The sequence below is a fragment of the Promicromonospora iranensis genome, assembly GCF_028994775.1.
GTDB classification, from domain to species: Bacteria; Actinomycetota; Actinomycetes; order Actinomycetales; family Cellulomonadaceae; genus Promicromonospora; species Promicromonospora iranensis_A.
Genome location: NZ_JAJQMN010000007.1, coordinates 1 through 54,311 on the forward strand (window position 1 = coordinate 1; position 54,311 = coordinate 54,311).

Consider the following 54,311-nt stretch of genomic DNA (forward strand, 5'->3'; position numbering starts at 1 on the left):
GTGTCGGGGTCGGTGATCGTCGCGAACCGGCGCGCCACGACCCGGAACTGGTCCGCGTTGAGCAGGGATGCTTCGCGTAGGACCAGGCCTTCCCCGGTGACCAGTGTGCCGTCGGTGACTGCGTCCTCCAGCACCTGGGTGATGAGCTGGCGGGTGTGTTCACCGTCGGGGTCCTCGGCCGGGTCAGGGAAGTCGACCGGCACGGTCTGCACGAACTGCTCGGGGGTGGTGGTCTCACCGGTGCGGGTGTCGATCAGCCACGCCAACGCATCGGTGCGGGTCTCGCTGGTCGGCGCGACGTCGGTCATGACCTTCGCGTGGTCCGCGCCCAGGGTTCCCGCGACCAACCGCTCCCGGGTCCCGGGTAGGGCGGTCGCGAGGCGGCGGGCGATCGTCATGTCCTTACCTGCCGTGGACGCGGAGATGCCTTCCCGGAGCCGGAGCCAGGTCGTGAACGCGCGCGCCATCCCTCCTGAGCGCCAAAACCCGTCCGCTTCGATCCGGGGCAGCAACGTGTATCGGACCCCGTCCAGGCGAGCGGTCAGCCGACGAATCCGGGAATGGGCCTCCGCCAGGCGGCTAACGGCTGGGGCGTTCCATCCGTCCAGCACCTCAGGGTCGGTCAGCGCTCCCAGGTCATCCATCGCGCTTTCGAACCGGGCCAGTGCTTCCTCGATCGACTCAGCAGGAGGCAGACCGGGGCCCGGGGCGCCATCCGTTGACTTCGACTGCTCCACCGGTCCCACCCCCTCAGGCGCCTCTAGTTCTGACTTCCTCACTGCATCCATTATCTCGAACGCGCGTACGCACCGCATCGCCAAAATCAAATCTGTGGATAACCCTTCACGACCTCGTCGCGACCTCCCGGTCGCCGCGACGCCACTGCTGGCCGGACCAGAAATCCGACCGGACCCCGGCCGCTGGCGAACGTCGGACGATCGTGCGCCGGCATGCCGCGGTCCCCGGTCGCACACCCAGCGGTGTGCGACCGGGGACCGCGGTCGAGCGTCGTGTCGGTACTGGTCGTGTGGGCGTTGTCAGGCGATCTTGCGGCGGTAGGTGGTCATCGCGAAGCCGAAGGCGATGGCGAGGATGCCGATGCACCAGGCCAGGGCTACCCAGATGTCGGTACCGACGGGCTGCTGGGCGAGCAGGCTGCGGATGGCGTCGACGATGGAGGTCACGGGCTGGTTCTCGGCGAACCAGCGCACGGGACCGGGCATGGTCTCGGTGGGCACGAAGGCCGAGCTGATGAAGGGCAGGAAGATCAGCGGGTAGGAGAACGCGCTGGCGCCGTCGACGGTCTTGGCGGACAGGCCGGCGATGACGGCGAGCCAGGTCAGGGCGAGGGTGAACAGGATCAGGATGCCGGCGACCGCGAGCCAGGCCAGTACTCCGGCTCCGGAGCGGAAGCCCATCAGGAGCGCGACGAGCACGACGATCGTGAGTGAGACGAGGTTGGCGACCAGTGAGGTGAGCACGTGTCCCCACAGCACGGAGGAACGGGCGATCGGCATGGACTGGAAGCGTTCGAAGATGCCGCCCTGCATGTCCAGGAACAGCCGGTAGGCGGTGTAGGCGATGCCGGAGGCGATGGTGATCAGCAGGATGCCGGGCAGCAGGTAGTTGACGTAGCTGCTGTTGCCGGTGTTGATCGCGCCGCCGAAGACGTAGACGAACATCAGCATCATCGCGATGGGGGTCAGCGCGGTGGTGATGATGGTGTCGGGGCTGCGCAGGATGTGGGTCAGGGACCGTCCTGTCAGGACGGCGGTGTCACCGAAGAAGTGCTTGCTCATGGTCTCGTTCCTCACTTGTCCGCGCTGGCGGGGTCGTTGCTGGTGGTGTTGCTCGGTCCGACGCCGTTGGTGGTGCGGGAGGTGCCGACCGCGCCGTCGCCGCCGACGACCGCGAAGAACACGTCCTCCAGCGACGGCTGCTTCTCGACGTACTCGACCTCGGCGGGCGGAAGGAGGGCCTTGAGCTCGGCCAGCGTGCCGTTGACGATGATCGTTCCCTGGTGCAGGATCGCGATCCGGTCGGCGAGCTGCTCCGCTTCGTCCAGGTACTGCGTGGTCAGCAGCACCGTCGTGCCGCCCTGGGCGAGCTCCTTGACCGCGTCCCACACCTCGATCCGCGCCTCCGGGTCCAGCCCGGTGGTCGGCTCGTCCAGGAAGATGACCGGCGGGTTCCCGATCAGGCTCATCGCGATGTCCAGACGTCGCCGCATCCCACCGGAGTACGTGGCGGCCTTGCGGCCGCCGGCCTCCGTCAGGGAGAACCGGGCGAGCAGGTCGTCCGCGATGCGGCCGGGGTTGTTCAGGTGGCGCAGCTTGGCGACCAGGACGAGGTTCTCCCGCCCGGTCAGGACCTCGTCGACGGCGGCGAACTGCCCGGTCAGGCTGATCGACTCCCGCACGTCACCGGGCTGCGACGCGACGTCGAAGCCGTTCACGCTCGCACGGCCGGCGTCGGCCTTGAGCAGCGTGGACAGGATCTTGACCACGGTGGTCTTGCCGGCTCCGTTGGAGCCCAGCAGCGCGAAGATGCTGCCCCGCGCCACCTCGAACTCCACGCCCTTCAGGACATGCAGGTCCTTGTACGACTTCTCGATGTTCTGCACTCGGATCGCGGGCTCGCGGCTCCGCTCGGTGTGCGTGCTCATGTGCTTTCCCTTTCTGGGGGTGGTCTGGTGCGGGATGGTTCTGACCAGGGGTGGTTCTGAACGGTTTTTGGGTAGGGGGTAGCCAGGAAGGTGGTTCAGGTGTTTTTCGGGCCGACGGCGCCGGCCCGGGCTCAGGCCGGACAGGCCTCAGAGCTCAGGGGCGGCGGACGATGATGTCGCCCCAGCCCGTGCTGGCGTGGATCTCGGCGGTGGCCTCGTTCTCGACGGGGCCCTCCGTGGGGGTCAGCTGGTTGCGGACGGTGCCGTGCTCCGAGGCGACGTCGAGCCAGGCGGCGGTGCCCTCGGGCACGTTGGCCTCGATCGAGCCGTAGGACGTGGTGAGCGTGACGCTTCCGGACTCGACGCGGTCGACGCGGATGCCGGCGTGGGCCGACTTCACGCACAGGGTGCCGTGCACGCGGCCCACCGTGATCTCGGCGTGCGCGCCGACGATGTCCAGCGTTCCCGTCACTGCCCCGACCGTCGTGGTCCCGTTGCTGGCCCGGACGGTGCCCTCGCCGGAGAACTCGTTGATCCGGACGGCGCCGGAGCTCGCCTTCACGGTCGTGGGACCCGTGGCCCGGCCGACGATGACGGACCCGGCCGAGATCTTGAGGTCGAGGCGGGCGGCCTCGTCGACCCGGGCGTCGCCGCCGTTGAGCGTGAGGTCGACGGTGCCGAGCCGGCCCTCCGCATAGAGCGAGCCGGCCTTGCCGCTGAGGTGCGATCCGGTCGGCAGCTCGATGTTGACCAGCGCGCCGCCGGCCGTGAAGGGCAGGACGTACTGCTTCCAGGAGGACGGGTAGATGATCGTGACGGCGTCGCCGTCGCGCTGGACGCGGGTCTCCTCGGCGGCGCGCACGGAGCCCGACTTCGACGGGTCGGCGGGCAGGACCGTGACGACGACGTCGTCGCGCTCGCCGGCGATGACGTGCAGGTTGCCGAAGGGCACGTCCACGATGACCGGGACGGGGGAGGAGGTGGGGAAAGTGGGCATGACGACTCCAGGTGAGGGCGAAGGGCGGTGCGGAGTGGCTGTGCGGAGCGGCGGTGCGGCGGCGCCGAGTGGCGCTGCGGTGTCTACGTGGTGTCGCGGCGGGCGGTCATCGCACCCAGCCGGTGAGACGGTTCCCGCTCGGCAGCCCGGCGCCGGTCTGCGGCTCGGGCCGACCGGCGGGCTGGTCGAGCGCCGCGGCGACCGCCCGCACGAGCCAGGTGTTGACCGAGACGCCCTCGCGGGCGGCGGCGGCCTCCGCCTGCGTCTTGAGGTGATCGGGCAGGCGCAGGGTGGTGCGCGTGGTGGCGCCCGCGTCCGCGTCGGCGATCGCCGGTCCGGCGAACGGCTGCGCGGGTGCGGGTGCGGTTGCCGCGGCCGGTGCGGCCGGTGCGGCGACGGCGGCAGGCGCGGCGACGACGAACTCCGGCTCCCCGCCGCGCAGCCGAACGTCGACGGATCCGGGTGCGAGCTCCGCGGAGATCTCGCCCGCCGCGGCGGACAGGGCCTCGAGCAGGACGAGCCGCGCGGCGGCGTCGAGCGGGGCGGTCAGGCGGCCGGCGATCTCGCGGGCCTCGTCCCCGCCCGCGGCGGCCGCGGTGGAGAGCTGGTGCTGCAGCTCGTCGACATATCTCGTCAGGTCCATGACCCCACTATGACACCACTCGTGGTGTCAGTGCAAGACCCATGACGCCACCTATGACACCAAGGCGACGCCGGATGGTGTCACACGAATGAAGTTGCAGGTCAGGGGCCCGTCCCCGCGTAGCCGCCCGGCTCAACGAGCCCGTTCTCGTACGCGGCGATGACGAGCTGTGCGCGGTCATGGGCGCCCAGCTTCACCATGACACGGTTCACGTGCGTCTTGGCCGTGTGTGGGGAGATGTCCAGCAGCGCGGCGATATCGGTGTTGGAGCGGCCCGTACCGACCAGCGCCAGGACCTCCGACTCGCGCTCCGTCAGCTCGTGCAGCGCACGTGACGGCTCGCTCGTGCGCAGTCGTTCGGACCGCACGTAGCGGTCGATCAGCGTCCGGGTGGCGACGGGGGACAGCAGGGCATCACCCCGGTGGACCGCCCGGATCGCGGCGGCGATGTCGTCCCGCTCCGCGCCCTTGCCGATGAAGCCGCTCGCGCCGGCGCGCAGGGCGCCGACGATGTACTCGTCCTCCTCGAACGTGGTCAGCACCAGGACCCGGACCGCCGCGAGGTCCGGGTCCGCGCAGATCTCGCGCGTCGCGGCGATGCCGTCCAGGCCTGGCATCCGGATGTCCATCAGCACCAGGTCCGGACGTCGCTCGCGGGCGAGCGCGACCGCCTGGTGCCCGTCCGCCGCCTCGCCGGCGATGGTCAGCCCGTCGCTGTGGGTGATGAGGTCGGCGACCGCCGAGCGGATCAGCGCCTGGTCATCGGCGATGAGGACGGAGATCATGGGCGGCTCCCTGGCGTGGACGCTGGCGCGGGCGCGGGCCTAGAGGTGGGTGTGGGCAGGTCCGCGTCCAGCTCCCAGGAGCTGACGCCGCGCCGGCCGTGGGTGAGCGTGCCGCGCACCGACTCCACACGCTCGCGCGCCCCGACCAGGCCGTGCCCGCCGCCGTGCCCCGCACCCTGCCCCGCACCCGCACCCGGCCCCGCACCCGCACCCGCCGAAACCGGATTGGTCACCGTGACATGCAGCCGGTCGGGGTAGTACTCGAGCACGATGTGCGCACGGTGCTCGGCACCGTGCTTGTGGGCGTTGGTGAGCGCCTCCTGGATGACCCGCAGTGCGACGACGTCGACCGCGGCGGGCAGGTCGCGTGCCTCGCCCAGCCGGCGGACGGTGACGTCGAGGCCGTGGGCGCGGAACTGCGCCAGGATGTCGTCGAGCTGGGCCAGGCCGACGGGTCCGGCGCCCGGCGAATCGGGGTGGCGCAGCGTGGCGAGCAGGTCGCCGATCTGCGTGAGCACGGTCCGCGAGGCCTGGCGGATGACGGCGAGCGAGTGCTCGGCGTCGTCGGGCCGCTCGCGCAGCGCGGAGCCGGCGACACCGGCGTGCAGGTTGATGACGGCGATCTGGTGCGCGACGGCGTCGTGCAGGTCGCGGGCGATCGCGAGCCGGTCCTCCGCCACGCGCTGGTTGGCCAGCGCCTCACGGGTCGCCTCCGCACGCTCGGCACGCTCCGTGACCGCCAGGAACTGCTCGCGCTGCACGCGGACCAGGTCGCCCAGCGCGCCGAACAGCAGGACGAGGAGCAGGTACTGCATGGCCCCCCGGCCTGCGGCCAGGGCTCCGGCGACCGCGACGAGGACGCCGGCGGGAAGGGTCAGCCACAGGGCCTGCCGCCGGGTCAGCGTGCGGCTCGCCGTGAACGCGGCGATCGCGACGGCCAGCACGACGCCGGGATTGAAGAGTCCGAGAGGCACGCTGAGCCAGACGACGAGCACCGTCGCCGCGACCGTCGTGACGGGCAGCCGCCGGCGCAGCAGGAGCAGCGCTGCCGCGGCCGCGGCGCTGATCACGAGCCGGCTCTGCCAGTCCGGGGACAGGTCCTCCCGGACGGGGAGCGGGCTCGCGCAGACGACGGCGGCCGCGGCGACCGCGTGGCTGACCCAGGCATGTGCCCGGTGCGCGGGGCCGAACGGCAACCTGTCGCCTCGAAGCATCTCGTCCTCCGTCCGGTGGTGCCACCGGTCCGGCGGCGCCGTGCCAAGCATCCCGCACGCCGTACCCCGACGCGTCCCGCTCAGGTGGTATCCGGCTGTACCACCACGGCGGTACACGGGAGTCATCGCTGGGCCGATTCGTGGGGGAGCGATGTCGCCGAGAGTTGGTCACGTCATCACCTCCGGCAACACGAGAGAGGCGGCCGACGTGGTCTCCCCACTGCTCTCCGTCAGCAATCTGCACAAGACCTACGGCTCCGGCCCCAGCGCCTTCGAAGCGCTCAAGGGCCTCGACCTGGACATCGCCGAGGGCGAGTCCATAGCGATCATCGGCAAGAGCGGGTCGGGCAAGTCGACCCTCATGCACCTGCTCGCGCTCCTCGACCGGCCGACGTCCGGGTCCATCATGCTGGACGGGACCGACACGTCCAGGCTCTCGGCCAAGCAGCTCAACCAGACGCGCAACAGTGCCTTCGGGTTCGTCTTCCAGCAGTTCTTCCTCAACGCCCAGGCCAGCGTGCTCGACAACGTGACGCTCCCGCTGAAGATCGCCGGGGTCGGACGCCGCGAGCGCACCGCCCAGGGGATCGCCGCCCTGGCCCAGCTCGAGATCGACGACAAGGCGGGCAACCGGGCCAACGACCTGTCCGGCGGCCAGAAGCAGCGCGTGGTCATCGCCCGCGCGCTGATCAACCAGCCGCGGGTGATCTTCGCCGACGAGCCGACCGGGAACCTGGACACCGCCACTGGCGCCGTCGTCGAGGACATCCTCTTCGACCTCAACCGCCGGAGGGGGATCAACCTGGTGGTCGTCACGCATGACGAGGAGCTGGCCTCCCGCTGCGACCGGAGGATCTACATCCGCGACGGTCTGATCGCCGCGCGCGAGGCGGTGGCGGCATGAGAGGCGTCGACGTTCTCAGCACCGCCTTCAAGAACGCCTTCCGGTCCAGGCTGCGTACCAGCCTGACGGTCCTCGCGATCTTCATCGGCGCCTTCACGCTGTCCCTGACCAACGGTCTGGGCACCGGCATCAACCAGTACATCGACGACACGGTCGCCTCCGTCGGGGTCGACGACGTCATGACCGTCACCAAGGCGAGCGAGGAGGAGCCCACCGACGGCCCGGCCGAGTACGACCCGAACCAGATCGCAGCGGACGGAGCGCCCGGCGCGACGGCCACCGCCCTGACCGACGACGACATCGACACCATCGCCGGTATCGACGGCGTGGAGAGCGTCGAGCCGAGCAAGAGCGTCATGGTCGACTACGTCCGGCACGACGACGGGACGAGGTACCAGCTGTCCGTCGCGGAGTTCGTGCCCGGGATGAGGATCGAGCTGGTGTCCGGCGAGCAGGTGGACCTCGACGCGTCCGATCCCGAGCTGGTGCTGCCCGAGAGCTATGTCGAGCCGCTGGACCTGGGTTCCGCGGCCGACGCCGTCGGGCAGACCGTCGTGCTCGCCGTCACCGACGCCACCGGCGAGCAGGTGACGACCGAGGCGACCGTCGTCGGAGTCGCCGAACCCGGCGTGCTCACCATGGGCGGCGCGGTCCCGAACGACGTCCTCGCGGCAGAGCTCTACGACCTGCAGACCACGGGGGCGCCCGAGGCGGAGACCACCCGCTACGCGGAGGCCTCGGTCTCGTTCGACACGAGCGGCGGCGCGACGCAGACCGAGGCCCTGCAGGATCGCCTGGCCGACGCCGGTTTCACCGGCAGCACGCTGGAGGACCAGCTCGGCACGATCACGGCCGTCATCGACGGCATCGTGCTCGTGCTCAACGGGTTTGCGGTGATCGCGCTGGTCGCGGCCGGCATCGGCATCGTCAACACGCTCTTCATGGCGGTCCAGGAGCGGACCCGTGAGGTCGGGCTCATGAAGGCCATGGGCCTCTCGAGCGGCCGCGTCTTCTCCCTGTTCAGCATCGAGGCGGTGGTGATCGGGCTGGTCGGCAGCGCGCTGGGCGTGCTCGGGGCGGTCGGTGCCGGGCAGCTCGTGAACGGCGTCTCCGGGGACCTGCTGGCGGACCTTCCCGGCCTGACCCTCATCGCCTTCGACCCGGTCGGCGTCGCCACGGTGGTGCTCGGCGTCATGGCCATCGCGTTCCTCGCCGGCACGCTGCCCGCGCTGCGGGCCGCGCGCCAGGACCCGATCTCGTCGCTGCGGTACGAGTGAGGGCGGCAGCCGCCCAGGTCACCCTCGTGACCTGGGCGGCTGACCCGCCGGCGGTACGGCTCACCCGTTTCCTACGAGGTCGGGAGCCTGCCGCGCGGTTACTTTCGGGCTCTCGGTCCGTGCCGACCGGCACATCGGGGGTCGAGCCTCATGGAGGACGTCGAAAGTAGGACTGATCATGGACTTCTGGGACTTCTTCTGGCTGATGGTCTACAGCTTCTTCTTTCTGGCCTACCTCATGGTGCTCTTCCAGGTCATCGCCGACCTCTTTCGCGACAAGGAGCTCTCGGGGTGGTGGAAGGCACTGTGGATGGTCTTCCTGATCTTCCTGCCCGTCCTCACCGCGTTCGTCTACCTGATCGCGCGCGGCAGGGGAATGGCGCGGCGACAGAGCGAGCTGGTCGTCCAGGCACGTTCCGAGACGGAGAACTACATCCGCGAGGTGGCCACCACGGCGCCCGCCGACCAGATCGCGAGCGCCAAGGCCCTCCTGGACGCCGGCACCGTCACGCCGGGGGAGTACGAGCGGCTCAAGGCGAAGGCGCTCGCCTGAGCGGCTGGGCTCATGCTCGTAGCGTTCCTGTGGGGGGCGGTCGGCGCGGCGGCACTGCTGGTCGGTGCCCTCGTCGCCTATGCGGGGGCGCCGAGCCGCCGGTTCATCGCCGTGGTCATGGCGCTCGGCGCGGGGCTGCTCATCGGGTCGGTCGCCTTCGAGCTGGTCGACGAGGCGGTCAAGACCGCTTCCGTGGCTCTCGTGGGGCTCCTGACGCTGCTGGGGGCGGCCACCTTCACGGTCGGTGACTGGTGGCTGTCCCGCCGTGGCGGCGGCGAGCGCAAGGACGCGAGCGGGGCCCAGGCTGCCGGGGCTCCGCTCGCGATCGTCTTCGGGTCCGTGCTCGACGGCATCCCGGAGTCGTTCGTCCTGGGGCTGACGGTACTCGAGGGCAACGTCAGCGTCGCGCTGCTCGCGGGCGTCGTCCTCAGCAACTTCCCCGAGGGGCTGTCCTCGTCGAGCGGCCTGCGGGCGGCAGGCTGGACGCGCTCGCGCGTGCTGTGGATGTGGTCGGTGGTCATCCTCGTGGCGGCGGTGAGCGCCGCTCTCGGCTACCTCCTGCTCGACCCGGCCGGCAGCCGGACCGGGGCGCTCGCCCAGGGCTTCGCCGCGGGGGCGCTGCTCGCGATGGTGTCGAACACCCTGCTCCCCGAGTCGTACCGGGAGGAGGGGGTGGCCACCGGCTCGCTGGTGGCAGTCGGCTTCGCGGTCTCCCTGATGCTGTCGGCGATCTAGCAGAGATGCGGGTGGGCGAGCCCGGTGCCAGCGTGGACGTGTCGCCGACCATCCCAACGGCGCGTCCCTACGGCGCGTCCAGCGCATCCCTACAGCGCGTCCCTACGACACGGCAGGAGGACCCGACGATGAGAGCACTCACGTGGCAGGGCCGGGAGCACGTCAGCGTCGAGACGGTCCCCGATCCGCGGATCGTGGAGCCGAACGACGCGATCGTCCGCGTGACCTCGACGGCGATCTGCGGGTCCGACCTGCACCTGTACAGCGTGCTGGGCGCGTTCCTCGACAGCGGCGACGTGCTCGGGCACGAGGCGATGGGCGTGGTCGAGGAGGTCGGCCCGGAGGCCGGCGACCTCCGCGTCGGCGACCGCGTCGTCGTGCCGTTCGGGATCGCCTGCGGGCACTGCTGGATGTGCCGGCACGGCCTGCAGTCCCAGTGCGAGACCACGCAGGTCACCGCCGAGGACAGCGGCGCGGCGCTGTTCGGCTACACCAAGCTCTACGGGCAGGTGCCCGGCGGCCAGGCGGAGTACCTCCGGGTGCCGCAGGCGCAGTACGGCCCCGTCGTCGTGCCCGACGACGGCGAGCCCGACGAGCGCTACCTGTACCTCTCGGACGTGCTGCCCACGGCGTGGCAGGCGGTCGAGTACGCGCAGGTGCCCGACGGCGGGTCGGTGGTCGTGCTCGGCCTCGGCCCGATCGGCCAGATGGCGGCCCGGGTGGCCGCCCACCGCGGAGCCGGGCTCGTGATCGGCGTGGACCTGGTGCCCACGCGGCTCACGATGGCGGCGAACCACGGTGCCACCGTGCTCAATTCCCAGCGGGAGGACATCCTCGGCGCCGTCCGGGACCTCACCGGGGGGCGCGGGGCCGACGCGGTGATCGACGCCGTCGGCATGGAGGCGCACGGTTCCCCGCTCGCCGAGGCCATGCAGAAGGCCGCGGGGCTCCTGCCCGACGCCGTCGGCCGGCCGCTGATGAAGAAGGCGGGTACGGATCGTCTCGCCGCGCTCTACACGGCGATCGAGCTGGTGCGCCGCGGCGGCGTCATCTCCCTCTCCGGCGTGTACGGCGGCGTGCGCGACCCGCTGCCGATGCTGCGGCTGTTCGACAAGCAGGTGACGATCCGGCAGGGACAGGCCAACGTGCGGCGCTGGACCGATGATCTGCTCCGGCTCGTGGCCGACCCGGCGGACCCGCTCGGTGTGCTCGACCTCGAGACGCACCGCTGGCCGCTCGAACGCGCGCCGGAGGCGTACGCCATGTTCCAGCGCAAGGAGGACGGCTGCGTGAAGGTGGTGCTCGACCCCGCGGCCTGAGCCAGGCCGTCTGGCAGCGAGCTCTTCAGGCGGCCGCCTCCGCCGCGGTCCGCAGGTCGGCGACGAAGGCGTCGAACGTCGCGCCGAACTCGGCGCGGTCGCGCAGCCGCAGCAGCGCGGACGGGTGCGTGGTGATCAGCACGTCGTGCGTCTCGCCGTCGAGCACCTGGCCGCGCTCGGCGCCGATCCGCACCGCACGGCCCAGCACCGCCCGGGCCGCCGTCGCGCCCAGTGCGACCACCACGCGCGGCCGCACCGCCGTCAGCTCCGCCTCCAGCCACGGGAGGCACGCCCGGATGTGCGCGACGTCGGGCTTCTTGTGCAGCCGCCGCTTGCCCCGCTCGGTGAACCGGAAGTGCTTGACGGCGTTGGTCACGTACACCTCGTCGGGAGCCATGCCGGCGGCGTGCAGCGCGTCGGCCAGCACCCGGCCGGCGGGGCCGACGAACGGCTCGCCCTCCTGGTCCTCGCGGTCACCCGGCTGCTCACCGACCAGGGCCAGCGCCGCGTCGTCCGGCCCGGCCGAGAAGACCGCCTGGGTCGCCGGGCCCCACAGCTCGCAGCCCCGGCAGTCGTGCACCGCCCGGGCAAGCGTTCCGACGTCGGCGCTCGCGGGCACCCACTCCTGGGCGCCCGGTCGGGCGGGCTTGGTTCGGGCAGTTCCGGCTCGTGGCACGGGGCACCTCCTCGGCTTGCTCCTCCAGCCTGTCGTGACCCCGGTCCGCTCGCTACGCGAGCCGAACGCCCACGCCCGGTGAGTGCATATGACACTCCACGCATAGCGGACCGGGTGATATCGAGGGAGTATGACCCGGTGCCGACGGTCACTGGTCAACAACACAAAGCAGAGATCCCCGGAGCGGATGCCGGGGTAGCTGGTGTCGACGTCGGGGGGACGGGATCGCGCCTGCGGGTCGACACCGGCCGGCCCGGCGGGATCTACGAGCTCACGGGTCCACCGGCCGGCGTCGTCGCCGGGCGCTCGACGGTACCGGACGTGGTGCGCGACCTGTGCCGCGGCTTCGCCGCGCAGTTCGGCGGGCGTCCCCGGGTCGCGGCGGCAGCCGTCGGCATGCGCGGGTTCCGCTCGCAGACCCAGGCCGGGAGCCTCGACCCGAACCGCGTGCACGACATCCTCGCGGAGGAGCTGCGCACCACCGCGACCGCCGTGTCGAGCGACGCCGTCACGGCGCACCTGGGCGCCCTCGGCCCCGGGCCGGGTGCCACCCTCGCCGTCGGGACCGGCGCCGTGGCCGTGGCGTGCGACGACGTCGGTCGGTGGCACCTCGCGGACGGGATGGGTCCGCACGTCGGTGACAACGGCGGTGGCGCGTGGATCGGCCGCCGCGGGCTTGACGCGGCGGCCCGGTCGATGGACGGCCGGCGCATGGGTGCGTCGCCGATCCTGGTCCAGGCGGCCGAGCGGCACTTCGGACGGCGGGAGCGGTGGACGGACGTCACCGACGTGTCCCTGTTCGCCGGGTTCGCGCCACAGGTCATCAGCGCGGCGAGCCGGGGGGATGTCGCATGCCGCGAGATCCTCGACGAGGCGGCCCGGTCGCTCGCGGACGGGCTGTGCGCCGTGCTGAGCCATCCGGGCGTCGAGCCGGTCGCGGTCACCACGGGCAAGCTCCTGATGCACGCGCCGTCGTTCCGGTCGATGGTGCTCCAGCACCTCCTGGAGAAGCGCGACGACGTGCGGGTGCAGCCCAGTGCCGGACTGCCGCTCGACGGCGCGCTGAGCCTGGCCAGGATGCTGGCCGCCCACCCGGCGGTGGTCCGGGAGCACGTTCCCCTGCTGGCGGTCCGGATCGGTGCGGCGGACTGGCTGGACGACTCCATCACCATGCCGCGCGTGGTGCTCCCGGTCGTCCGGCCGATGCGGGTGGAGAGCGAGCCCACGGCGTGGGCCGTCGAGATCCGTTCGGACTTCGAGTGGTCGGCCGACCAGCTGCTGGAGGACGTCGACGGGCCGACGGCTCCCACTGCCGCCGTCGTGCCGCTGACGGGCGAGCGCCTGGTGGTGGGCCGTGCGTCGCGCAGCCGCGGCGTCGTGCCCGACATCGTCTGCGAGGACACCGGCGTCTCCCGCCGACACTGTGAGCTCGCCTGGGTGGAGGGCGGCTGGAGCGTCATCGACCTCGGGTCGGCCAACGGCACCTACGTCGCGGCGCGTGGCGAGGCGGTCCCGGCGGAGCCGTTGCGGTCCGGGGAGCGGCGCTGGCTGGCCGACGGCGACCGCATCTACGTCGGCGGCTGGACCTGCCTGACGGCACGTGCCGTCACCGCGAACGTGCGACCCACGGCCGATCGGGTCGCCGGTAGGTGAGGACGAGGCGGGCTCTGGACGAGAGGGCTCTGAACGAGGCAGCCTCTGCGCAAGGTAGACCCTGGGAGAGGGCGCCAGGTCTGCTGAAGTTCGTTCGCCCTGGGCCCTCATAGTTCGCGTGAGCTGAACAGTTCAGCTCACGCGACAAACACCTGCCCGGGCCGAACGTAGTTCAGCCCACCTGGCACCCACCGCACGACCATGCCGGGCCTGTCGGGCGGCTGTCGGCTGCAGGCGGGCCGGATGGTGGGCCGGATGGTGGGGCGGATTTCATCTGGACCGTTCCCGGGTCGGCTCCTAGGTTGGCGCCATGTCCGGAATCGAGCTCGCCCGCGCCTACTGGGCCGACGTCGTCCGTCCGATCCTGGACCGGAAGCTGCCCGACGTGCCGAGGGCGGCCGGCCGGCTCGGCACCGGTTCGGACGTGCTGGGCCTCGACGACGCCACGTCCCGAGACCACGACTGGGGGCTGCGTCTGACGGTGCTGGTCCCTGCTGACCGGGCCGCGGAGGTCGACGACGTCCTGACCGCGTCGCTCCCCACCTCGCATCAGGGACTGCCGACGGCGTTCCCGCTGACCTGGGACCCGAGCGTCCGGCACCGGGTCGAGGTGACGACGACGGCGGAGCTGGTGCGGTCGCGCACCGGACTCGCCAGAGGCACCGCTCTCGGCACCGCCGCCCTGAGCGTCACCGACTGGCTGTCCTTCACCGGGCAGTCCGTGCTGGAGATCACGGCCGGTCCGGTGTTCGAGGACACGTCCGGCGAGCTCACCGCCCTGCGCGACCTGCTGGCCTGGTACCCGCACGACGTGTGGCTGCACGTCCTGGCGGCCGACTGGAACCGGATCGAGCAGGAGCTGCCGTTCGTCGGCCGTACGGGGCAGCGGGGTGACGACCTCGGCTCCCGGCTGATCGCCGCGCGGCTGATCACGGCGCTGGTCCGGCTCGGCTTCCTGCTGGAGCGGCGCTGGCCGCCGTACCCCAAGTGGGCGGGGACCTTGTTCGGGCGGCTGCCCGTGGCCGCGTCGGCGGGCGGGCACCTGGTGGACGCGCTGGCCGCACCGACCTGGCAGGAGCGCGACGCGGCCCTGCGCTCGGCGTGCGAGGCGCTGCACGACCGGCAGCGCGCCGCCGGGCTGCCGGCGCTGGACGGGACGGCCTGCGAGCCGTTCTTCGACCGTCCCTTCACCGGGCTGCGTGACGTGCCGGGGGTGCTGCGCGGGGCGATCACCGATCCGGAGGTGCGGGCGCTGTCGCACCGCGGGGGAGTCGAGCAGTGGGTGGACGACGTCGGGACGCTCACCGACCCCGGCGTGCGGACCCGGCTGGCCGCCAGCGGCTGAGGGCCTGTGGACGACGGCGCGGTGAATGTCGCTGGTCCGACGTACCCTGACCGGCGATGATTACTCGTGCAGAGGGTGCGTACCTGGGCGCGCTCCGGGCTTTCCAGGAGCCGATGCTGGACCTCCTTCACCGGAGGTATGCGCCGCTGGTCGTGTCGCTGCTGTCTCTCGTGTTCACGCCCGAGCGTCCGACGGTGCCGGTGGCGGAGGCGCACACCGAGATCGGTGACGCGCTGGACCAGCTGCGCGCGCAGGGGTACGAGCTCAACGCGGACGGCACCCGTGCCATCCCGCTCGGCAGCGCCCGGGAGCTGTGCCGGCAGTGGTCCGACGTCGGCTGGCTGAAACGCCAGATCGTCGACGGGGACGTCGAGGTCTACCAGCTCTCGGCGCACGCCGTCGGGGCGCTGGAGGTCGCCGGACGGGCCGGCGGCACACGGGCGCGGGTCTCGGAGTCGCGGGTCCGTACCCTCCTGGACGCCGTCGAGCGGCTGGCCCAGGATGCCGACCCGGACGTGCTGGTCCGGATGTCCCGGCTGGACACCCAGATCAAGCGGCTCCAGGAGGAGCTCGACCGGATCCAGCGCACTGGCGAGGTCGACGAGGTGGACGACGAGATCCTGCTGGAGGAGGCGGAGAACGTCCTGCACCTGGTGCGCGAGCTGCCCGCGGACTTCGCGCGTGTGGCGGAGTCGATCCGCGCGATGCAGCGGGACGTGGTGACGGCGCTGCGACAGGACGAGCGGCCGTCGGGCGACGTCCTGCGCGAGTACCTGGAGCGGGGCGAGCAGGTGATGAACGCGACGCCCGAGGGTCGGGCGTTCGCGGGCGCGCTGCGGCTGATCGGCGACCCGGAACGCATCGACGAGCTGTCGGTGCAGCTCGACACGGTGCTGCGGCACCGCTTCACGGGAAGCCTGCCCGGGCACCAGCGTGCCGAGCTGCGGGACGTGGCCCGCCGCATCGAGCAGGGGGTCGCGGAGGTGATCAAGGCTCAGCGCCAGGCGTCCCACGTCATCACGACCCAGGTGCGCAACCACGACCCGCTGCGCGACCGGCAGGTCGACGAGCTGCTGCGCGAGGTCATGATCGGCTTCCAGGCGTGGATGCCGTCGACCCGCCGGAGCCAGGACGTCGACCCGGTGCGGCGGCTGCCGGTGGCCGACGTCGCGCACCTGCGCCAGTCGACGAGCGACCTGAGCCCGCCCCAGCCGCCCGTCCCGCTCCAGGCGCAGGACGACGACGGCGACACCGGCATGGAGGACGGGGCCCGCGAGTGGGGTGGCCCGCACTACGCGGAGCTGCGTGACCACCTCGCGTCGTTCGCCGACGCCGGTCAGGGCGACGGCGGCAAGGATGGCAACGACGGCGTGGACCTCGCAGCGGTGTTCACGGCGGCACCGCAGCACATCCGCCGGCCCGTCGACCTGCTCGGGCTGCTGGAGATCGCGCACCACAACGGCATGACCGAGACCGACCAGGTAGCGCTCGTCGAGGCAGTCCGGCCCGACGGGTCGCGCCGGAGGTTCGCGTTCGGCGGCGTCACGGTACGGGCCACGGAAGACACCGGGCAAGAGACCAGGGAAGACACAGATGACTGAGACCACCGTCGAGCAGCAACCACCCGCTGAGGAGGCCGGCGGCGGGTTCATCGACCCGGTGCCGATGGAGGAGGATCCCGCCCAGCTGTTCGCGGGCGACTCCGGAACCCTCGACGCGGCGGTGCGGCGGGTACTGGTCCGGCTGCTGCAGCGCAGGTTCCTGGTCGCCGACCGGAACCCGTCGCAGTGGCGCACGCTCCTGGAGAACCAGCAGGTGATCGAGTCGCGGCTCCACGACCTGTTCGTGCACCTCGTCGTCGACCACGACCGCGGCATCGCGTACAAGAAGCAGGTGCGGTCGGCCGAGCTCGACGTCCCGATCCTGCTGAAGGACGACCCGTACAGCCGGGCCGAGACGCTGGTGCTCGTCCACCTGCGCACCGTCTTCCAGCGGGAGCGGGGAGCCGGGGAGGCGTCGGTCCGGGTGGACGTCGAGGAGGTCGAGCAGACGGTGCTGACCTTCTTCGACCCCGACGACAAGAACCTGGCCGCCCGGCAGACGGAGATCCGCAACGCCGTGCGCCGGCTGGAGAAGGAAGGGCTCATCGAGGAGGAGTCCGAGGGCCGGTACCGCGTCACACCGCTGGTCGAGATAGTGCTCAGCAACGAACGTCTCGTCGAGCTGCGGGACTGGCTGCGCCGCCAGAACGAGGAGGACCAGCGATGACCATGATCGACACCCTGTTCGGGATGATCCCTGCCACCTCGACCGGGCAGCAGTGGGTGGCGCGCGACCTCCAGCTCGTCAACTGGGGCGGCTACGACGGCCACCACCGGGTACGCCTCGCCCCCACGGCGACCCTGCTCTCCGGTGGCTCGGGCTCGGGCAAGTCGACGCTGATGGACGCCTACATCGCGCTCCTCATGCCGCACACCACCCCGTTCAACGGCGCCTCGAACGGCAGCGTCGTCGGCCGCCCGCGTGGCAAGGACCAGCGCAACATCCTGTCGTACGCGCGCGGCAAGATCGACGAGTCGCGGACCGACGACGGCACCCGCCACCGCGTGCTGCGCGGCGACGGGCGTGACACGTGGTCCGCGATCGCGATGACCTGGGCGGACCAGTCCGGCACCCGATTCACCGCCGTCCGCGCCTGGTACATCCCCGCCGCCGCCCGCACGCTCGAGGAGGTCACCGCCCTGCGCGCCACGTGCGAGGGGGACTTCGACCTGCGCGACCTCGAACCGGCAGCGGCGCAGCGACTCGCCCGGACCGCCGTCACGCACGCCGGACTGGCCTCCTTCGACACCGACCGGGAGTTCACCGCCCGCCTGCACTCGACGCTCGGCATCGGCGCCTCGGGCGACGGCAACAAGGCGGTCGCACTGCTCGGCCGCATCCAGGCCGGCCAGCAGATCACGACCGTCGACGCCCTGTACAAGGCCATGGTCCTGGAGGAACCCGACACCCTGGCCAAGGCCGACGAGGTCGTCGAGCACTTCGACGAGCTCGCCGGCACCCGCGAGCAGATGATCACCGCCCGGCAGCAGGTGGGCGCGCTCTCGTCCATCCGCGAGCACCACAGGGCCATCGGCGGAGCGAGCGAGCGACTCCGGGTCATCGACGAGATCGGCTCCTTCGCCGACGCCGCGTCACCCGCCGCGCTCTGGCGGCACGAGCGGCGCCTCGGCCTGCTGCGCGCCGTCGAGCACGACCTCCAGGCCGCACAGCGCGAGGCGCTGGCGCTCGCGGAGGAGACCGGCGCCCGGATCACCGCGGCGAAGTCGGAGCTGGACGGCGTGCAGGAGACGCTCCGTGCCTCGGGCGGGGACCGGCTCGCCACCGCGCAGCGCGAGCTGAAGGGCGTCGACGCGCGGCTCGCCGACGTCGTGCGCGCCCGCGGCCGCCTGGACCGCGCCCTGGGCGTGCTGGACACGTCCGTCTCCACGGAGGCCGAGTTCTCCGCCGTCTCCGCCCGCGCCAGGGCCGCCCTGGACGACGCCGGTGCGAAGAAGGCAGCACGGGACGCGTTCGGCGAGGCGATGTCGGCGCGCAACGCCGCCCGCGCTCGCCTGACCGAGCTCGAGGCGGAGCGGACGGCGGCCGCCGAGCGGCGGGGCAACATCCCCGACCACCTCCATCGCGCCCGCGCCGCGCTGGCCGACGCCGCCGGGCTCACCCCCGAGGACCTGCCCTTCGTCGGCGAGCTCCTGGAGGTCCGCACCGAGTTCGAGCCCTGGCGCGGTGCCTTCAACCTGGCGCTCGGCGGCTTCGCGACCAAGATGCTCATCGACACCGCCCGCATCCAGGCGTTCCGCAAGGCCATCGACAGCGTCCCGACGTCCACCCGGGTCCGGTTCGAGGGCGTTCCCACCGGAGTACGCGACGACGTCCGGCTCGACTCCCGGACCCTCCCGGGCCGACTCGACGTACGGAGCGGACCCTTCGCAGGCTGGCTCAAGCACGAGCTGGCGCAGCGCTTCGCCTACGTCTGCGTGGACACCCCCGGGCAGCTTGCCCAGCACAAGATGGCGCTCACCCGCTCCGGCCAGCAGTCCGAAGGACACCGCGGAGCGCACGGCGGCAACCTGCGCGGGAACGTCCTGGGCTTCACCAACGGCCGGCTGCTGGCCGACCTCGACGAGCAGATCGGCCAGGCCCGGCAGCACCTCGCGGACGTCGAGCAGCGCGTGGCCGACGCCGACGCGCAGCTCAACCGGCACGACGACGAGCTCGACGCGTACCGCACCGTCACCGGGCTGACCTGGGACCAGGTGGACGTCGTCGCGGTCGAGGCCGAGCAGGCACGCTGGGCCAAGGCGATCGAGGAGGTCACCGCCGGCAACCCCGAGATCTCCCGCCTGCGCGAGCAGGCCGGCACGCTCGAGAGGCTGATCGACGGCCTCAACCAGGACCTGGGCAAGACCAACGCCCAGGTGGGGGCGCTCAAGGACCGCTGGGCGGAGATCACCGACGAGGTCGACGTCGCCCAGCAGGCCCTGGACGACGCCGAGCAGGCGGGCGTCGTCGTCGGGCCGGACCAGCACGACTACCTCGACAGCCTGTTCCGCGCCACCGACGCCGACACCACGGACGGCGGGGCGGCCGCGGCGCTGGCCGGCTTCGACGGTGCGCTGCGGCAGGCCACCGAGCGGCTCAAGGCCGACCGGGAGGCCGCGCAGACCGCGCTCGGCACGGCCCGGGAAGCGCTGCGCAGGACGTTCGAGAACTTCAAGGAGCGCTGGCAGGACCCCAACCTGGGGACCGACCCGGAGGCGTCGTTCGGCGACTACGACCGGATCCTGACGGACCTGGAGACGAACGGCCTCCACGAGCTCGAGGCCGACTGGCGCAACAGCCTCCTGCGGCTGTCCGGGAACGACCTCGCGGACCTGCACAGCGCCTTGGCGGGCTCCGTCCGCGAGATCAAGGAGCGGATCGGCCCGGTCAACGACATCCTGGCGGACCTGCCGTTCGCCGACGACCGGCACCGGCTCCGGATCGACGCGCGGGACAACCAGTCTGCCGTCGTCGGGGCGTTCCGCAAGGAGCTGCGCACCCTGCGCGACTCGCTGTCCCGTGATGCGACGGGCCAGGAGGCCACCGACGCCGAGCGTGAGCGCCGCTACCTGCGGATGGCCCGGGTGATCGACCGGATCCGCCGGACCGCGCCGGACTTCGCCGACCTCGTGGACGTGCGGCGGCACGTGCGGCTCAGCGCCGAGAAGGTGGACCTCGACGGCAACCACGTGGCCCACTACGACGGTATCGGCGAGAAGTCGGGCGGTGAGTCCCAGGAGCTGGTCGCCTTCATCGTCGGCGCGGCCCTGCGGTACCAGCTGGGTGACGCCGGGGCCGAGCGCCCACGCTACGCGCCGGTGTTCCTGGACGAGGCCCTCATCAAGGCCGACGCGAGGTTCACGGGCCGGGCCGTCGGCGCGTGGCGCGGCCTGGGCTTCCAGCTCGTCATCGGGGCGCCGAACGACAAGTACAGCGCCCTCGAGCCGCACGTCGACATGAAGTACATCGTGCTCAAGGACGCCTCCGGCCGGTCCCGGACGAAGGCGGTGGCAGGCATCGAGATCCCGGCAGAGCCGGCCTGACGACGGGACCGGCGCGTCAACCCGGCGCGTCACCCCGCGCTGTCCTCGAGCATCGGCGGGCAGGTGCCCCCGGGCTCGGTCAGGAGCTCGAAGTGCCAGATCTCGTTCGCGTACACCTGGCACAGTCCGTACTCGGCGCCGTGCTGGATCAGCCAGTAGTCGGCTTCGGTCGGCCCGATGTCGACGGCCTTGCCGCCGATGTGCCGGGAGGTCTCCGGTGTGGCGACGACGCGGCGGGCCGCCTCCAGGCTGCCGTGCTTCCGGACCGCCGCGTCGAGCAGCTGCTGCTGGTAGGCGGCGCTGCGCCAGCCGCTGGTGATCCAGAAGTCGATGTCGTCGGCCGCCGCGTCGGCGGCGGCCTGGCGGACGGCGTCGGCGAGCGCCGGGTCGAGGCCCGTGATCGCGGGGAGGTCGTCGTCGAGCGTCGCCACGCCGTCGGGTATCTCGCCGCCCTCGACGCCGGTCGCGCCGGACGACGAGGCGCCGGGGTCCAGCGCGTCGTCGACGGCCTGGATGACCGGTGAGTCGGCGCGGTCGAGCAGGGGATAGACGCCGAAGACGGCGGCGAGGACGGTCACGCCGACGATGGCGACCGCCATCGGGCGCCGGTCCCTCCAGGGTGCGCGCGGGGCGCTGACGTGGGCCGGGGGCTGGGTGAGCTGCTGTCGAACCATGCCCATAGCCCACCGGGGGCGGCGTTGCCACGGTGTCTGCGTTTTTCGATACGGCCGCGATATGCCGGCGCGCCCGTTGGTCAGGTGTGCGCGGACGTCAGGCGTGCGCCGGCGGGAGCAGCACCGTGACGCGGAGTCCGCCGTCGGGCCGCGGGGTGAGGGTGAGCGTGCCGTTGTGAGCGGTGACGATGCTCCGGACGATCGCCAGGCCGAGGCCGACACCCGCGTGGTCGCCGCTGACGCGTCCGGTGCCGCGCTGGAACGGCTCGGTGAGCGTCGAGACGAGGTGCGGCGTGAGCGGTTCGCCGGTGTTCTCGACGGTGAGCGCCACGGTCGTGGGGCCGACTCCGGTCGTGACCCGCACGCTGCCTCCCTCGGGACGGTTGTGGACTATCGCGTTGTGGACGAGGTTGGTGGTCATCTGCAGCAGGAGCGCGTACGAGCCGACGGCGGGGGCGACGTCGCCGGAGGTCTCGATGGTGAGCCCGCGTTTCTCCGCCAGGGGGAGGAGCGTCTCGGTGGCCTCTTCCGCGATGAGGGACAGGTCGACGTGCTCCCGGGTGAACGACCGCTGGTCGGCGCGGCTGAGCACGAGCAGAGCCTCGGTGAGGTCGATCGCGCGGGTGTTGACGTACCGGAGGCGCTCGACCAGCTCGCCGGTGTCGCGGCTGGGATCGCTGCGCGCGACCTCGAGCAGGGTCTGGGTGATCGCCAGGGGCGTGCGCAGCTCGTGGGAGGCGTTGGCGGCGAATCGCTGCTGCTCGGCGATGTGGTCCTCGAGCCGCGCGAGCATGCCGTCGAACGTGTCGGCCAGCTCGCGGAACTCGTCCTTGCGGCCCTCCAGCTGGATCCGGTGGGACAGCGACCCGTCCGTGGCGAGGCGTGCGGCATGGGTGATGCGCCGCAGCGGGCTGAGCATGCGACCGGCGAGGACCCACCCGCCCAGGAGCCCGAACACCAGCAGGAACGCCAGCGCGACCAGCGCCCGTGGGAAGAAGGCCCGCGTCAGGTCCTCCTGATCGGGGATGAACACCGAACCGAGGCCGTCGCCGGGCACCGGCCCGCCGGGGGTGTAGATCTCCTCGGGCACGTACCGCAGCAGGAACACCCACACCACCGCGAGCAGCAGGACGCTGGCGATCATGAGGAACCCGGCGTAGCTGAGAGTGAGCTTGAGCCGGACGCTCATCCCGGGCGCCCTCGCCATGGCCCGGTTGTGCGTGGCCCAGCTATCCACGGTCGGCGCCCTCACGTCCCGTGCCTGCTCTGTCGCCCGAGATATCGCCGGCCCCGCCGCTCGAGCCGGTGTCGATGCGGTAGCCGACGCCGGGCACCGTCGCGATGATCCAGGGTTCGCCGAGCCGCTTGCGCAGCGCCGAGACCGTGATCCGCACGGCGTTGGTGAACGGGTCCGCGTTCTCGTCCCAGGCACGCTCCAGCAGCTCCTCGGCGCTGACGACGCCGCCCCCGGCGGCGACGAGGACCTCGAGCACGGCGAACTGCTTCCTGGTGAGCGCGACGTAGCGGCCGTCCCGGTAGACCTCTCGTCGGAAAGGGTCCAGCCGGACACCCGCGATCTCGCTGACCGGGGGCCGGGCCACCGCACGCCTGCGGTCGAGCGCCCGCAGGCGCAGCACGAGCTCGCGGAGCTCGAACGGCTTGGTGAGGTAGTCGTCGGCGCCGAGCTCGAACCCGGAGGCCTTGTCGTCGATCCGGTCGGCGGCGGTCAGCATGAGGATGGGGATGCCGCTCCCGGAGGCGACGATGCGCCGGGCGACCTCGTCCCCGGACGGACCGGGGATGTCGCGGTCGAGGACCGCGAGATCGTAGGAGTTGATGCTGAGGAGCTCCAGGGCGGAGTCGCCGTCGCCGGCGATGTCGGCGGCGATGGCCTCCAGCCGAAGGCCGTCCCGGACGGCTTCGGCCAGGTAGGGCTCGTCCTCCACGATCAGCACGCGCATACCGGCAGCCTAGGTCGTGAGCGCGGCGCGCCGCCGGGCGACCGTCGCCGGGGACAAGGAGTGCCACCACGGACGGGACACCAGCGCGGCCAGCCCGGCGCCGACGGAGTTCAGCAGCACGTCGTCCACGGAGGTGACCCGGTCCAGCCGCAGGACGAGCTGGGCAACCTCGATCACGATCGAGCAGCCCGCCGCGAGCGCCAGGACGCGCGGCACCGACCGCAGTGCCGCGAACCGCAGCGGGGCGAGCGCTCCGACGGCCGCGAACACGAGCAGGTTGCCGACGATCCCGCCGGCGCCCATGGTGGCCAGGTCCTGGAGCGGGACCAGGCTCAGCCGGCCGGGGACGACGCCTGCCCCGCTGCCCGGCAGCACGGTGATCCAGACCCACGGCACCGTCCCGTAGACCATGCCGACCTCGGCGAGCGACGTCCGCCACGCCGCCGCCGTGCCGAGGGCGCGCCGGCGACGGTGGGCGAGGGCCCAGGTCGTCAGCGCCGCCACGGGCAGCGCGGCGAGCGTGATGAGGGCGATGCCGTTGAACGTGGTGACCCACACGTGCCAGTCGGACGTGCCCAACGGCACGGACAGCATCCTCAGCACCATCCTGCCCGGGAGGAAGACGGCGATCGTGAGGCCGAGGACCGTGAGTCCGATGAGCACGGCCCGGCGTGCGGTGCGCGCCGGGGCCGCAGCGGGCCCGGCGTCCGGTGGCGCGCCCGGTGACGTGTCGGGGTTCATGCGCCCAGTGAAGCGCATGGCTTGTTGCCGCGTCGTATGGGTTTTTCGATACGCCCGCGATATGCCGGGTGTGATCGGCCGACCGCGTGGTCCTTCGAGCGCGCGGCCGGCCAACCCTGCCGGGCACGGGCCTATCCGGCAGCCTGGAGCTGCGGGTACAGCGCCGACAGCGGTCCGGACAGCGCCTGCTTGACCTGGCGGCTCGTCTCGTCCGCGAGGACCTCGGGCTCGCCCGCGTCCAGGCCGTCGTAGATCGCCGCCACCATGTCGCGCGGGTCCTCCTTCGGCACGTCGAGGGCGGCGATCATCGGCGTGTCCGTGTAGCCGAGGTGCGCGCCCAGCAGGTGCGTCCGCTGCTCCAGCAGCTCCACGCGCAGCGCGTTGCTGAACGACCAGAAGGCGGCCTTGGTCGCCGAGTAGGTGCCGGTGGCGAGCCAGCTGAGGGCGGAGTGCACGTTGATGATGCTGCCACCGCCGTTGCGGGCCAGGACCGGCGCGAACGCCTGGGTGACCGCGAGCTGCGCGAACACGTTGGTCTCGAACACGGATCGGACGGCGTCCAGCGGGGTGCTCAGGACCGGCCGCCCGGAGTCACCGATGCCCGCGTTGTTGATCAGCACCGTCGTGTCGGAGGCCTGCTCGGCCGCCGCCGCTGTCGAGTCGGGGGAGCCGATGTCCAGCGGCAGCGGCACGATGCGCGGGTCGTCCCACTCCCGCGGCGTGCGGGCGGTGGCGTACACCTTGGCCGCGCCGCGCTGGAGGGCCTCGGCGACGAACGCACGGCCGAGGCCGCCGTTGGCGCCGGTGACCAGGACCACTGCGTTCTTGAGGGTAGTCATGAGGACGGGCTCGCTTCCATGAGGACCGGCCGGACCTGAACCAGGTCTGGGTTGGTATCGCCAACTTAGCAAGCCTGGATTGGAAACAACAACCCAGCCGGCTAGGATGTGGGTATGAGCACGACGCCCCGCGAACGCAACGCCCGCTGCTCCGTCGCGCGCAGCCTGGAGGTGCTGGGGGAGAAGTGGGCCCTGCTGGTCGTCCGTGAGGCCTTCTTCGGTGTCACCCGGTTCGCGGACTTCCGCGCACGGCTGGGGGTCGCCCCGGACGTGCTCACCGCTCGGCTGGAGACGCTGGTCGAGGGTGGCGTGCTGGAGCGCCGCCCGTACCGCGACGAGGGGCAGCGGCAGCGCGAGGAGTACGTGCTCACCGAGGCCGGGACGGAGCTCAAGTCCGTCCTGGCGGCCTTCGTCGCGTGGGGTGACGTGCACCGCCCCTCAGGCTTCGGGCCCGCCACGGTCTACGTCGACCGTGCCACCGAGGAACCCGTGCGCATCGCCTTCCTGGCCGACGACGGGCGGGAGCTCGCACCCGAGGATGTCACCGTGGTGCCGGGGCCGGGCGCACTCGCCGCGGCTGGTTGAGGCCGACGTTCCGGGTCAGCTCGCCTGGGAGGCGTGCAGGCGCGCGTAGCGGCCGCCGCGCGCGAGCAGGAGGTCGTGCGTGCCCTGCTCGACGATCCGGCCGTGCTCCAGCACGACGATGCGGTCGGCCTGCCGGATCGTCGACAGGCGGTGGGCGACCACGAGCGTCGTCCTCCCGCGCATCAGGCGGCCGAGCGCCTCCTTCACGAGCGTCTCGGACTCCGTGTCCAGGGCGCTGGTCGCCTCGTCCAGCAGCAGGATGCGCGGGTCGCGCACCAGGGCGCGGGCGATCGCGATGCGCTGTCGCTGCCCGCCGGACAGCCGTGCGCCGCGCTCCCCGACGACGGTGTCCCAGCCGTGGGGCTGCGCCTCGACGAAGTCCAGCGCGTTGGCGTCCCGCAGTGCGGCGCGGACGACGTCGTCGGGCGCGTCCGGGAGGCCGTACGCGACGTTCTCGCGGATGGTGCCCTCGAACAGCACCGACTCCTGCGGCACCACGGAGACGTGCCGGCGCACGGTGCGCAGGTCCAGCTCCTGCGCGTCGACGCCGTCGACGAGCACCCGGCCCGACGTCGGGCGGATGAAGCCGAGCACCAGGTTGAGCAGCGTCGACTTGCCCGACCCGGACGAGCCGACGAACGCCACGGTCTCGCCCGCGGGGATGGTGAGCGTGACGTCGTGCAGGGCGTCGTCGTCGGAGCCCCGGTAACGGTGGGAGACGTGCTCCAGCGCCAGCTCGCCCCCGACGGCGTCGACCGTGCGGCGGCCCGCGTTCTCCTCCAGGTCGGGCTCCTCGAGCACCTCGGCGATCGAGCGGACGGACTCCATGCCGCGCGCCGTGACCGGGATCAGCATGAGCAGCTGCGTGAGCCCCTGGGTGAGCAGCGCGAAGTAGCTCGACAGCAGCACCACCTCGCCGGGCGTGACGGGCAGGAGTCCCGTGAGCGAGAAGATCGCGGCGAGCGCGAGGCAGGTGACGCCGAGCAGCTGCATGATCACCCACGACAGGGACGCGACGCGCCCGTTGAGCATGTCGAGGTGCAGGCCGGCGCGGCGGACGCCGTCGGCGCCGTCGGCCAGGCGGTTGACCGCCGTCTGCTCCAGGCCGTGCGCGCGCGTGATGGGGATGAGCGAGGCCATCTCGCCCACGCGGGAGGCGAAGCCCTCGACCTCGCGGCGGAAGTGCTCGTTGCGGTCGCGGGAGCGGCGGGCCGTCGACCAGCGCATGCCGAGCGCGAGCGGCACCGCCAGCAGGTACACGGGCAGGAACTCGGGGACCTTGACCGCCGTCATCGTGACGGCGCCGACGAGCACCATGACGGACGACAGCAACGGGTGGGTGACCTGCTGGAGCATGACCTCGATGTTCTCGACGTCGCGCACCACCTTGGACTGCACCACCGACGAGCTGGCGCGCGTGTGGTAACCGATCGACAGGCTCTGCAGGCGTGCGGCCAGCGCGTTGCGCAGGCCGGCGCCGGTGTCGCGCACCACCGTCATGAAGTTGCGCGTGTAGACCAGGTGGTTCGGGAAGTTCTGCAGCAGCAGGGCCGCGGCGATCGCGAACCAGACGAGCACGTCGCGCACCGGGCCACCCGTGGCGACGATGTCGATGACGGCCGCCGTGACGACCGGCAGGAACCACATCGGGATCTCTTTGAGCGTGAACGCCCCGATCGCCACCGACATGCGCCCGGGGCGCCGGGCGAGCAGGCGCAGGACTGACCGGGCGGGGCGGGAGCTGTCGATCCGGACGGTGGAGGTAAGCGCTTTCTCGGCAGCCATGCGCCCATGCTATGCCGGTACGGGGCGGAGCGGGGGACGGGCCCAGGCCTGTCTGTGCCAGGATGCGACGGTGGAGACGAGCGACGTCACGCGTGCGATCGCTGCTGCGACCTCGGTCGCCGCATCGCTCGGCCTGCCCGCCGACGACGCGATCGTCCTGCACAACTCGAACAAGCTGGCCCTGCGGCTGACGCCGTGCGACGTGGTCGCCCGGGTAGCGCCCGTGGGACAAGAGGTCGCGCGCTTCGAGGTCGAGCTCGCTCAGCGGCTTGCCAGAGCCGGGTCCCCGGCGGGCCGGCTGGAGCCTCGGGCGGGCCCGCGGGTGTACCTGCGCGACGGCTTCGCGGTGACGCTGTGGACCTACTACGAGCCCGCGGCACCGCGCACCTCGCCGGTCGACTTCGCCAGGGCGCTGGAGCAGCTGCATGCCGGCCTGCGCACCGTCGACATGCCCAGCCCGAGGTTCACGGACCGGATCACGGAGGCGGAAGAGATCGTCGCCGACCCGGATCGCTCGCCGAAGCTCGCCGACGTCGACCGCGGGTTCCTCGGCGGCAGGCTGGCAAGCCTGCGACGTGCGATCGCCGACCGCGGCGCCGCGGAGCAGCTGATCCACGGCGAGCCGCATCCGGGCAATGTGCTCAGCACCGTGAACGGGCCGTTGTTCATCGATCTCGAGACGTGCTGCCGCGGGCCCGTCGAGTTCGACCTCGCCCATGTTCCGGAGGCCGTCTGCGAGCACTACCCGGATGTCGACCAGGGGCTGCTGGACGAGTGCCGGGAGCTCGTCCTCGCGATGGTCGCCGCCTGGCGGTGGGACGTCGACGACCAGTTTCCGCACGGGAGACGATTCGGCGAGGCGCTCCTGCGCGTGCTGCGCGAGGGCGCTCCGTGGCCGACGCTCGACACGGTGCTCACACGACTGGACGGGATCCGCGCGCCATGAGGTACACCAACTCGATCGAGATCGCCCTGCCGCGGAAGCGGGTGGCGCAGCTGCTGGCCGACCCGGCCCACATCCCGAGGTGGGTGCGCGACGTCGTCCTGCACGAGCCGCTGAGCGGGATGCACGGGCAGCTCGGTACCAGGTCGCGCGTCGTGATGCAGTCGGGGAAGCGGACATTCGAGCTCATCGAGACGGTCACCCGCCGGGATCCTGTAGACCTGCACGAGATCCCTCACGAGGTCGTCGTCCACTTCGACCGGGAGATGGTCGGCACGGGCATGTGGAGCGCCGTGCGCGATCGGCTGACCGAGGTCGATCCGGAGACGACGCTCTGGGAGAGCGAGAGCGAGTACCGGTTCAGCAACCTGCTGATGCGGCTGATGGCGCTCCTCATGCCCGGCGCCTTTCACAAGCAGTCGCAGCAGCACATGCAGGACTTCAAGGCGTTCGCCGAGCAGGGGAAGGACGTGCGCGACAGGAGGAGCTGATCTGCCGCTGATCGGCCACCGGTCGGAGCGCCCGCCGGTCGATCAGCGGGCGCTCCGACCGGCGAGGGCTAGCGGGTCATCAGGCGGTACTGCTGCGCCACCTCCTTCGCCGTGGCTGCCCGGTCGAGCAGCTGGATGGTGTCCATGCTGCAGTTGCAGGGGTTCCGCTCCTGCGTGTCCTGCGGGAAGCTGCCGCCGATCTTGATCCCGCGCGGTGTCGTCGCCGAGGCGCCCGAACCGTCCACCTGCCACGGGTCGCCGTCCACCACGTAGAAGCCGGGCACGGGCTCACCGTTGCGGTACAGCGCCATCCGGCCGGTCGTGTAGTCGAACGTCGCCGCCAGGTGCACCCACTCGTCCTGCGGCAGCAGGGTGCGCCAGTCCTCGTGCGCGGCGAAGGTCTGCGACGCCCCGCCGTCGATCCGCCGGCCGAGCGCGACGAGCCGCAGCTCGCCGTCCACCTGGATGATCTCGAGCAGCGCGCGGACGCCGTGCCCGTCCGAGTCGCCGCTGAGCACGCCCGCCAGGCCGACGGCGTTGTAGTAGTCGTCCGGGTTGGCGGTAGTGGTGTTCGGGCTCGGGTTCTGGCCGGTCATCTTGACCCAGCCCATCACCGTCATCCCGTCGACACCGCCCAGAGCGGACAGCGTGCTCACTCCCGCGGCGTTGTAGATGCCCGCCTTCCAGTCGTCGTTGCCCGCCGCCAGCGGGTTCACCTGCCCGAGCTGGATCGAGTTGTTGCTGCCCGGGTAGGCGCCCTCCGCCACGCGCATGTCCTCGCCGCCGTTGACCAGGTTGAGGTACGTGCGGGACGCGCCGCGGTCGATCTCCACCGCGCCGTCCTGCTGGAACGGGTGCTCGAAGTCGTAGAAACTCACGACGTTGTCCCGCAGCGAGCGGGGGACCTCCTGCGGCACCGGCGCGCGCACCGTGTCGACGACCTTCCAGATCTTCCCGTTCGCCTTGGCGATCAGGTACAGGTCGCCCGCGCGGTCGCGGCCCATCCGCAGGTCGGCCCGCTCGTCGCCCGTGAAGTCGGGCATTCGCTTGCGGGTGCCGTCGGTGTCGTAGAGCGCGAGCTCGTACATCTGCGCCTCCCGGCCGCCGCGCCGCATCTGCGACTCGTGGGCGTAGAACACCCGCCCCTCGACCAGGTCCGTGAACAGGTACTTGCCGTCCAGGGCCGGCAGGTCGTGCCCGCGGTAGACGAAACCACCGCTGATCGCGTAGCCGCTGTCCGACGTGCAGGGCCAGCCGGGCGGCGGGTCGTGGTCGTACGCGACGACCGGGTAGGTGAAGCCGAGCTCGGCGTCGTTCTCCGGGAGCGGGTAGAGGTTGCACCGGTCGGCCGGGTCGAAGACGTACCTGCCCTCCCGGTCGCCCCAGCCGAAGTTGTCTCCGGCCCGCACGTCGTAGACGGCCTCGATCGCGTGCTCACCGATGTGGCCGAGGAACATGCGCGGCTCACCGCTCCGGCCCTGCTTGTCCCAGCTGAACCGGTGCGGGTCGCGCATACCGACGGCGTAGATCTCGCCCAGCGCGCCGGCCGTCCCCACGAAGGGGTTCGACGGCGGGATCCCGTACGCCCCGCCCGGCCCGTTCGTCCCGGCCGGGTCGATGCGCAGGATCTTGCCCGCCGGCGTGCCCATGTCCTGCGGGATACCGGTGCCCACGCCGCGTCCGCCGTCGCCCACGGCGAGGTAGAGCAGGCCGTGGTCCTCGCTGCCCGGCCGCGCCGTCGGGTTGAAGTCGATCTGCTGGATCGCGTGGATCTGCCCGGCGAAACCGAGGCGTAGCACCTCGCGGCTCGTCCCGGAGAAGACGTCGGCGGTGGGGTCGTTCGCCACCCACTCCGTCACGACCGAGTGCAGGAACGTCGGGGTCTGGGGTGGATACGTCGTGGGGTCGGGCGGCGGGCCCGCGTTGCCCGGCCGCTCGGTGTGCACCGTGTAGAACCTGCCGTTGTCCGCGAAGTCCGGATGGAACGCGGCGAACCCGAAGCCGCTGCCCATGCCGCGCCCCGAGAAGAACTCCGGCGCGAACTCGGCGGCCACGTCCAGGTAGACCCGCGGCTCGCCGTCCTCGACGAGGTAGAGCGGGCCGTTGAGGTCCGGCACGTATCTGCGGCCGGAGCCGTCGGGCAGCTCGCCGAGCCCGTTGATGCGGGCGTGCCGCATCAGCCGGCGGTCGGTGGGTGCCGGGATCGGCTCCGTCTTCGGGAACTGGGCGTACTCCTCCAGGACCAGACCCAGCGTGGACTGGATCTCCTCCGGCGCGGGATCGGTGATCGGGCCGGATCCGGCCGTGGCCGTGGCCGTGGTCGTGGTCGTGGTCGTGGACATGGCCGTGGTCGTGGTCATCGCCGTGGTCAACGGGACCAGTGCGGCGGCAGTGACCGCCACCGCGGCGACCGCCGATCGCCATCGTCGCTTGTTCATGGTGCCTCCTGAATGTCGTCGTCGTCATTGCGGAGTGCGTCTGTTTCCCGTTGGTCGAGCTTGTCGAGACCTCGTCGGTCGAGCCTGGTCTCGACAGGCTCGACCACCGGCGTCGTCACCGGTGCGGTCACCGGCAGAACGGCCGCGCCCCGGCCGCGCTGAGGATCCCGCCCACCACGTGCGTCTCGAACGACCCGGCGCCGGCGAGCGCCGAGTCCTCCGTCCAGGCGGCCGGGTCGTGGCCGAGCGTGGTGACCCACGCGCGGCCGCCGTCGTAGTACTGGCACCACGACACGGGATGGTCGCCCGTGTGCCCGGGGTGCCCGTTGAAGCCGGCGTGGTCACCGATCGTCGCGGTGTCCACCTCGGCGAGGAACCGCACGCCCGTGGGGAACGGCTCGAGGTTGTACCACTCGTCGCGGAAGTCCCACCGTCGAGGCAGGTCCCGGGTCGAGGTGTCACGCCGGTCGGTCGTCACCACCTGCCCGTCGCGGTGCGGCCCGTGATCGTAGAAGTTGGCCCCGCCGAGCAGGCCCTGGAACCACGGCCAGTGGTACATCGCGCCGAGGGTGTTGTGGACCGCCACGAAGCCGCCGCCCGACCGGACGTACTGCAGCAGCGCCGTCTGGGAGGCGTCGTCGAGCATGGTGCGGGAGTTGCTGAGGAACACGACGGCGTCGTACGGCGCGAGCCGCGACGGCGCGTCGAGCTGGCGCACGTCCTCGGTCCAGTCCACCGCGAAGCCGTGCTCCTGGCCCCAGCGGATCACCGCGTTCTGCGCCACGTGCGCGGAGGTGAGCGGCGGGTTCTTGCCGGCAGGCAGCAGCGGCCCGAGGTGCGCGTGCCGGGAGCTGCCCGTCGCGGTGAAGACCAGCACGCGCACGACGCCGTCGTCGTCCCGCGGCAGGTCCCAGTCGTTGTAGCAGGCCGGGTCGGTGCCCCGGCAGACGCCGTAGTCGGCGAGCTTGTCCTGGTAGGGGGAGCCGGCCCGGCCGTCTGCCGCTGTCGGCGGTGACGGCGGTGTCGGCGTCGGCGCCGTACGGTGCAGGCCGGCCAGGAGCGCGGCGAGGATGGCGAGGCCGAGCACCACCTGTCCCGCGCCGCCGAGCGATGTTCCGAGCATGGTTCTGAGCGACATGACGGTTCTCCTTTGAACAGCCAGCAGTCAGTCGTGTCTCGTTGAGTGCTGGGTATTTGTTGTTCTACGCCGCGCGGACCAACAAATACCCAGCACTCAACGGAGGTGGGTCAGGGCACCTCCTTGGGGCGGCCGCCCAGGTAGAGCTGGGCCAGTCTCGGGTCGGCGAGGAGGTCCGGGGCGGGGCCGGTGATGTGCACGCGGCCCAGGTCCAGCACGCAGCCGACGTCGGCCGCCTCCAGCGCACGCCGCGCGTTCTGCTCCACGAGGAGCACCGCCGTGCCGGCGTCGCGCATGCGCTGCACCTGCTCGAACACGATCGCCGTCGCCTTGGGGTCGAGCCCCATGGACGGCTCGTCGAGCAGCACCACCTTGGGCCGCACCATGAGCGACCGGGCGAACTCGACCTGCTTCTGCTGTCCGCCTGACAGCGCACCGGCCAGCGCGTTCCAGCGCTCGCCGACCAGCGGGAACAGGCTGGTGACGAAATCGGTGCGCTCGGCGATCAGCGACCTGTCGCGCACGCTGTAGGCGCCGAGCAGCACGTTCTCGGCCACGGTCATCTCGGGGAAGACGCTGTGTCCCTGCGGCACGTGGGACAGCCCGGAGGCCAGGAGCTGCTGCGGTGTCCGCCCGGTGACGTCGACGCCGTCGACCACGACCTGCCCGGAGCGCGGCTTGAGCATCCCGCTCGCGACCTTCAGCACCGTCGACTTGCCGGCGCCGTTCGGGCCGACGAGGCAGACCACGCTCGACGGCGCGACGGTCACCGACAGGCCGCGCAGCACGAGAGCGGCCCTGCCGTAGCCGGCCTGGACGTCGGTCAGGCGGAGCAGGGGTTCGGCCGCGGGCGACGGCGCGGCCGCCGGCGCGGGTTCCGGTTCAGACGCCAAGGTATGCCTCCAGGACCAGGGGGTCGTCCTGCACGACGGCGGGTGTGCCCTGCGCGATCGGTCGGCCCCTGTCGAACACGACGACGTGGTCGCTCAGGCCCATGACGAGCTCCATGTTGTGCTCCACGATGATGAAGGTGCGGCCCTCGGCGTTGAGCTCCCGGACGAGGTCGGCGATCCGGTCCACCAGCGCCGGGTTCACCCCGCCGGCCGGCTCGTCGAGCATGATCGTGTGCGGGTCGCCCATGAGCACACCGGCGAGCTCGAGCAGCTTCTGCTGGCCGTAGGAGATGTCGCGCGCCTCGGCGTGCTCCAGGTGGTCGATGCCGACGCGCGCCAGCAGCTCGCGCGCCCGCCCGACGTCGGCGGCGTTGCGTGATCCCCGCAGCCGCTGCAGCAGACCGTGCGGCTGCACCGCGACCAGCACGTTCTCCAGCACGGTGAGCCGGGGGAAGATGCGGCAGAGCTGGAAGCTCCGGCCGATCCCGGACCGGGCGATCCGGTGCGGCGGCAGCCCCGTCACGTCCCGGCCCTGGTAGCTGACGGTGCCGGAGTCGGGCCGGATCATTCCGGTGACGCAGTTGAAGAACGTCGTCTTGCCGGAGCCGTTGGGCCCGATCAGGGCGTTGATCTCGCCCTCGTGGAAGGTCACGGAGGCGTCGTCGACCGCACGGACGCCGCCGAACGACTTGGTCAGGCCTGTGGTGCTCAGAGAATGTGTCGTGGAGTGATGTGTCGGGGTACTCATCGGGCCGCCTCCTCACGCTGCTGCGCCAGCTCCTCGGCGCTGACCTCACGGATCGACGCCGCCCCGCGCCGTCGGTTCACGAACGAGGTCAGGGCCGGGATGACGCCGTCGGGCATGAACAGGACGACCAGGCCGAGCAGGACGCCCGTGGCGACCAGGTGGAGCTGCGTGTCGCCGTACTGGGACTTGAACACCTCGACCGCGTAGCCGACGACGACGGCGCCCAGCAGCGGGCCGAACAGGCTGCGCACCCCGCCGAGCAGCGACATGAGCACCATGTAGGTGCCGACCAGGATCGAGAACTGGAAGATCGGGTCGAGGTAGCCGAACCAGAGCGCGTACAGGCCGCCGCCGAGCGCGGTGAAGAAGGCGCTGACCACGAGCGCCGTGAGCTTGTAGGCGAAGGTGGGCACTCCCAGCGCCTGCGCCTTGTCCTCGTCCTCGCGGATGGCCTTGAGCCCGGCGCCGAGCCGGGACCGCTCGATGAGCCACCAGGTCAGCAGCGCGAGCGCGAGCAGCCCGGCGTGCAGGTAGAAGAAGCGTTCGTGCTGCTCGGGACGCAGCACCTCGGTGCCGAACGGCCGCGGTACGCGCAGCCCGTTCGAGCCGCCGGTGAACGTGTGCCAGCTCTGGAAGGTGAGCTGCAGGATCAGCACCAGTGCGATCGACGTGATCACGAACGAAGCGCCCCGCACGCGCAGCGACGCGATGCCCACGGGGATCGCGACGGCGGCGACGATCAGGCCGCCGGCGAGCAGCGCGAGCCACGGGTTCATGCCGGTGCGGAGGATGAGCAGCGCGGTGGCGTACCCGCCGAGCCCTGAGTAGGCGGCGTGGCCCAGCGAGATGTATCCGGTGAATCCGCCGACCAGGTTCCAGGACGTCGCGAGCACGGCGTAGCTGAGGATCACCACGCCGACGGACAGGATGAACGGGTCGGCGGCGAGGGACGGGAAGAGGAGCACCACCGCCACGAGGGCGAGCAGGCCGGCGGTCCGGGCCACCCGGACCGCCGTCGGCCGGGCACCCGTGGGACTGGACGCTGCCGGCCTTGCGGCCCCCGTGGGGCTAGAAGCGTTGGGCAAGGCGACCTCCGAAGAATCCCTGCGGGCGGATCATGAGGGTCACGAACAGGGCCAGGTAGAACACGGTCTGTGCCCAGGTGGTGCCGAGCGGTACCTGCAGCAGGCTCGCGGCGACGCCGAGCAGCATGGCTGCGATCGCGGCGCCGGGGATGCTGCCCAGTCCGCCGACGACGATGATCGCCATCAGCGGCCCGATCCAGTGCCAGTGCAGCGACGGGTAGATCGTGTAGTCGAGCGCGAGCGCCGTGCCGCCGATCGCGGCCGTCGCCAGCCCCAGCCCGAAGCCGAGCCCGGCCACGCGGTCGGTGTCGATGCCGACGAGCCGCGCGGCCTCCGGGTGCTGGGTCGTGGCGCGCAGCGCCCTGCCGAAGGAGGTCTTGCGCAGGATCAGGTACAGCGCCCCCAGCGACAGCGCGGCCAGGGCGAACGCGATGAGCTTCACGACGGCGATGCTCACCCCGAACACCTCGAGGCTCGTGCCGGAGTACGGGAGCTGGACACGCCGCTGCGTCCCCGTCCACACGAACCCGAGCAGACCCTCGATGGTCAGGGCCACCGCGAACGTCAGCAGCACCGACATGGTCGTGAGACTGATGGGCCGCAGCCGGGACACGAGGAACCGCTGCATCCCGTACCCGACCACGAAGAACAGCGGCACCGTGATGACCAGCGAGAGGAGCGGGTCGAGCCCGGAGCGCTCGTGGAAGAACCAGGCCAGGTAGGCCGCGAGGATCAGGAACGCGGAGTGGGCGATCATGACCACCCGCATGACGCCGAAGTACAGCGTCAGGCCCGCCGCCAGGAGGGCGTAGAGCCCGCCCAGCAGGATGCCCAGCACCAGGCTCTGCGCGAACAGGGCACCGGTCATGCGATCACCACTCGGGCTTCGGGTGGATGATGTCGGCTTCCTTGACGTCCTCCGGCAGCACGATCGTGATCTCGCCGTCGACGTACTGCTGGATCAGGTGGGCGCTCTGCGGGCGGCCCTGGGCGTCCCAGCTGAGCGTGCCGACCACCGTCTCCACCTCGTTCTCGTGGAGCCAGTCGACGAGCTGCTGCTGGCACTCCGGTGACGGGTCGGCACAGCCGACGGCCTCGACCGCCGCGGCGACGACCTGGCCGGTGGTCCAGGCGTTGGCCTCGTCCTCGGCCGGCGGGGTGCCGTGCTCGGCCGTGTAGGCCTCCACGAACTCCTCGTTGGACGGGTACGGGGCGGTGGGCGTGTAGCCCGTCGGGGCGAGGATGCCCTCGGTCTTGTCGCCGATGGCGGCCGGGAACTCGGCGTTGGTGGGGGCGCCGGAGATCGCCGCCATGTCGGGCTGGTAGCCCTGCTGCTGCAGCGCGACGACGAGGTTGACGCCGTCCTGGTACTGGGAGCCGACGATCAGCAGGTCGGCGTCCGAGTCCGCGATCTTCGCCGCGATGCCGCTGAAGTCGGTGGTGTTGGGCGGGTAGACCTCGTCCTCCACCACCTCGATCCCCGCGTCGGCGAGCTTGTCGCGCAGGCCGTACGCGGTGCCCTGGGCGAACGGGTCGTCCATCGAGGCGACGGCCACCGTCTTGGGCCGCTCGTCCTCGGGCAGCGCGAGGACGTACTCCGCGAGGTGGTCGTAGTGGTCGTCGGCGATGGCCGGCGCCGCGTAGAAGAGGTTGTCGAACCCCTGCTCGAAGACCTCGGCAGCGGCACCGGCGGGCTCGACGAAGAGGAAGCCGTAGTCCTGCGCGACCTGCGCGGCGGGCACGACGAGCCGGGTCGAGAACGGCCCGAAGACCAGGTCGACGCCGTCCTGGTTGATCAGTCGCTCGTAGTCCGAGGCGACCCGGTCGGCGTTCGACTGGTCGTCGACGATGATCAGCTCGACCTGGCGGCCCAGGAGCCCGCCGTTGGCGTTGACGTGCGCCGCCCAGGCCTCGTAGCCGCGCTGGACGCCCTTGCCGGGCTCGGCGAAGTCGCCGGTCAGGGGGAGCGATACCCCGATGACTATCGGGTCGTCCGGGCCGGCGGACCCTCCGTCCTGTGTGTTGCCTTCGTCGGGGCTCGCCAAGCAGGCGGACAGGGTCAGAGCCGTGGTCGCGGCGATAGCCGCTACCGTCAGCCGTCGGGTTGCTCTCATGGTCCACTCCTTTGTGGCAAGCGCTTCCGTAACCGCTTACGGCACTCTAGGAACTGGGACCCTTGGTGACAAGGGTCTTGGCCCGATCCATGACGTTCGGTGAACCATCCGTGGCGAGGAGGCCTCATGCCGAAGCACACCGCCGGGCTGCGCCTGATCGATGTCGCCGACCAGGCAGGCGTGTCGATCGCCACCGCCTCACGCGCGCTCTCCGGGGCGGCCGGGGTGTCCGAGGCGCTGGCCGAACGCGTGCGCACAGTGGCCGCGGACCTGGGCTACGTGGCGAACGTGCACGCACGGTCGCTCGCCAGCGGCGCCAGCCCGGGGGTGGGACTGGTGGTGCACGAGATCGGCGACCCGTACTTCGCCGAGATCGCCAGCGGCGTGCTGGAGGTCGCGAGCACGCACGGGCGCATGGTCCAGATCTGTCACACCGGCCGGGACCCGTTCACCGAGGTGGCGCAGCTGCGGGCGCTCGTGAACGCCCGTGTCGGGATCATCGTCGTGGCCGGTTCCGGACACCTGGACCGCGACATCCAGGCCCGGATGAAGGCCGAGGTGCAGGGCTTCGAGGCGGTCGGCGGGCGCGTCGCCGTGATCGGGCGCCATCCCCAGCTCGGGGTCGACGCAGTGGTCCCCGCGAACGTCGAGGGCGGCCGCGCGATCGCCGAGCACCTGCTCCAGCTCGGGCACCGCCGCATCGGCGTCACGGCCGGGGCGCGGGGGCTGGCGACGATGGCAGACCGGCTCGCCGGCGTCGAGCAGGCGCTCGGCGCGTACGGCCTGACGCTGCGTGACCTGCCCGTGGTCGAGGCGGAGTTCACGCTCGAGGGCGGCAAGGAGGCCGCCCGCCGCATCCTCGACGAGCACCCGGACGTCACGGCGGTCCTCGCGCTCAACGACGACATGGCCGTCGGCGTGCTGTCGGTGCTGGGGGAGCGGGGCATCGCGGTTCCCGGCGAGGTGTCGGTCACCGGGTTCGACGACGTCAGCGTGGCCGGCCACCTGTCGCCCGCGCTGACGACGGTGCGCCTGCCGATGAAGGAGATGGGACGCCAGGCGCTCGAGCTCGCGCTGCTGCCGCGGGCCGCCCGGCCCCGGCGTCGGACCGCGGAGCAGCAGCTCATGGTGCGGGCTTCTACGGCGCGGGCGCGGGGCTGATCGCCCCGCGTGCGAGGACGCCGTGGTGCTCCCGAGTGGGACCTGCGCCGTCTGACACTGGCGTCTGATACTGGCGTCTGACTCAGACGCCGGCGTCCCTGGCTTCTTGTCGCGGTGCCGGTTCGACCGGGAGCAGGGCGGGGGACGGTTCGGCCGTCGTCAGCCAGTGGGCCAGGACGTCGTGGAACAGCTCGGGGTCCTCGGCGCTCCAGACATGGTGCATGCCGGGCGCCAGCCGGGCGACGGCGCGGGGCACGCGGGAGACGATGTCGTCGAGCGCCCGGCGCACGGTTTGCGGCTCCTTCTCGCCGGCGATCGCGAGCATCGGCGCCCGGAGGTCGCGGAGGCCCTCGAGGTCGGCGGCCGGGACACCGTCGTAGACCTGGGTCATCATCCGGCGGGCGGAGTCGCGGTCGATGCCGAGGCCCGTCGAGACGAACGCGTCGACGGAGTCAGCAGGCAGGCGGAACGCTCGGGCGAGACCGTTCCAGTACCCGGGGCTCGACCAGAACGACACCTGTGCCAGCCCGCTCCAGCGGGTGAGTCGCCCGACGCCGCGCAGCGCGGCGCCCGTCACGAACGCGCTGCGGACCAGGTCGGGATGGCGGGCGGCGAGCAGTGTCCCGAGGACACCGCCGAGGGACAGCCCGACCACGTGCGCGCGTCCGTCGTGGGCCCGGTTGCGGACGAGGTCGGCCAGGTCGTCGGTCACCGCCATGAGATCGGTCCAGGGGCGGCCCGCCGATGCGCCGAAGCCAGGCAGGTCCGGGACCAGCGCGTGGTGGTCCGCGAGTGCTGCGGCCTGCTCGGTCCACATCCAGCCCGCGACGTTCCCGCCGTGCAGGTAGAGCACGGTCTCGGAGGCGTCGGGGTGCAGCTCGGCCACGTGCAGGTTCACAGCGCTGCCTCCGGTGTCCCTCGTCGCCGCGTCCCGACCGGGAGCAGGGCGGGGGACGGTTCACCCGTCGCCAGCCAGTGGGCGAGCGTGGTGTGGAACAGGTCCGGGTCCTCGACGTCCCAGACATGGTGCATGCCTGGGGCGAGCCGCGCTACGGCATGGGGCACGCGGGAGGTCACCTCGTCCAGCGCGTCACGGAAGGTCCGGGATTCCTTCTCGCCGACGATCGCGAGAATCGGGGCGGTCAGCCGGCGGAGCCCGTCGAGGTCGCGGGCCGGCACGCCGTCGTAGAGCTGCGGGACCATGCGGCGGACCGAGTCGCGATCGATCCCCAGCCCGGTCGTGACGAACAGGTCGATCGCGTCCGGTGGCAGGCGGTACATCCGGGCGGTCGTCCTCCAGTACCAGGGGCTGCCGAAGAAGCGGATCTGCGCCAGCCCCGCCCAGCGGGTGAACCCTTGCACGCCGCGCAAGATCGCCCCGGTCACGAAGACGCTCCGGATCACGTCCGGGTGGCGCGCCGCGAGGGCCGTCCCGACGACGCCGCCGAGCGACATCCCGACCACGTGGGCCCGCCCGTCGTGGGCCCGCTCGCGGACGAGGTCCGCCAGCTCGTCGACCGTCGTCGAGAGGTCGGTCCACGGGTGCTGTGCCGAGGCGCCGAACCCAGGCAGGTCCGGGATGAGGGCGTGGTGGTCGGTGAGCGCCTTGGCCTGCTCGGACCACGACCAGCCGGCGACGTTCCCGCCGTGCAGGAACAGGACCGACTCGCCGGCGTCGGGGCGCTGCTCGGCAAGGTAGATGCCCGTGGGGCGGTTCGTCGCGGAGCTCACAGTGCGTCCTCCAGCTCGTCGAGCCAGGCGAGCTCGGCCTTGACCTCGCGGATGCCGTTGCGCAGCGTCGCTGACCGGAGCCGGGTGGCCAGGTCGCCATCGTGGACCGGGATGCTCTCCAGTGTGGCGAGCAGGCGGAGGGCCGCGTCCCGGCGCTCCGCGAGGAGCGCGCGGACCAGCTCGGGGTCGTTCTCCCGGCCGACGAGGAAGAGCCTGCCGAGGAACGGCTCCCTCGGCCGGTCGTCTGGCAGCGGGGAGCGGAGCCAGGCCGCCAGCGAGGCCCGGCCCTCGTCGGTGAGCCGGTGCTCGCGGCGGTCGGGCTTGCCCGGCTGCGGGATGACCCGGACGTCGACGAGACCGTCGCGTTCGAGCTGGGCAAGCGTGCGGTAGATCTGGGCCTGATCGGCCGACCAGAAGTGCGCGACGGTGCCGTCGAACGTCTTCTTGAGGTCGTAGCCGGTCATGGGCTTCAGGTCGAGGAGGCCGAGGATCAGGGCGTTGAGTGCCATGTCCGATACCCTACAGCACATATATGAGACTGTGCATATATGAAAGTCGGGCAGCTCGGCCGTGCGACATCGTTCGCGCGGGCAACTATGTAGGGTGCAGACATCCCCGCCCCTGGCAGTGCCCGTGCTGCGGACCTCCGCGCGCGACGGGGCGCCACCGCATCGAAGGAACGTCTGTCACCCATGAGATTCAGCTTCCCGCCCGGCGGTCAGGATCGGTCCCGGCTCACGTACGTGCCCAGGCCGGGCCTGGTGATCGCGGTGCTCGCGTTCGCAGGTATGGGGGCGTCGTTCATGCAGACGATCCTGCTGCCGATCCAGTCGGAGCTGCCGCTCCTGCTGGGGGAGTCCCGAGACGTCACCGCCTGGGCCATCACGGTGACGCTGCTGGTCGCGGCGATCTGTACACCCATATCGGGGCGGCTCGGTGACATGTACGGCAAGAAGACCGTCGCGCTCGCCCTGCTCGGCCTGCTCGTGCTCGGCTCGGTCGTCGCCGCGCTGTCGTCGTCCGTGGTGCTCCTGATCGTCGGCCGCGGCCTGCAGGGCATGGGCATGGGCGTGATCCCGCTCGGCATCTCGATCCTGCGCGACGTGCTGCACAAGGAACGGCTCGGGTCGGGCATCGCGATGGTCAGTGCGACGCTCGGCGTCGGCGGTGCCCTCGGCCTGCCGATCAGCGCGTTCGTGACCGAGCACTACGACTGGCACGTGATGTTCTGGGTGGCGGCAGGGATCGGTCTGCTCGCGCTGGTGCTGGTGGCCCGGATCGTGCCGGTCAGCACGATGCGGGCGGGCGGGAAGCTCGACGTGGTCGGCGTGATCGGCCTGGCCGTCGGACTGACCGGGGTGCTGCTGGCGGTCTCCCGCGGGAACGACTGGGGGTGGGGGTCGCCCCGCACGCTCGGGCTGCTGCTCGGCGGCCTGGTCGTGCTCCTCGTGTGGGGCTGGTACGAGCTGCGGATCGATGCTCCGCTCGTGGATCTGCGGGTCACGGCGCGCGGCACCGTGCTGTTCACCAACCTCGCCTCGATAGCGATGGGCTTCGCCCTGTTCGCGTCGCAGGTCGTGTTCCCGCAGCTGCTCGAGCTGCCGGCCGAGGCGGGCGGGCTGGGGCTCAGCCTGATGCAGGCGAGCCTGATCCTCATGCCCGCGGGTCTGGCGATGCTCGCGATGTCGCCGGTCGCGGGCCGGCTCGAGCACCGCTTCGGCCCCAAGCCCTTGCTCGCGGCGGGGTCGGCCATCATCGCGCTCTCCTACGTGATCGCCGTCGCCGTCGACCTGGAGGTGTGGCACGTCCTGGTGGTCAACACCGTGCTCGGCATCGGCATCGGCCTGGGGTTCGCGGCCATGCCCGCACTGATCATGCAGGTCGTGCCCGCGCGCGAGACGGGAGCGGCCAACGGGCTCAACACCCTCATGCGGTCCCTCGGCACGACGTCGGCCGCCGCCGTCGTGGGCGGCGTGCTCGCCGCGGGAGGTGCCGAGCTGGACGGGGTGCCGGTGCCGTCCGACGACGCGTTCCGGACGGCGTTGCTGCTGGGCCTCCTCGCGGCGCTCGTGTGCACGGTCCTCGCGCTGCTCATCCCGCGGCCGAGGCTCGCGGAGGACGAGCGGCCCTCGTTGCCGGACGGGGTCCTGTAGCGCGGGGCCACGTCCACCACGCGGCGCCCCCGCGTGGACAAGAACCTCCACGCGATCCGTGGCAGGCTGGGCGCCATGTTGAGAACGACTCTCGTTCGCGCCCGCCTCCACGGAGCGTGCTGACGTGGCCGACCTGCTGATGATCGAGAGCTGGCTGCAGTCCACCGGCCTGATGCTCCCGCCCCTGCTGCGCGACGGCGGTCACCGCTACGTGCTCGTCACCCGGGACCCCGACCTGTACCGCCTGCCCGACGGCGCGCCCCATCCCGTCCTGGCGCTCGCCGACGAGGTGGTGGTCGCCGAGACCAACGACGACGCCGCGCTCGTCGCCTCGGCGCGGAAGGTGGCGGCCCGGCGGCACATCGACGGCGTGCTGACGACCTGCGACTACTACCTGCCCGCGGTGGCCCTCGTGGCCGAGCGGCTCGGCCTGCCGGGTGCGCCGGCCGACGTGCTGCGTACCGCCACGCGCAAGCACCTGGTGCGTCAGGTCCTGGCGGCCAGGGGAGTGCCGGACGTGCCGTACGCGGTGGCGGGCTCCTGGGAGCAGGCGCACAAGGCGGCGGCGGACCTCGGCTACCCGCTGGTGGTCAAGCCGGTCGACATGAACTCCGGTACGGGCGTGCGCAAGGTGCTGGACGAGGCCGGGCTGGCCGTGGCCTTCGCCGAGGCGACGGCGCCCGAGCGCAACACCCGTGACCAGCCGCTGGAGCGGCTCGCGCTGCTCGAGCGTGTCCTGGAGGGCCCCGAGTACAGCGTGGAGTCGGTGACCCGCGACGGCATCACCAGGGTGCTGGGCATCACCGCGAAGTCGGTGGCGGAGCCGGATGCCGAGGCGGGCTCCGGGTTCGTCGAGTCGGGGCACCTGTTCCCGGCCCCGCTCGCGCCCGAGGGTCGCGATGCGATCGAGCGGCACGTCGTGGCGGTGCTGGACGCCGTCGGGCTCACGCACGGGATCAGCCACACGGAGGTGCGGGTCACTGCCGCCGGGCCGCGGCTCATCGAGCTCAACCCGCGCCAGGGCGGCGGCTACATCTTCGAGCTGGTGCGGCTGGTGACCGGCTTCAACCCGTTGCAGGTGCTGGTGGACCTCTCGCTCGGCCGGGAGCCGGTGCCCGGCGTGCCGACCGCGAGGAGCGCCGCTGTGGCGTTCCTGCTGCCGCCGTCGGACGGCGTGGTGCGGGAGGTGCGGGGCGCGGAGCGCCTGGCCGAGGACGACCGCGTGCGCAGCCACGCGACGCCGTCGGCCGGGCGTGAGGTGCGGCCGGGCGACAACAACGAACGGATCGGGCACGTCCTGGTCGCGGACCCGTCGGGGCACGAGGCGAAGGCCTGGGCCGACGAGATCGTGGCCGGCCTGGACGTGCGGATCGACGCGCGAGTCCTCACCTCCTGACCGCACCCACAGCAAACGCCCCGGCGCTGAGCGCCGGGGCGTCGTGCGGGCGGTGTCAGTCCGGGACGACCAGGCCGCGCCGGACGGCGGGGGCCAGCCGGGCCGGGACCTTGACCTGACGCCCGTCCACCGTGGTCACCGGCACCAGCTCGGGGACCTGGGCCTTCCACTGCGAGCGCCGGGCTCGCGTGTTCGACCGGGACATCTTTCGCTTGGGGACCGCCATGGCGGCCTCCTCTCTCTAGGCGCCTGCCGAGCTCGGCGTCAGCGCTCCTCGCGGAAGTCCACGTGTGTGCGGACCACGGGGTCGAACTTGCGCAGGATGAGCCGGTCGGGGTCGTTGCGCCGGTTCTTGCGGGTCACGTAGGTGAAACCGGTGCCCGCCGTCGAGCGCAGCTTGATGACCGGTCGGAGGTCTACGCGCGATGCCATCAGTTGCCACCCTTGCTCTCGTCGGTGTTGCTGTTGCCGTGCTTGGCGTAGCGCTGCCGGAACTTCTCGACGCGTCCGGCGGTGTCGACCACGCGGGCCGAGCCGGTCCAGAACGGGTGGCTCGCGCTGCTGATCTCGACGTCGACCACGGGGTAGGTGTTGCCGTCGGACCACTCGATGGTCGCGCGGGGGCGGCCAGGGCCGGCGTCCGTGTCGCCCGCGATGGTGGAGCGGGTGAGGAACGTGAAGCCGGCGCTCGTGTCGCGGAAGACGACGGGGCCGTAGGTGGGGTGGATGTTCTTCATGACTGGCTCCTTCCGCTCAGCCCTGGCGCGCCTTCCAGCGCGGGTTGAGCTTGTTGATCACGAACGTCTTGCCGTGCCGGCGCACGACCTTCGCGCCGGGCTTGTTCTTCAGGGAACGCAGGGATGCGCGAACCTTCATGTGCCACTCCTTCGATGTGAACCTGGGTCCGGACGACTCACGCGCTGGTGGGTCACCAGCTCGACTTCGTCACGCCGGGCAGCTCGCCCCGGTGCGCCATGTCGCGCAGCCGGATACGGGACAGGCCGAACTTGCGCGAGTAGGCGCGCGGGCGGCCGTCGACGACGTCGCGGTTGCGCAGCCTGGTCGGGCTGGCGTCGCGCGGCTGCTTGGCCAGCTCGCTGACGGCGGCGGCCCGCACCACGGGGTCCAGCTCCAGGTTTCGGATGATGCCGCGCAGCTCGGCACGTCGCTCGGCGTACCGGGCGACCACCTCGCGGCGTCGGGCGTCGGCGGCGATCTTGGACTTCTTGGCCATCAGACCTTCTCCCCTCGGGCGAGGATCTGGGCCACGACGACGTCGATGCCCCGGCGATCGATGGTCTTGATGCCCTTGGCACTCACGCGCAGCGTGACGTTGCGGCCGAGCGACGGAACCCAGTAGCGCTTCTTCTGGATGTTCGGGTTGAACCGGCGCTTGGTGCGCACGTGGGAGTGCGAGACCGAGTGACCGAACCCCGGCACGGTGCCCAGCACCTGGCATCTGGCTGACACATGACCTCCTGCTGTTGCGGCGGCGGCGTGGCCGCTGCATGTGAGAACGATTCTCATGACGCGCTACAGTGAACCAGAACTGAGAACGGTTATCAATAATTCCCGGCTGGGCCGGGTGAGGAGGCAGCATGTACGGAACCGGCAAGAACCGCGGAAACATCCCGGTGAGCGTCCTGGCCACCACTGATCAGGTGCTGCGTGACTCCGCGCTGTTCGGCCTCCTCATGGACGCGCCCGCCGTCGTCGCCGTGCGGCACGACATCCACACCGACCACCTCCGGCGCGTCGTCCTGGACGCCACCGGCGTGCTCGAGGACGTGATCGTGCCGCTCGAGCACGCCTGCCTCTCCTGCGCCGTCCGCGAGGACGCCGTTCCCACCATCGCCCGCCTCGCCCGGGACGGCCGCTGGACCCACGTCCTGCTCGCCCTGCCCGTCAGCGCCGAGCCCCTCCCCGCCGCCCGCGCCCTCGCGAATGAGACCCGACCCGGCGGCGCCCTCGACCACACCCGGATCGCCACCTCCTTCACCGTCGTCGACATCGACACGCTCCAGCAGGACCTCTTCGGCGACGACACCCTCGTCGAACGCGGCCTCGAGCTCACCGCCGACGACGAACGCTCGGTCGGGGAGGCGCTCGCGGCCCAGATCGAGCAGGCGGACCTCGTCGTGACGAGCTCGCCGTCGCCGTCGCCGACGTCGTCCGGCCTGCTCGACCGCCTGCGCGGCGCGGGGACGCGGCGCGTCGACGGGCTGCACGCGCTGTCGGCGGCCGACCTTGCCGCCGCCAGGCACTCCCCGGCCCGTGCGGAGCGCCGGGCGCACCCGCTGGGCGCGGTGGTGGTGACTGGCCCGGGCGGCGTGCCCGGTGACCGGAGCTGGACGCTCGAGCTGCGCTCGGCGCTGCCGTTCCACCCCGAGCGGCTGCTGGACCAGATCGAGGAGCTGAGCGTGGGCGGCCTACGTGCCCGTGGCGTGTTCCACGTCGCCGACCGGCCCGGGCTCGCCTGCCTGTGGGACGGCGCGGGCGGGCAGCTGGCCTTCGCAGATCTGGGCCCGTGGTCGGAGGTGTGCGCCGGGACGGCGCCGCACACCCGGATCGTGGTGGTCGGCGTGGCCGACGACCGGGGCGCCGGTGCGGGCTCTCAGGACGACCGACAGCGTCTGCGCGAGGCGTTCCACGCGGCGCTGTGCACGCCCGAGGAGGTGGCCGCCGGCGTCGAGTGGCTGTGGCGCGAGGACCACCTGGCGCCCTGGCTGGGGGCGCGCACCGTCTGATTCCCTCGTTGAGTGCTGGGTATTTGCGCCTCAGACCGCGTCGCAGGCACAAATACCCAGCACTCAACGGGTCAGCGGGGGCAGAGGTAGGCCGCAGCCTGCGGGCGGACGCCGTCGGGCCGGGTCCAGCTTGCCGGGCCCGTGGCCACGCGCGTCCAGCCGAGCCGTTCGTACAGGCGGATCGCGGGGCCGCCGTCGTCCACGACGTCGAGCACGAGGCGGCGACCGCGCCGGGCCGGCATGTCCTCGACGCGCTCCAGGAGGGTGGCGGCCACCCGCCTGCCGCGTGCTGCGGGCGTGACGAACAGGCGGCTCACGCCCGCGAGCCCGGTTACGGGGACGCCTGCGGCCTCCGCGAGCTCCGCGGCGAACTCGACCTTGCCGCCGTCGATGAGCATGACGTGGCCGACGATCTCGCCGTCGGCCAGGGCCACCCAGCCGTCGATCGTGCCGGGAGGTGTGAGCCAGGTGGTCGGGTCCTCCGGCCAGACCATCGGGTAGCCGTCGTGCTCATGGACCAGCCGCAGCGCCTCTGCCACCCGGTCGAGGTGGGCGGCGTGGCGCGGGGCGATCATGAGGTCGGGCACGGGGCTCAAGGTATCTGACACCGGACGCGTCGTCGTCGGCTGTTCTGGCGTGGATGCGTCCTTCCGGGAACGGGTGATGTGGCTGGCCCCGGTCCGTGCGGGCTCGACCGGCAAGGCCCCGCTATTTTCGTTGTTCAGGAAGTGGGCCGCGCCTACCTTTGTGCCAGGAAATGCCGTTCATGTCTGGCATGCAGGGGGGACGCGTGATGAGGCCGTCTGATTGGTCGCCGGTGGGGTTGGACTCGGATCCGACTCCTGGGGATCCGGTGTTGGTGCTCTCCGGTGGGCAGGAGTATCTGGAGGTCGCGTCCTCGATCGACAACGCCGCTTCAGCGATGTCGCGGTTGGATGTGGACGGGACGGTCTCGCAGGCCGTGGATGCGTTGATGGAGCGCAAGGAAGACACCATCGGCGAGATCCGCAAGGCCCACGGCCGGTACCTCGCCGCCGGAGAGGCACTGGTCGGGTACGCCTCCTCCCTGGAACGCGTCCAGTCCGAGACGCTCACCGCGTTGGACCAGGCCCGGGATGCGCAGGACCAGGTGCAGGCCGCGTCGGGGTCGAAGGACCGGTGGCAGGACCTGGCCGACAGCGCGAAGGACGAGACGGAGAAGGCGGAGTACGAGCAGAAAGCCCGCCAGGCCGACGGCGAGGCCGACCAAGCCGCCGGGATCATCAGCTCGGCGAAGTCGACCATCGACTCCGCGGTCTCGGACCGCAACCGCGCCGCCGAGCATGCGATCGACCGCATCGAAGAGATCACCTCCTCCGACGACCTGAATGACGGGTGGTGGGACAACTGGGGGTCCAAGCTCGTCGCCGCGATCGCGGACATCGCCGACATGATCTCCACCATCGCCGGGATCCTCGCGATCATCGTCGCGTTCATCCCGGTTGTCGGCACCGCCCTGGCCGGAGTCCTCATAGTGATCGCGGCGGTCGCCGCCATAGTCAGTGCGGTCGCGAACATCACCCTGGCCGCGACGGGTGAGCGGTCGTGGGCGGAGGCGGGTCTCGCGATCGCCGGTGCAGCGCTCTCCCTGATCGGTCTGGGTGCCGCGGCGAAGGCCGCGACCGGGATCGCGAAGGGCATCAGCAAGACCGCGGTCAAGCAGGGCCTGCAGTCCGGCAAGAACTGCAGGCTCGGGTTCAGCACCTGCTTCGTGGCCGGCACCCTGGTCAGCACCGCGGACGGCACCAAGCCGATCGAGGACATCACCGTCGGCGACAAGGTCTGGACCCGCAACCTCGCAACGGGGCTGGACGAGCTGCAGCTGGTCGCCGAGACGTTCGTGCACCAGACCGTCGCTCTGTATCACCTGACCATCAACGGCGAGCGGGTCTCCACCACGGCGGAGCACCCGTTCATGGTCCAGGACAAGGGCTGGCAGATGGCCGGCAACCTCCGCCCCGGCGACGTCCTGATCACCCCGGACGGCACCACCGTCCTGGAAGCTGTCGAGGCCGAGGAACGCGACCTGGCGGACATCGTCACGGTCTACAACTTCCACGTCGAGAACAACCTCAACTACTACGTCCACGCCGGCAACACACCCGTCCTCGTCCACAACGCACACAGTGGGGGCCTGCCGTCCGGGCCTCAGATGAACAAGCTGGTCGGTGACGCGTACCGCGATCACGTGGCCGATTTCCTCCGGCAGCGGGGCCTGAAAGCTATTACCGACGCAGATGATGTAGCGCTCAATACCTACAAGACCCCGCTGGGCGATAGGATCTTCGATATCTCCACGTGGGACAGTGCAGGCAATTTTCTTGGCGTGGTCGAGACCAAGTCGGGTATGGCTGGATTGGACCCGAGGCAGGTCATGAAGGACGACTGGCTCCGGGACAACAACGGGCTAAGCATTACGTACGTGCTGGATCAGCTAGACAACATGTGAGGAACGATGGCATACCGGATCGTTACACTGACTGCTTCCGCCAACGCTGCCGAGTGCGTTGACGAAGATCGAGTTCGTCGGCTGACAGAGGAGTTCGGAGTCCAAGACGTCAGGACTCTTGTTTCCGGAGCGTCTCTCGATTTTCGCGTGCCCTTCGGTAATGGGTCGGAATGCTACGTGGAAGTGGACATCAGCCCAGAACTGATTAACTGGTATGCGGCGAAATTCGAGACGGAATCGGGGGGTAAGTTCGATCCGATGCCGAACGTCTACGCGTCCTGGACGGTTTCGCGAGAGATGAACCTTGAGTTGATGCACGACGTCGCTGACGCCGTACTACCCGGTCAAGTGGTGACCGCCTGGGACGACATCGGCGGATTCAACGTGCGGTGGCGTTAGCGCCGCACGGGCCGATGAGGCTCTGAGGTCGGACCGTCCGCGGCGCGGTCTGTATCAGCGGCCATCGAAATGGCCCTGCTCGACAGCCTGGCGGATCGCCGTCCGATAGCCCTCCGGCATGTCCAGCGAGACGGCGTCGTCCGGCGTGACGAGCACCAGTTCCTTGTGCTCATGGCTGTAGACGGGTGCGAAGTCGCCGTCGTACGTGGCGAGGAACGTCAGGACGAACACGTGGCGGTCCGGGAACACCCGGTACACCCAGGTGTGGAACGGCTCGCCGACGGCGGCGTCCCAGCCGAGCTCCTCCCGGATCTCGCGGGCGAGGCACTCCGCGGGTTCCTCGTCAGGGTCGAGCTTGCCGCCCGGGAGCTCCCACTCGTCGCGCTCGTTGCGCAGGAGCGGCAGGCGGCCGTTCCAGCGGATGACCGCCTTGAGCGAGACCGGCAGCTGGTACTCGAAGTAGCCGGCGTTGCGCTCGATCAGGTATGGCTCGTCGGGGGAGCGGGTACTGAGCATCGGCACGGTTCGACGATAGCGGCGGTCCGGCTGCGCAGTGGAGCACTCTGGGTGCGAATCTTCCCGGGCGGTCTGTTCGTGGCGTTCGCCGTCTCTCGGGGGAGTTCGCACCGGACGGCGGTGAGGTTTCATGAACACATGTTCGCGGTCTCGGTGCTGGCAGCGCGGCTTGGTCAGCCGAGCTGCCAGCACCGGTCGGACGCGTGTCCCGGGTCAGAAGGTGAAGCAGTCCAGGAACCTGTACGACTTCGCCGAAGACTCGAACGACGGCGCGAAGTCCCACTCGTACGTGTAGTACTTCACGTCGCCCTTGGCGGCCCGGAAGATCGGGGCGAAGTCCATCTCGCCCTCGCCGAGCCCGACCTGGGTGAGCCCCTCCGGGGCGCCGATGTTCACGGCGTCCTTCACGTGCAGCAGCTCCATGCGGTCGCTGTGCTCCTCGACGAGGCCCGCGACGTCCATCCCGGCGTCGGCGGCCCAGCCGAGGTCCAGCTCGAACGTGACGTACCGCGGGTCGGTGTTCTCCACCATGACCTCCCAGGCGGTGACGGTCTCGCCCGTCTCGGGGTGCGTGAACGTCTTCTCGAAGACGTCGGAGTGGTTGTGCAGCAGCACCTTCTTCACGCCGTGGTGGTGGGCGTACTCGCCGAGCTGGTCGAGGTAGGCCGCCGTCTCGAGCGTGTCCTCGTACGTGGCGGTGCTTCCCGGTATCCCGCCGGCGCCGATGTACCGCTGGCCGAGCTCCGCCGCGTACGCGACCGTCTCCGGCCAGGTGTCCCAGTCCGTGCTGCCGTGGCTCGACGCCGCGTGCAGCCCGTGCTCGTCGAGCAGCGCCTCGAGGTCCTCGACCGGCATGTCGTAGGGCTGGTTGTACAGCTCGACGTTGCGGAACCCGGCCTTGGCCACCTCACCGAACACCCGGTCCAGCTGCTCGGTGGTGGGCTGCTCGAACCCGAGCTCGCTGACGTGCGTGAAGAGCTGGATGGAGATCTGCGAGTCGGGGATGCCGCGGCCGGAGCCGCAGCCCGCCGTTCCCTGGTCCGGTGATGCCGCCGTCGCGGCCGGAGCGGCCGCGAGGGTTCCGAGGGCCATGGCCGCGGCGAGCGCGGTGGCGTGCAGCTGTCGACGGTGTCGTGAGCGGGGGAGTGAGTTCCGCATCGTGCTCCTGACGTCGTTGTCGGTAGTCACCGCGGCAGGACTTTTGACGCGCGGCGCACAAAAGAGTCTTGTCGGGTGATATATGTCTGTCAAGGCCAGTCCAGAATCCTGGAGCCGATGGCGCTCCGGTACGCCCGGTCAGCGCTGACGAGCACTCGAAGCGCGCCGAGCTCTTGAAATGACCTCGATCCAAGCTGGTTCGCCGTGTCAGGGTCGTCCCATGCTGATCGCTATCGAGCAACGCCTTCTCGACGCGGCGCTCACTACCGCTTCCCGCCTTCCGGCCGACGGCACGTACGTGAACACCGTCGCGTCCGCCGTGATGGACATCCACGGCGACATCTACACCGGCGTGAACGTCGGTCACTTCACGGGCGGCCCGTGCGCGGAGCTCGTCGCACTCGGGGTAGCGGCGGCCGCAGGGGCCGACCCGATCTCGCTGATCGTCGCGGTAGGCGACGATGACCGCGGCGTCATGCCGCCGTGCGGCCGGTGCCGGCAGGTGCTGCTGGACCAGCAGCCGGACTGCCGCGTCATCGTTCCCGACGGCGACGACGTGAGCTCGGTCCCGGCCCGGAAACTGCTTCCGTATCCGTCCCCGCACCCGGACGCGAACCCGCCGCGCCTGCTGCGGTTCAGCCCACAGCACTGGGACAGCGTGGTCGACGGCGTCAAGACCGCCACCACCCGCTTCGACGACCCGGCTGCTCCCGGACCGGCCACGCTCCTGTTCGAGCTCGACGACGGGTACCGGTCGCTGCCGGGAGCGGTCGAGTCTGTCGAGAGTGTCCGGTTCGCCGACATCACCGATGCCCAGGCGGCCCTGGAGGACTGCACCGCCGACGAGCTGCGTGCGGCACTTCGGACCTACTACTACCCCGGGATCGTCGACGACGACATGGTTGATTTCGTGCGGTTCCGCGTCGTGGCAGAGGGCTGATCAGCGAGGCTGTTCGCGTAGGCTGAGACCCGGCCGGAGGATGTTTCAGGACAAGGGAGTCATGAGATGCGGCGGTACCTGATCTCGTTCGAGGACGGCGCGATGGCCTTCCCGGAGGAGGACCTGCCCGAAGTCTCCCGGGCCTCGCACGAGGTGGTCCAGGAGGCCAAGGACGCCGGGGTGTGGATCTTCGGCGCCGGGCTGAACGTCCACGAGGTGAGCGTCGTGGCCACGGACGGCGTGGTGACCGACGGAGTGCCCCCGCAGAGCACCGCGCGGCTCGGCGGCTTCTCGATCATCGAGGTGCCCTCTCTCGACGAGGCCAAGGCCTGGGCCGCCCGGATCGCCGTCGCGTGCCGGTGTGCTCAGGAGGTCCGGGAGATCATGTTCGACCCGGAGTCCTGACCGGCACCGACGTGCTGGGACGGATCGGGCGTCGGCCTCAGGTCGTCGGCTGGAGCATCGTGAAGCTGCGTTCGAGCAGCTCGGAGAGCGTGGTGTCATCGTCGACGTTCGCCCAGGTGGTGAACGTGACGTCGAGGCACGCGAACGCCGCCTGGACGATGATCTCGGCGCGTAGTGCGGTGTCGTCGTCGGGCAGCCGGGCTGCGACGAGGGGGAGGAGCATGCGTCCCCACAGCTGATGCTTCTCGAGGTTGCGGGCGCGCAGGGACGCGGTGCTGACGAGTATCCGCATGGCCACCTTGCCGCGCTGGACGCGCCCGTCCTGCTCCAGGAAGCCGATGAAGGCCTCGAAGGAGGCCCGGAGGGAATCCCACACAGGTTCGTCGTCAGGACGGGCGGCGAAGGCGTCGCGCACGAACTCGCCCCAGCGCTCGGGCTCGCCGACGACGACGTCCTCCTTGGCGGGGAAGTAGCGGTGGAACGTGCGCCCCGACATGCCTGCGGCGGCGGCGATCTGGTCGACGGTGACCTGGTCGAACCCGTGCTCCGCGAACAGGTCGAGCGCGACCTCGGTGATGCGTGCGCGCACGGCATCACGGCTGATCTCGCGCAGGCTCGGCCCGCTGCTCGTGGTGCTGGGCATGGCCTCAGACTACCGTCGATGCTTTGCGTGTCAGAGACTGACAGATATGGCGTACGCTGACACGTAACGCCTCACAGCTAAGGAGTCTCACCATGGAGATGCGCACACTGGGTCAGCAGGGTCTGACCGTCTCGGCACTGGGTTACGGCGCGATGGGCACGGCCGCGTTCTACGGGCCCACCGACGACACCGAGTCGATCGCCGCGATCCGCCGCGCGCACGACGAGGGCGTGACGTTCTTCGACACCGCCGAGCTGTACGGCTGGGGTGTGGGGGAGAAGCTGCTCGGGCACGCGCTCGCGCCGATCCGCGACGAGGTGGTGATCGCCACGAAGTTCGGCTTCACCGAGACCTTCGGCTCCGATTCCCGACCCGGGCACATCCGCGAGGTGGTCGACAACAGCCTGCGGAACCTGGACGTCGACACCATCGACGTGCTGTACCAGCACGTCCCGGACCCGAACGTCCCGATCGAGGACGTCGTCGGCGTGATGAAGGAGTACGTGGACGCGGGCAAGGTCAAGTACCTCGGCCTCTCCAACGCGGACGAGGACACGGTCCGGCGCGCCCACGCGGTGCACCCGATCTCGATGGTCCAGGAGGAGTACTCGATCTTCGCCCGCGAGAGCGAGGTGCTGCTGCCGGTGCTCGAGGAGCTCGGCATCGGACTCGTCGCGTACTCCCCGCTGGCACGCGGGTTCCTGAGCGGCGCGGTCAAGCCGCGCGATCAGTACGACGCCGACGACGTGCGCCAGATGATCGGCTGGTGGGCGCCCGAGAACTTCGACGCCAACGTCGAGATCGCGAGCCGGCTCCGCGAGCTCGCCGCGGGCAAGGGCGTCACGCTGTCGCAGCTGGCGCTGGCCTGGCTGCTGGCGCAGAAGGACTACGTCGTGCCGATCCCGGGGTCGCGCAACCCGCAGCGCGTGGCGCAGAACGTCGCGGCGGCCGCCATCACCCTGACCGACGACGACCTGGCGCGGATCGAGGAGATCGCGCCGGGCGGGGCGGTGGGGGAGCGGGGAGTCTGAGCCCTCGGACTGCTCGCTGGGTGAGGGCGTGATCGTTGCGGCTGTGAATTCGTGCGGCAGCGACGATCACGCCCTCCCGTTCTCATGCTGCCGGGTTCCGTGCGACCAGGATCCAGAATTCCGACTCTTCGGTGCTGACGGCGATGCTGACCGAGCGGTCCAGGCTGGACGCGATGAAGTCCGGCTCGTCGGACTCCATCCCCAGGTCGCGGATGGAGAACTGCTTGTTGTTGGCGCGGACGTGGAACCAGGGCAGGCCGAACGTTCCTTCGCCACTGACCGTCAAGAGAAACTCCCCGCGGTCCGAGACCACGCCCAGCGATGCGGCCATCGTGCTCCAGGTCTGTTCCAGCGCGACAAGCGAGGTCTCCTCCAGGGCGTCGGAGATCCGCACCACGGGTTCGGCATGTACGGAGGAGAAGGCCTTCCATGCTGATTGGACGTCGTCCGGTGTGCCGGACTGTCCCAACCGGGTGAGCCCCGACCGGTCAATGTTCTCGATGGTGCTGGACATCGGTCAGTTTCCCCCTGGGTAGTCGTAGTGGTGCTTTCCGCCCACCTGACCGTAGCGCTCGGCTTCGGTGGGGTGGGCCGTGCGCTGACGCCCCCTGGCCAGGAAGGCCAGGGGGCGTCAGCACTGCAAACCGCTAGGACCGGGGAGCGACCGTTACTCGGTGACCTCGAAGGTCAACGACTC

Annotated in this window: 58 protein-coding genes (1 of these 58 running past the window's edge); 22 read left to right on the top strand and 36 right to left on the bottom strand. The window is 71.1% G+C overall.

Annotation, left to right across the window (positions count from 1 at the left end; genetic code table 11):
* The 7 genes from LUU90_RS14010 to LUU90_RS14040 all read right to left on the bottom strand — a co-directional run.
* A partial coding sequence (locus LUU90_RS14010; protein ID WP_342470269.1) for a DUF222 domain-containing protein occupies positions 1 to 815 on the bottom strand: 815 nt, incomplete at its 3' end.
* A 222-nt stretch (positions 816 to 1,037) separates the two neighbouring features.
* Positions 1,038 to 1,799: an ABC transporter permease gene (locus LUU90_RS14015; protein ID WP_275004054.1), complete on the bottom strand. Its 762-nt coding sequence runs from the start codon at positions 1,797 to 1,799 to the stop codon at positions 1,038 to 1,040.
* Positions 1,800 to 1,810: 11 nt separating this feature from the next.
* Positions 1,811 to 2,665: an ABC transporter ATP-binding protein gene (locus LUU90_RS14020; RefSeq protein WP_275004055.1), complete on the bottom strand. Its 855-nt coding sequence runs from the start codon at positions 2,663 to 2,665 to the stop codon at positions 1,811 to 1,813.
* A 154-nt stretch (positions 2,666 to 2,819) separates the two neighbouring features.
* Positions 2,820 to 3,662 (bottom strand): DUF4097 family beta strand repeat-containing protein, encoded by an 843-nt coding sequence (locus LUU90_RS14025; RefSeq protein WP_275004056.1) that lies wholly within the window; start codon positions 3,660 to 3,662, stop codon positions 2,820 to 2,822.
* A 106-nt stretch (positions 3,663 to 3,768) separates the two neighbouring features.
* Entirely contained in the window at positions 3,769 to 4,305 is a 537-nt protein-coding gene (locus LUU90_RS14030; protein ID WP_275004057.1) for a toxin-antitoxin system HicB family antitoxin, read from the bottom strand.
* 101 nt (positions 4,306 to 4,406) lie between these two features.
* Positions 4,407 to 5,090 carry a response regulator transcription factor gene (locus LUU90_RS14035; protein WP_275004058.1) on the bottom strand — a complete coding sequence of 228 codons (684 nt, stop codon included), beginning with the start codon at positions 5,088 to 5,090 and terminating at the stop codon, positions 4,407 to 4,409.
* Positions 5,087 to 6,304, bottom strand: coding sequence for a histidine kinase (locus tag LUU90_RS14040; RefSeq protein ID WP_275004059.1), 1,218 nt, complete (start codon positions 6,302 to 6,304; stop codon positions 5,087 to 5,089). The genes LUU90_RS14035 and LUU90_RS14040 overlap by 4 nt, the downstream gene beginning before the upstream one ends.
* A 220-nt stretch (positions 6,305 to 6,524) precedes the next feature.
* Between LUU90_RS14040 and LUU90_RS14045 the strand changes: the two genes are divergently transcribed.
* The 5 genes from LUU90_RS14045 (at position 6,525) to LUU90_RS14065 (ending at position 11,092) form a co-directional block, all read left to right on the top strand.
* Positions 6,525 to 7,208 (top strand): ABC transporter ATP-binding protein, encoded by a 684-nt coding sequence (locus LUU90_RS14045; protein WP_425596242.1) that lies wholly within the window; start codon positions 6,525 to 6,527, stop codon positions 7,206 to 7,208.
* Positions 7,205 to 8,485, top strand: coding sequence for an ABC transporter permease (locus tag LUU90_RS14050; RefSeq protein ID WP_275004061.1), 1,281 nt, complete (start codon positions 7,205 to 7,207; stop codon positions 8,483 to 8,485). Before LUU90_RS14045 ends, LUU90_RS14050 begins: the two co-directional genes overlap by 4 nt.
* A 178-nt stretch (positions 8,486 to 8,663) precedes the next feature.
* Positions 8,664 to 9,038 (top strand): PLDc N-terminal domain-containing protein, encoded by a 375-nt coding sequence (locus LUU90_RS14055; RefSeq protein ID WP_275004062.1) that lies wholly within the window; start codon positions 8,664 to 8,666, stop codon positions 9,036 to 9,038.
* Between the two features lie 12 nt (positions 9,039 to 9,050).
* Positions 9,051 to 9,773 (top strand): ZIP family metal transporter, encoded by a 723-nt coding sequence (locus LUU90_RS14060; protein WP_275004063.1) that lies wholly within the window; start codon positions 9,051 to 9,053, stop codon positions 9,771 to 9,773.
* Positions 9,774 to 9,901: 128 nt separating this feature from the next.
* Positions 9,902 to 11,092: a zinc-dependent alcohol dehydrogenase gene (locus tag LUU90_RS14065; RefSeq protein ID WP_275004064.1), complete on the top strand. Its 1,191-nt coding sequence runs from the start codon at positions 9,902 to 9,904 to the stop codon at positions 11,090 to 11,092.
* Positions 11,093 to 11,117: 25 nt separating this feature from the next.
* Here the strand turns inward: LUU90_RS14065 and LUU90_RS14070 are convergent, their stop codons facing one another.
* Positions 11,118 to 11,768, bottom strand: a complete 651-nt coding sequence (locus LUU90_RS14070) for a UdgX family uracil-DNA binding protein (protein WP_275004065.1) — start codon at positions 11,766 to 11,768, stop codon at positions 11,118 to 11,120.
* 138 nt (positions 11,769 to 11,906) lie between these two features.
* On the opposite strand from LUU90_RS14070, the gene LUU90_RS14075 reads away from it, so the two are divergent.
* From LUU90_RS14075 to LUU90_RS14095, 5 genes are all read left to right on the top strand, one after another.
* Positions 11,907 to 13,421 carry a BadF/BadG/BcrA/BcrD ATPase family protein gene (locus tag LUU90_RS14075; protein WP_275004066.1) on the top strand — a complete coding sequence of 505 codons (1,515 nt, stop codon included), beginning with the start codon at positions 11,907 to 11,909 and terminating at the stop codon, positions 13,419 to 13,421.
* Positions 13,422 to 13,731: 310 nt separating this feature from the next.
* Positions 13,732 to 14,766 (top strand): DUF4037 domain-containing protein, encoded by a 1,035-nt coding sequence (locus LUU90_RS14080; protein ID WP_275004067.1) that lies wholly within the window; start codon positions 13,732 to 13,734, stop codon positions 14,764 to 14,766.
* Between the two features lie 56 nt (positions 14,767 to 14,822).
* The gene (locus tag LUU90_RS14085; protein WP_275004068.1) at positions 14,823 to 16,367 is read left to right on the top strand and encodes a DUF3375 domain-containing protein; all 1,545 of its coding nucleotides are present in this window, start codon (positions 14,823 to 14,825) and stop codon (positions 16,365 to 16,367) included.
* Positions 16,360 to 17,034 carry a DUF4194 domain-containing protein gene (locus tag LUU90_RS14090; protein WP_275004069.1) on the top strand — a complete coding sequence of 225 codons (675 nt, stop codon included), beginning with the start codon at positions 16,360 to 16,362 and terminating at the stop codon, positions 17,032 to 17,034. Before LUU90_RS14085 ends, LUU90_RS14090 begins: the two co-directional genes overlap by 8 nt.
* Positions 17,031 to 20,411: an ATP-binding protein gene (locus tag LUU90_RS14095; protein ID WP_275004070.1), complete on the top strand. Its 3,381-nt coding sequence runs from the start codon at positions 17,031 to 17,033 to the stop codon at positions 20,409 to 20,411. The genes LUU90_RS14090 and LUU90_RS14095 overlap by 4 nt, the downstream gene beginning before the upstream one ends.
* A 29-nt stretch (positions 20,412 to 20,440) precedes the next feature.
* Here LUU90_RS14095 and LUU90_RS14100 read toward each other — a convergent pair whose 3' ends face one another.
* The 5 genes from LUU90_RS14100 to LUU90_RS14120 all read right to left on the bottom strand — a co-directional run bounded on the left by LUU90_RS14100 (position 20,441) and on the right by LUU90_RS14120 (position 24,626).
* Entirely contained in the window at positions 20,441 to 21,085 is a 645-nt protein-coding gene (locus LUU90_RS14100; RefSeq protein ID WP_275004071.1) for a M15 family metallopeptidase, read from the bottom strand.
* Positions 21,086 to 21,182: 97 nt separating this feature from the next.
* Entirely contained in the window at positions 21,183 to 22,274 is a 1,092-nt protein-coding gene (locus tag LUU90_RS14105; RefSeq protein WP_275004443.1) for a sensor histidine kinase, read from the bottom strand.
* A 40-nt stretch (positions 22,275 to 22,314) separates the two neighbouring features.
* Positions 22,315 to 23,046, bottom strand: a complete 732-nt coding sequence (locus LUU90_RS14110; protein WP_275004072.1) for a response regulator transcription factor — start codon at positions 23,044 to 23,046, stop codon at positions 22,315 to 22,317.
* 9 nt (positions 23,047 to 23,055) lie between these two features.
* Positions 23,056 to 23,787: a VanZ family protein gene (locus tag LUU90_RS14115; protein ID WP_275004073.1), complete on the bottom strand. Its 732-nt coding sequence runs from the start codon at positions 23,785 to 23,787 to the stop codon at positions 23,056 to 23,058.
* Positions 23,788 to 23,918: 131 nt separating this feature from the next.
* The gene (locus LUU90_RS14120) at positions 23,919 to 24,626 is read right to left on the bottom strand and encodes an SDR family oxidoreductase (protein WP_275004074.1); all 708 of its coding nucleotides are present in this window, start codon (positions 24,624 to 24,626) and stop codon (positions 23,919 to 23,921) included.
* A gap of 114 nt (positions 24,627 to 24,740) precedes the next feature.
* Here LUU90_RS14120 and LUU90_RS14125 point away from each other — a divergent pair, with 114 nt between their 5' ends.
* The gene (locus LUU90_RS14125) at positions 24,741 to 25,211 is read left to right on the top strand and encodes a winged helix-turn-helix transcriptional regulator (protein ID WP_275004075.1); all 471 of its coding nucleotides are present in this window, start codon (positions 24,741 to 24,743) and stop codon (positions 25,209 to 25,211) included.
* Between the two features lie 15 nt (positions 25,212 to 25,226).
* On the opposite strand, the gene LUU90_RS14130 is transcribed toward LUU90_RS14125, so the two are convergent.
* Complete coding sequence (locus LUU90_RS14130; protein WP_275004076.1) at positions 25,227 to 26,996, bottom strand: ABC transporter ATP-binding protein; 1,770 nt, start codon at positions 26,994 to 26,996, stop codon at positions 25,227 to 25,229.
* A 70-nt stretch (positions 26,997 to 27,066) separates the two neighbouring features.
* Here LUU90_RS14130 and LUU90_RS14135 point away from each other — a divergent pair, with 70 nt between their 5' ends.
* A complete protein-coding gene (locus tag LUU90_RS14135) occupies positions 27,067 to 27,942 on the top strand; it encodes an aminoglycoside phosphotransferase family protein (RefSeq protein WP_275004077.1) in 876 nt (291 codons plus the stop codon).
* On the top strand, positions 27,939 to 28,430 hold the full coding sequence (locus tag LUU90_RS14140; RefSeq protein WP_275004078.1) for an SRPBCC family protein: 492 nt from the start codon (positions 27,939 to 27,941) through the stop codon (positions 28,428 to 28,430). The genes LUU90_RS14135 and LUU90_RS14140 overlap by 4 nt, the downstream gene beginning before the upstream one ends.
* Positions 28,431 to 28,498: 68 nt before the next feature.
* Here the strand turns inward: LUU90_RS14140 and LUU90_RS14145 are convergent, their stop codons facing one another.
* From LUU90_RS14145 to LUU90_RS14175, 7 genes are all read right to left on the bottom strand, one after another.
* Entirely contained in the window at positions 28,499 to 30,868 is a 2,370-nt protein-coding gene (locus LUU90_RS14145) for a PQQ-dependent sugar dehydrogenase (protein WP_275004079.1), read from the bottom strand.
* 127 nt (positions 30,869 to 30,995) lie between these two features.
* Positions 30,996 to 32,006, bottom strand: a complete 1,011-nt coding sequence (locus LUU90_RS14150; RefSeq protein WP_275004080.1) for a ThuA domain-containing protein — start codon at positions 32,004 to 32,006, stop codon at positions 30,996 to 30,998.
* 110 nt (positions 32,007 to 32,116) lie between these two features.
* Entirely contained in the window at positions 32,117 to 32,899 is a 783-nt protein-coding gene (locus tag LUU90_RS14155; RefSeq protein WP_275004081.1) for an ABC transporter ATP-binding protein, read from the bottom strand.
* Positions 32,889 to 33,647 (bottom strand): ABC transporter ATP-binding protein, encoded by a 759-nt coding sequence (locus LUU90_RS14160; protein ID WP_275004082.1) that lies wholly within the window; start codon positions 33,645 to 33,647, stop codon positions 32,889 to 32,891. Before LUU90_RS14160 ends, LUU90_RS14155 begins: the two co-directional genes overlap by 11 nt.
* On the bottom strand, positions 33,644 to 34,651 hold the full coding sequence (locus LUU90_RS14165) for a branched-chain amino acid ABC transporter permease (RefSeq protein WP_275004083.1): 1,008 nt from the start codon (positions 34,649 to 34,651) through the stop codon (positions 33,644 to 33,646). The genes LUU90_RS14160 and LUU90_RS14165 overlap by 4 nt, the downstream gene beginning before the upstream one ends.
* Positions 34,652 to 34,715: 64 nt before the next feature.
* Positions 34,716 to 35,600 carry a branched-chain amino acid ABC transporter permease gene (locus tag LUU90_RS14170; protein ID WP_275004084.1) on the bottom strand — a complete coding sequence of 295 codons (885 nt, stop codon included), beginning with the start codon at positions 35,598 to 35,600 and terminating at the stop codon, positions 34,716 to 34,718.
* Positions 35,601 to 35,604: 4 nt separating this feature from the next.
* Entirely contained in the window at positions 35,605 to 36,846 is a 1,242-nt protein-coding gene (locus LUU90_RS14175; protein WP_275004085.1) for an amino acid ABC transporter substrate-binding protein, read from the bottom strand.
* Between the two features lie 126 nt (positions 36,847 to 36,972).
* Between LUU90_RS14175 and LUU90_RS14180 the strand changes: the two genes are divergently transcribed.
* Positions 36,973 to 38,007, top strand: coding sequence for a LacI family DNA-binding transcriptional regulator (locus LUU90_RS14180; protein WP_275004086.1), 1,035 nt, complete (start codon positions 36,973 to 36,975; stop codon positions 38,005 to 38,007).
* A gap of 82 nt (positions 38,008 to 38,089) precedes the next feature.
* Here LUU90_RS14180 and LUU90_RS14185 read toward each other — a convergent pair whose 3' ends face one another.
* From LUU90_RS14185 to LUU90_RS14195, 3 genes are read right to left on the bottom strand one after another with little or no spacing between them, the layout of a single operon-like run.
* Entirely contained in the window at positions 38,090 to 38,905 is an 816-nt protein-coding gene (locus LUU90_RS14185; RefSeq protein ID WP_275004087.1) for an alpha/beta fold hydrolase, read from the bottom strand.
* The gene (locus LUU90_RS14190; protein WP_275004088.1) at positions 38,902 to 39,738 is read right to left on the bottom strand and encodes an alpha/beta fold hydrolase; all 837 of its coding nucleotides are present in this window, start codon (positions 39,736 to 39,738) and stop codon (positions 38,902 to 38,904) included. Before LUU90_RS14190 ends, LUU90_RS14185 begins: the two co-directional genes overlap by 4 nt.
* A complete protein-coding gene (locus LUU90_RS14195) occupies positions 39,735 to 40,247 on the bottom strand; it encodes a PadR family transcriptional regulator (RefSeq protein ID WP_275004089.1) in 513 nt (170 codons plus the stop codon). The genes LUU90_RS14190 and LUU90_RS14195 overlap by 4 nt, the downstream gene beginning before the upstream one ends.
* A gap of 234 nt (positions 40,248 to 40,481) precedes the next feature.
* On the opposite strand from LUU90_RS14195, the gene LUU90_RS14200 reads away from it, so the two are divergent.
* A complete protein-coding gene (locus tag LUU90_RS14200) occupies positions 40,482 to 41,891 on the top strand; it encodes an MFS transporter (RefSeq protein ID WP_275004444.1) in 1,410 nt (469 codons plus the stop codon).
* A 124-nt stretch (positions 41,892 to 42,015) separates the two neighbouring features.
* Positions 42,016 to 43,287: an ATP-grasp domain-containing protein gene (locus LUU90_RS14205; protein WP_275004090.1), complete on the top strand. Its 1,272-nt coding sequence runs from the start codon at positions 42,016 to 42,018 to the stop codon at positions 43,285 to 43,287.
* A 55-nt stretch (positions 43,288 to 43,342) separates the two neighbouring features.
* On the opposite strand, the gene rpmF is transcribed toward LUU90_RS14205, so the two are convergent.
* The 6 genes from rpmF to rpmB are packed head-to-tail and all read right to left on the bottom strand — an operon-like array spanning position 43,343 to position 44,757.
* Entirely contained in the window at positions 43,343 to 43,513 is a 171-nt protein-coding gene (rpmF, locus tag LUU90_RS14210) for a 50S ribosomal protein L32 (RefSeq protein ID WP_275004091.1), read from the bottom strand.
* A gap of 38 nt (positions 43,514 to 43,551) precedes the next feature.
* Complete coding sequence (rpmG, locus tag LUU90_RS14215) at positions 43,552 to 43,719, bottom strand: 50S ribosomal protein L33 (RefSeq protein ID WP_275004092.1); 168 nt, start codon at positions 43,717 to 43,719, stop codon at positions 43,552 to 43,554.
* Positions 43,719 to 44,024, bottom strand: coding sequence for a type B 50S ribosomal protein L31 (locus LUU90_RS14220; protein ID WP_275004093.1), 306 nt, complete (start codon positions 44,022 to 44,024; stop codon positions 43,719 to 43,721). Before LUU90_RS14220 ends, rpmG begins: the two co-directional genes overlap by 1 nt.
* Before the next feature lie 16 nt (positions 44,025 to 44,040).
* The gene (ykgO, locus tag LUU90_RS14225) at positions 44,041 to 44,163 is read right to left on the bottom strand and encodes a type B 50S ribosomal protein L36 (RefSeq protein ID WP_189671490.1); all 123 of its coding nucleotides are present in this window, start codon (positions 44,161 to 44,163) and stop codon (positions 44,041 to 44,043) included.
* 52 nt (positions 44,164 to 44,215) lie between these two features.
* Positions 44,216 to 44,521: a 30S ribosomal protein S14 gene (rpsN, locus tag LUU90_RS14230; protein WP_275004094.1), complete on the bottom strand. Its 306-nt coding sequence runs from the start codon at positions 44,519 to 44,521 to the stop codon at positions 44,216 to 44,218.
* Positions 44,521 to 44,757 (bottom strand): 50S ribosomal protein L28, encoded by a 237-nt coding sequence (gene rpmB, locus LUU90_RS14235; RefSeq protein WP_108496538.1) that lies wholly within the window; start codon positions 44,755 to 44,757, stop codon positions 44,521 to 44,523. The genes rpsN and rpmB overlap by 1 nt, the downstream gene beginning before the upstream one ends.
* Positions 44,758 to 44,885: 128 nt before the next feature.
* Here rpmB and LUU90_RS14240 point away from each other — a divergent pair, with 128 nt between their 5' ends.
* Positions 44,886 to 46,034: a GTP-binding protein gene (locus LUU90_RS14240; RefSeq protein WP_275004095.1), complete on the top strand. Its 1,149-nt coding sequence runs from the start codon at positions 44,886 to 44,888 to the stop codon at positions 46,032 to 46,034.
* Positions 46,035 to 46,105: 71 nt separating this feature from the next.
* On the opposite strand, the gene LUU90_RS14245 is transcribed toward LUU90_RS14240, so the two are convergent.
* Entirely contained in the window at positions 46,106 to 46,621 is a 516-nt protein-coding gene (locus LUU90_RS14245; RefSeq protein ID WP_275004096.1) for a GNAT family N-acetyltransferase, read from the bottom strand.
* A 206-nt stretch (positions 46,622 to 46,827) separates the two neighbouring features.
* On the opposite strand from LUU90_RS14245, the gene LUU90_RS14250 reads away from it, so the two are divergent.
* Positions 46,828 to 48,522, top strand: a complete 1,695-nt coding sequence (locus LUU90_RS14250; protein WP_342470293.1) for a polymorphic toxin-type HINT domain-containing protein — start codon at positions 46,828 to 46,830, stop codon at positions 48,520 to 48,522.
* A 177-nt stretch (positions 48,523 to 48,699) separates the two neighbouring features.
* Positions 48,700 to 48,921, top strand: coding sequence for a hypothetical protein (locus LUU90_RS14255; protein WP_275004098.1), 222 nt, complete (start codon positions 48,700 to 48,702; stop codon positions 48,919 to 48,921).
* Between the two features lie 54 nt (positions 48,922 to 48,975).
* On the opposite strand, the gene LUU90_RS14260 is transcribed toward LUU90_RS14255, so the two are convergent.
* Positions 48,976 to 49,437 carry an NUDIX hydrolase gene (locus tag LUU90_RS14260; protein WP_275004445.1) on the bottom strand — a complete coding sequence of 154 codons (462 nt, stop codon included), beginning with the start codon at positions 49,435 to 49,437 and terminating at the stop codon, positions 48,976 to 48,978.
* Between the two features lie 213 nt (positions 49,438 to 49,650).
* A complete protein-coding gene (locus tag LUU90_RS14265; protein ID WP_275004099.1) occupies positions 49,651 to 50,595 on the bottom strand; it encodes a sugar phosphate isomerase/epimerase family protein in 945 nt (314 codons plus the stop codon).
* A 220-nt stretch (positions 50,596 to 50,815) separates the two neighbouring features.
* On the opposite strand from LUU90_RS14265, the gene LUU90_RS14270 reads away from it, so the two are divergent.
* Positions 50,816 to 51,535: an ASCH domain-containing protein gene (locus LUU90_RS14270; RefSeq protein WP_275004100.1), complete on the top strand. Its 720-nt coding sequence runs from the start codon at positions 50,816 to 50,818 to the stop codon at positions 51,533 to 51,535.
* Between the two features lie 66 nt (positions 51,536 to 51,601).
* A complete protein-coding gene (locus LUU90_RS14275) occupies positions 51,602 to 51,940 on the top strand; it encodes a YciI family protein (protein ID WP_275004101.1) in 339 nt (112 codons plus the stop codon).
* A gap of 37 nt (positions 51,941 to 51,977) precedes the next feature.
* On the opposite strand, the gene LUU90_RS14280 is transcribed toward LUU90_RS14275, so the two are convergent.
* On the bottom strand, positions 51,978 to 52,583 hold the full coding sequence (locus LUU90_RS14280; protein ID WP_275004102.1) for a TetR family transcriptional regulator: 606 nt from the start codon (positions 52,581 to 52,583) through the stop codon (positions 51,978 to 51,980).
* A 92-nt stretch (positions 52,584 to 52,675) separates the two neighbouring features.
* Here LUU90_RS14280 and LUU90_RS14285 point away from each other — a divergent pair, with 92 nt between their 5' ends.
* Entirely contained in the window at positions 52,676 to 53,614 is a 939-nt protein-coding gene (locus tag LUU90_RS14285) for an aldo/keto reductase (protein ID WP_275004103.1), read from the top strand.
* An 82-nt stretch (positions 53,615 to 53,696) separates the two neighbouring features.
* Here the strand turns inward: LUU90_RS14285 and LUU90_RS14290 are convergent, their stop codons facing one another.
* Positions 53,697 to 54,128, bottom strand: coding sequence for a hypothetical protein (locus LUU90_RS14290; protein WP_275004104.1), 432 nt, complete (start codon positions 54,126 to 54,128; stop codon positions 53,697 to 53,699).
* A gap of 153 nt (positions 54,129 to 54,281) precedes the next feature.
* On the bottom strand, positions 54,282 to 54,311 hold the 3' end of the coding sequence (locus LUU90_RS14295; protein WP_275004105.1) for a calcineurin-like phosphoesterase family protein. Its footprint extends 1,701 nt past the window's final position; the window shows 30 of its 1,731 coding nt (coding positions 1,702-1,731); its start codon lies beyond the right edge, outside the window — the gene reads right to left on this strand; its stop codon occupies positions 54,282 to 54,284.

Excerpts from the sequence above, each read along its gene's own strand:
- LUU90_RS14170 (WP_275004084.1), bottom strand. The coding sequence starts at position 35,600 with ATGACCGGTGCCCTGTTCGCGCAGAGCCTGGTGCTGGGCATCCTGCTG.
- LUU90_RS14250 (WP_342470293.1), top strand. The coding sequence starts at position 46,828 with ATGAGGCCGTCTGATTGGTCGCCGGTGGGGTTGGACTCGGATCCGACT.
- rpsN (WP_275004094.1), bottom strand. The coding sequence starts at position 44,521 with ATGGCCAAGAAGTCCAAGATCGCCGCCGACGCCCGACGCCGCGAGGTG.
- LUU90_RS14085 (WP_275004068.1), top strand. The coding sequence starts at position 14,823 with ATGATTACTCGTGCAGAGGGTGCGTACCTGGGCGCGCTCCGGGCTTTC.
- LUU90_RS14195 (WP_275004089.1), bottom strand. The coding sequence starts at position 40,247 with ATGGCACTCAACGCCCTGATCCTCGGCCTCCTCGACCTGAAGCCCATG.
- LUU90_RS14035 (WP_275004058.1), bottom strand. The coding sequence starts at position 5,090 with ATGATCTCCGTCCTCATCGCCGATGACCAGGCGCTGATCCGCTCGGCG.
- rpmG (WP_275004092.1), bottom strand. The coding sequence starts at position 43,719 with ATGGCATCGCGCGTAGACCTCCGACCGGTCATCAAGCTGCGCTCGACG.
- LUU90_RS14040 (WP_275004059.1), bottom strand. The coding sequence starts at position 6,304 with ATGCTTCGAGGCGACAGGTTGCCGTTCGGCCCCGCGCACCGGGCACAT.
- LUU90_RS14260 (WP_275004445.1), bottom strand. The coding sequence starts at position 49,437 with ATGCTCAGTACCCGCTCCCCCGACGAGCCATACCTGATCGAGCGCAAC.
- LUU90_RS14275 (WP_275004101.1), top strand. The coding sequence starts at position 51,602 with ATGCGGCGGTACCTGATCTCGTTCGAGGACGGCGCGATGGCCTTCCCG.
- LUU90_RS14110 (WP_275004072.1), bottom strand. The coding sequence starts at position 23,046 with ATGCGCGTGCTGATCGTGGAGGACGAGCCCTACCTGGCCGAAGCCGTC.
- LUU90_RS14290 (WP_275004104.1), bottom strand. The coding sequence starts at position 54,128 with ATGTCCAGCACCATCGAGAACATTGACCGGTCGGGGCTCACCCGGTTG.
- LUU90_RS14220 (WP_275004093.1), bottom strand. The coding sequence starts at position 44,024 with ATGAAGAACATCCACCCCACCTACGGCCCCGTCGTCTTCCGCGACACG.
- LUU90_RS14130 (WP_275004076.1), bottom strand. The coding sequence starts at position 26,996 with ATGGCTGCCGAGAAAGCGCTTACCTCCACCGTCCGGATCGACAGCTCC.
- LUU90_RS14160 (WP_275004082.1), bottom strand. The coding sequence starts at position 33,647 with ATGAGTACCCCGACACATCACTCCACGACACATTCTCTGAGCACCACA.
- LUU90_RS14240 (WP_275004095.1), top strand. The coding sequence starts at position 44,886 with ATGTACGGAACCGGCAAGAACCGCGGAAACATCCCGGTGAGCGTCCTG.
- LUU90_RS14180 (WP_275004086.1), top strand. The coding sequence starts at position 36,973 with ATGCCGAAGCACACCGCCGGGCTGCGCCTGATCGATGTCGCCGACCAG.
- LUU90_RS14080 (WP_275004067.1), top strand. The coding sequence starts at position 13,732 with ATGTCCGGAATCGAGCTCGCCCGCGCCTACTGGGCCGACGTCGTCCGT.
- LUU90_RS14265 (WP_275004099.1), bottom strand. The coding sequence starts at position 50,595 with ATGCGGAACTCACTCCCCCGCTCACGACACCGTCGACAGCTGCACGCC.
- LUU90_RS14050 (WP_275004061.1), top strand. The coding sequence starts at position 7,205 with ATGAGAGGCGTCGACGTTCTCAGCACCGCCTTCAAGAACGCCTTCCGG.
- LUU90_RS14020 (WP_275004055.1), bottom strand. The coding sequence starts at position 2,665 with ATGAGCACGCACACCGAGCGGAGCCGCGAGCCCGCGATCCGAGTGCAG.
- LUU90_RS14015 (WP_275004054.1), bottom strand. The coding sequence starts at position 1,799 with ATGAGCAAGCACTTCTTCGGTGACACCGCCGTCCTGACAGGACGGTCC.
- LUU90_RS14140 (WP_275004078.1), top strand. The coding sequence starts at position 27,939 with ATGAGGTACACCAACTCGATCGAGATCGCCCTGCCGCGGAAGCGGGTG.
- LUU90_RS14120 (WP_275004074.1), bottom strand. The coding sequence starts at position 24,626 with ATGACTACCCTCAAGAACGCAGTGGTCCTGGTCACCGGCGCCAACGGC.
- LUU90_RS14055 (WP_275004062.1), top strand. The coding sequence starts at position 8,664 with ATGGACTTCTGGGACTTCTTCTGGCTGATGGTCTACAGCTTCTTCTTT.
- LUU90_RS14150 (WP_275004080.1), bottom strand. The coding sequence starts at position 32,006 with ATGTCGCTCAGAACCATGCTCGGAACATCGCTCGGCGGCGCGGGACAG.
- LUU90_RS14125 (WP_275004075.1), top strand. The coding sequence starts at position 24,741 with ATGAGCACGACGCCCCGCGAACGCAACGCCCGCTGCTCCGTCGCGCGC.
- LUU90_RS14065 (WP_275004064.1), top strand. The coding sequence starts at position 9,902 with ATGAGAGCACTCACGTGGCAGGGCCGGGAGCACGTCAGCGTCGAGACG.
- LUU90_RS14090 (WP_275004069.1), top strand. The coding sequence starts at position 16,360 with ATGACTGAGACCACCGTCGAGCAGCAACCACCCGCTGAGGAGGCCGGC.
- LUU90_RS14115 (WP_275004073.1), bottom strand. The coding sequence starts at position 23,787 with ATGAACCCCGACACGTCACCGGGCGCGCCACCGGACGCCGGGCCCGCT.
- LUU90_RS14280 (WP_275004102.1), bottom strand. The coding sequence starts at position 52,583 with ATGCCCAGCACCACGAGCAGCGGGCCGAGCCTGCGCGAGATCAGCCGT.
- LUU90_RS14285 (WP_275004103.1), top strand. The coding sequence starts at position 52,676 with ATGGAGATGCGCACACTGGGTCAGCAGGGTCTGACCGTCTCGGCACTG.
- LUU90_RS14145 (WP_275004079.1), bottom strand. The coding sequence starts at position 30,868 with ATGAACAAGCGACGATGGCGATCGGCGGTCGCCGCGGTGGCGGTCACT.
- ykgO (WP_189671490.1), bottom strand. The coding sequence starts at position 44,163 with ATGAAGGTTCGCGCATCCCTGCGTTCCCTGAAGAACAAGCCCGGCGCG.
- LUU90_RS14105 (WP_275004443.1), bottom strand. The coding sequence starts at position 22,274 with ATGAGCGTCCGGCTCAAGCTCACTCTCAGCTACGCCGGGTTCCTCATG.
- LUU90_RS14095 (WP_275004070.1), top strand. The coding sequence starts at position 17,031 with ATGACCATGATCGACACCCTGTTCGGGATGATCCCTGCCACCTCGACC.
- LUU90_RS14025 (WP_275004056.1), bottom strand. The coding sequence starts at position 3,662 with ATGCCCACTTTCCCCACCTCCTCCCCCGTCCCGGTCATCGTGGACGTG.
- LUU90_RS14100 (WP_275004071.1), bottom strand. The coding sequence starts at position 21,085 with ATGGTTCGACAGCAGCTCACCCAGCCCCCGGCCCACGTCAGCGCCCCG.
- rpmF (WP_275004091.1), bottom strand. The coding sequence starts at position 43,513 with ATGGCGGTCCCCAAGCGAAAGATGTCCCGGTCGAACACGCGAGCCCGG.
- LUU90_RS14060 (WP_275004063.1), top strand. The coding sequence starts at position 9,051 with ATGCTCGTAGCGTTCCTGTGGGGGGCGGTCGGCGCGGCGGCACTGCTG.
- LUU90_RS14030 (WP_275004057.1), bottom strand. The coding sequence starts at position 4,305 with ATGGACCTGACGAGATATGTCGACGAGCTGCAGCACCAGCTCTCCACC.
- LUU90_RS14175 (WP_275004085.1), bottom strand. The coding sequence starts at position 36,846 with ATGAGAGCAACCCGACGGCTGACGGTAGCGGCTATCGCCGCGACCACG.
- LUU90_RS14270 (WP_275004100.1), top strand. The coding sequence starts at position 50,816 with ATGCTGATCGCTATCGAGCAACGCCTTCTCGACGCGGCGCTCACTACC.